Origin of the sequence: Streptomyces canus, from assembly GCF_041435015.1 — a bacterium.
Lineage (GTDB): Bacteria > Actinomycetota > Actinomycetes > Streptomycetales > Streptomycetaceae > Streptomyces > Streptomyces canus_G.
Genome location: NZ_CP107989.1, coordinates 343449 through 399929 on the forward strand (window position 1 = coordinate 343449; position 56481 = coordinate 399929).

The window sequence follows — 56481 nt, forward strand, 5'->3', positions numbered from 1 at the left end:
GCATGAGTCATTCGACTGTGTCCGGCGTTGTCGCTCGCGGTGTCACACATTCGGGCCGTGCCTTGTCTTCTAAGCGAACCACGTTGGATCGACCGGAGGTGTGACACGGTGTTGGACAAGGAATCAATGAGCGGAGCCGACGGCCACGTGAGCCAGGACGGGACCGGGCCCAGGATGCTGGCGGACGTCAAGCCGCCCTTCGTGCCGGAGGGTGCCTCGGCGATGACCGTGGTGGTCGAGTGGTCCCCGGGACACCCCGGGACGCCACCGCACCGGCACTCGGGGCCGTGTTTCGGGTACGTCACCGAAGGCGCCGTCCGGTGGGAACTCGAGGGCGAGCCCGAGCGGGTCATCAAGGCCGGTGAGACTTTCTGGGAGCCGGGCGGTGACGTGATCCACTACCAGAACGGCAACGCCCTGTCGGATACGCCGGCCAAGTACGTCGTCATCATGCTGTGCGCGCCCGGCCGGCCGATGCTCACGCTGGTGGACGAGGAGGAGCTGTCGAAACGGGCCCACCTGCGAGCCCCGCGGCCCTCCTCCGACTGAACCACGGCCCGGGGACGAGAGTCCGGCACGTCAGATGGCACGTCAGATCTCGAAGGGGGCCGCTGTGGCCGGTCATGGGTCGGCGCCGCCCGGCACGACCGAGGCGCTGGTAGGACGCGACCGGGAATTGGTGCTGCTTCGGTCGTACGTCGACCAGGTGCTCGGGCGTGGTGGGGTGCTGGTGCTGTCCGGGGAGCCGGGCGTCGGCAAGTCCGTGCTTCTGAATGCCGCGGCGACGGCGGCGACGGCGGCCGGTGCACTGGTCCTGCACTCCGACGGGGTCGAGTTCCGGGCGGATCTGAGCTTCGCCGGACTGAACCACGTACTCGAACCCCTGCTGCACGAGCACGAGGGGCTCGACCCGGTGCACCGCGAGGCCCTGACCGTGGCGCTGGGCGCGGGTGACGGTGCCCCGGTGGATCGGCTGGTCCTCTACGGGGCCGTATTGGCGCTGCTCCGCCGGGCGGCGAGCAGCCGTCCCGTTCTGCTGGTCATCGATGACCTGCAATGGGTCGACCGGGCGAGCGCCGCGGCGCTCGCGTTCGTCGCCCGGCGGCTGACCGGGAGCCGAGTGGGCCTTCTCGCTGCCTCGCGACCGGGGTTCGAGAGTTTCTTCGAACGCGCGGGGCTTCCCGAGCTCACCGTGTCTCCCCTGGACGACAGCGCGGCAGCCGCCCTGGTCGGCATCCACTTCCCGCTGCTGGCCGGGCAGGAGCTGCGTCGGGTCCTCGCGCAGGCGCGGGGCAACCCGCTGGCACTGCTGGAACTGCCGGCCGCGCTCGGCGACTCGCGAGGCGGCGCGGGAGTGCTGCCGTCCGAGGTGCTCCCGCTCAGCCGTCGGCTGCGGGACCTGTATGGCTCCCGGGTCGCGGAGATGCCGGCCCCCACCCGTCGGCTGCTGCTCCTGGCCGCGCTGGAGGGCGGCGGCGACCTGTCGGTCCTGCGCGCCGCCGCCCCCAGCGAGGACGTACTGGCCCTTCTCGCTCCCGCGGAGCGGGCGCAGCTGCTGCGGATCGAACACCGAGGCCTGGGGCGGCTGTCCTTCCACCATCCGCTGATCCGCGCGACCGTCGTGTCGGGCGCGACCAGCGGTCAGCGCCTGGACGCCCACCAGGCTCTGGCCAAAGCGCTGACCGGTAAACCCGATCGCCGGGCCTGGCACCTGGCTGAGGCCACACCCGATCCCGACGAGCAGGTTGCCGCGCTCCTGGAGGACACCGCACACCGGGCCCGCCGACGCGGTGACGCCGTCGGCGCCTTCAACGCGCTGGTACGGTCCGCCGACCTCACTCCGGGCCCCGCGGACCGCGGCAGACGGCTCGCCGTAGCCGCTTTCGTGGGCGCGGACGTCGCCGGAGAGCTGCGCACCGCGGCCGAACTGCTCGTGGAGGCCCGGCGTGCCGACCCGGAGCTGCGGGGATCGCTGCGGGCGGCGGCCGCGGCCTCCCAGGTGCTGCTCAACCGCGACGGTGACGTCACCACCGCGCACCGGCTGCTGGTCGGTGCGATCACGACCCGCGACGGCAGGTCCGACGGCGACGACGAGGCGCTCTTCGAGGCGCTGTGCACCCTGCGCAGAGTGTGTCTGTGCGCGGGCAGACCCGAGTTCTGGGACGCGTACCAGGCCGCCATGTCGCAGCTGACCGTGCCGATGCCTCCCCTCCAGGAACTGCTCGGCGACGTCTACTCCGACCCGGCACGCTCCTCCCCGGCAGCCCTCGGCCTGCTCGACGCGGTCATCCACGACCTGCACCGGGAGACCGACCCGAGCCGGATCGAACGGGTCGCGATGGCGGCACTGTTCGTGGACCGGGCGACCGGGTGCCGTGCGGCGCTCTGGCCCGTCGTCGAGGACGGGCGCGAAGGCGGCGCGGTCACGTCGGCGCTCATCGCGCTGGTGGTGCTGTGTCTCGATGACTTCCTGACGGGTCGATGGGACGAGTGCGGCTCTCTCGCGAAGGAGGGGCTGGCGCTGTGCGAGGACCACGGCTATCAGATGCTGGCCCAGCAGTTCCACCGGGTCCAGGGCCTGCTGGCCGCGGCGCGGGGCGACGACGACACGGTGCGGGAGCTGGCACAGACGATCACGGAGTGGGCGGTACCCCGAGGCGCCCGGACCGTCGAGCACTTCGCACGGCACATGACGGCACTGGCCGCCCTGGGACGCGGTGACCACGATGCCGCCTACCTCGATGCCTCGGCGATCAGCCCTTCAGGCAGGCTGGCCTCCCACGCCCCGCTGGCTCTGTGGGTTCCCATGGACCTCGTGCAGGCCGCCGTGCGCAGCGGACGCCGAGCCGAGGCACTCGCCCATGTCGCCGCGATGCGACAGACGGGCCTGCCCGGCATCTCAGGGCGCCTGGCACTGGTCACCGCCGGTGCGGCCGCGATCGCCGCCCCCGAGGACCGGGCCGCCGACGCCTTCGAGGAAGCGCTCGCCGTTCCCGGTGCCGAGCGCTGGCCCTTCGACCTCGCCCGGGTCCGCCTCGTATACGGACAGCACCTTCGTCGCGCACGGGCCGCCGGGGAGGCCCGGACGCACCTCGTCGCCGCCCTCAAGACCTTCCGCCGTCTCGGGGCCGCCCCCTGGGCCGCGCGGGCGGCCGAAGAGCTGCGGGCCACCGGCCGTCACGCCACCTGGGGGGCCCACCAGGACCTGGGGGCCGGCCCGCTCACGGAGCAGGAACACCAGATCGCCGCACTCGCCGCGACCGGGCTGAGCAACAAGCAGATCGGCGAACGTCTGTTCTTCTCCCACCGCACCGTGGGGGCCCATCTGCATCGGATCTTCCGGAAGCTCGGCATCACCTCGCGTGTCACCCTCGGCGAGGCCCTCGCCGCTCTGCCGCCTCAGCCGTCCCGGGCGGAACGGTCTCCCACCTCTTCGCAGACCTGGCTGTCAGGCTTGGCGGGCGTAGGACGCGAGGCGATCGGCGAGCTCGATGACGAGGTCGCGCAGTTCAGCGGGGCCCTCGATGACGAACGGCCGACCGAGTGAGGCGAGTACGGGAGGCAACCAGTCGAGCCGCTCCGCCCTCAGCTCGACGCGCAGCCAGCGCTCGGTCGCCCGGTCCTCGTCTGCCGCGGGCTCGTACTCCTCAAGGCTCGCGACACTGGCGGGAAGGTGGGCGCGGATCTGCTCGACCGTCCCGTGGATCCGCAGGGTCACCTCATGCTGGTACCCGGCCGTGGCGAACCCTGACAACACGCGCTGTGCCGGACCGGGGCCGGCCGGCGCTTCGAACGAGCCGGGCAGGGTCCGCGCGTCTGCGATGCGATCCAGCCGGAAGGTTCGGTCCTCGCCGATCCCGGCGTCCTTGCCCGTGACGTACCACCGGCCCGCATGGGCGACGATCCCGTACGCGTGCAGGGTGCGTTCGCTGCGCCGTCCGTCGCGGTCCGTGTAGCGGATCGAGACCGGTCGGCGGTGGCGCACCGCGTCGGCGACGGTGAGCAGGACCCCGGCGTCCGGGGTGTCGAACTCGCCGGGCTGGTCCGTGAAGGCGAGGGATTCCAGGAGTGTGTCGAACCGGCGGGCGAGGTGCTTGGGCAACACCCGCCGGATCTTGGCCGATGCCGTCTCGTTCGCCGTGTGCTGCGTCGTTGTCAGCCCTGCCCGGCGGCCGGCGACGAGGCCGAGCAACACGGCCAGCGCCTCGTCGTCGCTGAGCATGAGCGGAGGCAAGCGGTACCCGGGGGCGAGCCGGTACCCGCCGTAGCGGCCGCGCACCGATTCCACGGGCACGTCGAGGTCGATCAGGTGGTCCACATACCGCCGCACGGTACGCCCTTCGACGCCGAGCCGGCCGGCCAGTTCGGCCACCGTCCGGGTGCCGCCCGACTGCAGCAGCTCCAGGAGTGTCAGCACGCGGCCAGTGGGTCGAGGCATAAACACAACCTAACGCGAATACAGGACCGATTCTGTCCACTATTCCTCCTAGCCTGCGCAGTGCACGCCTTCAGCACAGCCAAGGAGATCCCCATGGACTTCGTCTCGATCCGCATCATCACCAGCGACGTGGCGCGCCTCGTCGACTTCTACGAGCGAGCCACAGGAGTGCGGGCGACGTGGGCCACCGAGGACTTCGCCGAACTCAAGACCCCGGGCGCCACCCTCGCGATCGCGGGCACCCGCACCGTCCCGCTGTTCGCCCCCGGCTCTGCCCGCCCGGCGGACAACCGCAGCGTGATCACCGAGTTCCTCGTCGACGACGTGGACCGCGTTCACCAGAACCTGACCGGCTTCGTCACCGACTTCGTCAACGAGCCCACCACGATGCCCTGGGGCAACCGGTCGCTGCTGTTCCGCGACCCCGACGGCAACCTCGTCAACTTCTTCACCCCCGTCACCACGGCGGCTGTCGAAAAGTTCGCACGCTGACGCCACGCGCAGCCCAGGAGCGCCACCAGCAGGGGGGCACCGGAACACACCGCGGCCCCTCGCAGGACGTCCGCGCTTGTGTCTGCGGATCGACGCCGGACGTCCGATCGCGCACGTGGCTGAGGGGCCGGGATCTCCCGTCGCTGCCTGGCCAAGTGGTACGCCCGCCGGCCGACGCACGGTGAGAACGGACCGCTCACGGTGACCGGCAGATCCGGAGGTGAGGCATCGGCGGATCGAGGAGCACGGCGGCGGTCGCACTCCTCGGTGTGGGCGAGCCGGGAGTGGGCGTGAAGGCCGCGCTCGGCGGGCGATCGCCCATCAGCCGGACCGCCGGGAGCGGATACCGGATCGTCGTCGGCCGGCCGCCCGAACCACTCGCGGACATCCCGCACCAGCTCACCTTCGACAACGTCGTGCAACGAAGGTCCCGGGACACCACACCTAGAAGGCGTTGCCTCCAGGAAGGGACGCGAGCGCGTCCCTCAGTCCCGCACGTGAGGCGATTCCGAGTTTCGGGAACAACTGGTAGAGGTGCGAACCAACGGTTCGGGGCGAGAGGTGGAGACGTTCGCCGATCTGCTTGTTGGTCAACCCGGAAGCGGCGAGTACGGCGATCTCCTGCTCCTGTGCGGTGAGGGTCACGGAACGGTACTTCGCTCCGGTGCGGGACCGGCGGGTGGCGCGGAGTTCGCCCGTGGCCCGGTCGGCCCACGGCCGGGCCCCCAGGTGCTCGAACACCTGGGCCGCCGCCTCCAGTTGGGCTCGGGCCTCCGTGACGAAGCGCATGCGCCTCAGCCGCTCCCCGTAGGCCAGCCGGATCCGCGCCAGATCGAAGGGCCAGTCCTGCGCTCCCGGGAGGGCCAGTGCCTGCTCGAAGCACCCGACCGCGCCGTCATCGGGTGCCACCAGCGCGGCCGAGCCCGCCACCAGCAGCGCCAGCCGCGGGGAGAGGGCCGCGACACCGGCCTCCCGCATCGCCCGCACGTGCGCCTCGGCCTCAGCGGTGCGCCGCGTGTGCACCGCCGCTTCCACCAGGTCCATGCACACCCACAGCGCGTACGGAGCGTGCGGCGCGAGTCGGCCCGCAGGGCTGATCGCCACGGCGTGGCGGTATGCGCTTTCGTCGTCGCCGGCACCGAGTGCGGCGAGGACCCGCGCATGGTCGGCGAAGGCAGCCGCCGTCAGAACTCCACGAGGCACGGCCCACTGCGTGATGCGGTCGGCCGTACTCCGGCTCTCTTCGAACTGCCCGCGGACGGCGGCGAGCAGGGCTTGGTGGTACTCGAAATACCAGGAGAAGAACGGGTATTGGCGCTCGTCGCAGATCCTCCGGCCCTCGGCAGCCAGCGTTTCGGCCTCCTCCCACCGGCCGGCCGGGAAGTCCTGCAGGCACAGGTGCATGAGCGCGTCGATGTGTGCGCGCACGTGGCCGCCCCGGCGTCCCCGACGGACCGCGTCCCAAGAGACGTCCCGCAGGTCCGTGAGCCGGTCGAGGCAGGCGGCGAGCAGCGGCGGTGCAGCCGGCTTCAGACCGCCGAGGGCCGCGTGGAAGGGTTTCCAGAGGGCGTCCCGACCAGCGGACCAGCACACCAACTGCAGCAGCTGCAGTGTCTCGATGAGGGTGCCCTCCTCGGCGTCGTCTCCGTGGCCGCCGGTCTCGATGGCCTCCACGAGCAGACGGTGGGCCATGTCGATGTCGCCGTCACCGCCGTTGAGCAGGAGGAGAACCCTCGTGGCGACGGTCAGCGGCCCGGTCTGGTCCGGGTCAGAGCACCGGGCGCGGTCGAGGAGTTCCGACGCCGCGCGCAGCTCACCGGTCGCATCGGCAGCGAGGTACGCGGCCCGGGTCAGTCGGCGTCCTCGCTCCGCGGGACGGGGGCTCAGCTCGGCTGCCCTGGTGAACGTGGCGACCGCCGCTGTGGCGTCACCCCGCCGGGCGGCGCGATGCCCGGCCTCCTCCAGCAGGACGGCGACACGCTCGTCGGGAACGAGGGTCGCCCGGCCCAGGTGCCAGGCCCGCCGCTCGGGAGCCTCCGCGCGGATCTCGGCCAGCGTGCGATGGGCCTGGCAGCGCTCGGTCAGGGTGCTGGCCTCGACGACCGCGGCCCTCATCAGCGGATGCCGGAAGACGAACCGTCGGCTCGTGTCGTCGAAGGTGATCAGACGGTCCGATTCCACCGCGGACAACGCCGTAAGGGCCTTCGGGTCGTTCGATCCGGCACGGAGGATTCCTGGATCTCCGGTGTCGTCGAGGGCGAGCAGCAGCAGAAGCCGGCGCGATGCGGCCGGAAGGCGGGCCACGCGCGCAGCGTGGCGGCCCCGAAGACGTGGGGAGAGGGGCAGTACGTCGTGTAGATCGGCCGGCGCGTCGCGTTGCGGGCCGCCCAGCGCGGCGGGCAGCTCCACGAGCGCCAGCGGGTTGCCCTGCGCCTGCGCCAGGACGCGGTCCCGCACCGGTCCGGCCAGCCCCGGAAAGCGCACCCTGAGCAGTTCCACGGCCGCGTCGCGATCCAGCGGTGGCAGCTCGTACTCGGTGAACCCGGCTCGGTCGAAGGAGGTCTCGGCTCCCGTTCTGCAGGCGGCGAGGAATCCGATGCAGCTGCCCGCCGGCCGACGGGCGACGAAGCCCAGCACCGCCGAACTGGCCCGGTCGAAACGTCCGAGGTCGTCCACGACGATGAACACAGGGCGTTCGGCTGCCACTTGACGCAGCAGGAAGAGCACCGCGTCGGAGACGTGAAGAGCGTCGGGCACCTGATCGCCCCCGTAGCCCAGCGCACTGCGCAGAACCCTCCGATGGGTGTCCTCCAAGCGCTCGATCCGGTCGTTCAGCGGCAACAGCAACTGGTGAAGTCCGGCGTAGGCGAGCTCGGACTCGAACCGGACGCCGACGGCCGACAGCACCCGGGCACCCGCCCCGGACCTGACCCTGGCGACCTCCCCGAGCAGGGTGCTCTTGCCCACGCCCGGCTCCCCGGAGAGCAGCAGGGCACGGCCCGCGGCAGAGTCCTGCCCGAGCAGCTCCGTGATCTCCCGGAGTTGCCGCGCACGCCCCACCACCTCGCGGGCCTGACCGGCGTCCGCGGCAGGGGTCTGGAGCAACCGTTCGACGCGATAGCCGAGTGACATGACTACTCCGTACGTCTGCGCCGTCCTCCCCGCCCCGTGGCCGGAAGGCTTGGGCTCACCGTGCACCGGTCGGCGAGGACGAACATCAGTCACGTGACTGCGTGGCGACGTGCGGGTCATTTGACTGATGGTGGGAGCCCACGAGGACCTCGCAGAATCGTGATGTCCCTGAATCACACGAGTGTCGCAGCACGCATCACACCGTGTGCCCTCCGAACCTCCCTTGATCCCACAGATCTACCGAGCGGTGATGCAGATGAGAGAACTCGACAGTTGTACGCCGGTGGTGTGCCGGATGCTTGTCCGTCTGGTCGTCGCCGAAGGGGTGGACCGGCCGGTGATGCTTGACCTGTCCTACGACAGAGCCGATCCGTACGCGGTGTCGCTGACGTTCCACATGCGCACGGACACGACCGTGGACTGGGTGATCGGTCGCGATCTTCTCCTGGACGGGCTGGAGAACCTCACCGGCGCCGGCGACGTCCAGGTCTGGCCCTGCCGGGACCCGGGGGCGGACAGGGTACACATCGCACTGTGCCCGTGTCCGAAGCAGGAGGCGGTCGTGGTGACCACCCCGGCGCGAGCCCTCAGGGCCTTTCTGCGGCGAACCCTCGCGGTGGTGCCCACCGGTACCGAGGAGTGCCACCTGGACATGGACGGAGCCGTCCGCCAACTCCTGAGCGGCCCCGGTGAGTCGCTTCGGTAGGGGCCGTCCGAGCCGGGCGGACCGGCACCGTGCGAGGTCACGTCCCCCGTCCCCTGTGCACAGGCACCCTGCCTGTCTCGAGGGGGGCAGAAGGAGCGCGCAGCCGGAACAGACAGGCCGCGTTCACGCGCAAGAAGGCCGACCACGACCACCTGGTGCAGGCGGCCGCGGGTGAAACGGACACCGGCGAGAACGCCGGGCACGTACCCGACGCCACGGCCTGAGTCACCGTGGCATGTCACACCGGCCCGGCCTGTGCGGTCTACATGGTGACGGACAAGGAGCAGAGGGAGTCATGCGAGAGATTCTGATCGTCGGCGGCGGCTACGCGGGCTTCTACACGGCCTGGGGCCTGCAGAAGAAACTGCGTCCGGGCGAGGCACGGGTCACGGTCGTCGACCCGCGCCCGTACATGACCTATCAGCCCTTCCTGCCCGAGGTCGCGGCCGGTTCGGTGGAGGCACGTCACGCCGTCGTGTCGCTGCGGCGGCACCTGCACGGCACCCGGCTGGTCTCCGGCACCGTGACCGGGATCAGCAACGCGGACCGTACGGTGACCGTCCGCCCGGTGCGCGGCGACACCTACGAGCTGAGCTACGACATCCTCGTGGTCACCGCCGGCGCGGTGACCCGCACCTTCCCCATTCCCGGACTCGCGCAGCAGGCCATCGGCCTCAAGCACGTGGAAGAGGCCGTGGCGATCCGTGACCGGCTGATGACCGCGTTCGACCAGGCCGCCTCGCTGCCGGCCGGCCCCGAGCGGCACAAGCTGCTCACCGTCACGTTCGTGGGAGGCGGGTTCTCCGGCGTCGAAGGCTTCGGTGAACTGCTGTCGCTGGCGACCGCGATGCTCCGGTCCTATCCGGAACTGAGCGTCGACGACCTGTCCTTCCACCTGGTCGAGGCCCGGGGCCGCATCCTGCCCGAGGTGAGCGACAGGCCGGGTGCCTGGGTGGTACGCCACCTGGAACGACGCGGCGCACATGTCCATCTCAACACGCAGCTGCTGTCCGCCGAGGACGGCCACGTCGTCCTCTCCGACGGCGAGGAGTACGAGTCCGAGCTGATCGTCTGGGCGGCCGGCAACGCCGCGAACCCGGTCGTGCACAACCACACGGACCTGCCCCTCGACGAGCGCGGCCTGCTGCTGGCCCGCGCCGACCTGCGTGTGGGCACCGACGCCGAGCCCGTGCCTGACGTGTGGGCCGCCGGCGACGACGCGTCCATCCCCGACCTGGCCTCGCGGGTGCCGGGTGCGCGCACGGTGCCGAACGCCCAGCACGCCGTGCGACAGGGCAGACGTCTCGCCGGGAACCTCGTGGCCGACCTGCGCGGGCGGCGAGTCCGGAACTACCGCCACGACAGCCTGGGCGTGGTGGCGACCCTGGGGCTGGGGCGGGGCATCTTCCAGTACAAGGGCATCGTCATCAAGGGATTCCCGGCGTGGCTGATGCACCGGGGTTATCACGTGCTCGCGGTGCCCAGCTGGGAACGCAAGATCCGCGTTCTGGCGGTCTGGCTCACCGCGGCCCTGACAGGCCGGGATCTCGTGTCTCTCGCCTCCGTCCAGCACCCGCGGGACGCCTTTGTCACCAGTGGGCGGACGCAGAACCCGAGCGCCGGCCGCGCGAAGGAAGGCAGCACACCATGACCGTGTGGAGTTCTCGTTTCCCCAGGGGGCACGCCGTGGCCGCACGCGAGGAGGCCGCCCGCGGCCTGCCCAACATCGAGGGCTTCTTGTACCGGGAGGCTCACAGGGGAGCAACCCACCGCCGCGTGGCGGCATTCACCGCGCGCGTGGAGGGGCTGACCCCGGAGCAGAAGCGGAACATCGAGCAGTGGTACGTCGACGAGCAGAAGCACGTGGCCCGCATGGTGACCGATCACATCGCCGAGCGCGTCGGCGCGATGGAAGCGCAACACCACCTCAGGATCCGGCACTGGCTGCGGGGAACCCTCACCGGGATGGCGCTGATCACGCTGGCGATGATCGCCTGCGTCGTGGTGATCCTCGGATCGTCGCGGTGACCGCCGGTCGCTAGGAACCCCCGGTGCGATACAGGCCCCTGCCGGCGCGCTGGATGCGGGAGGAGGCGACGAGGCGATCGAGTGTGCTGCGGACCGCGTTGATGCTTCCGCTGTCGGCGTCACGGCCGAGCGCCGCCGCGACTTCACGGGCCCGCACCTCCGCGTCACCGACCATGGCGAAGTAGGCCATGACCTGCTCGGTGAGCTTTCCGTACTGCTTGTCCGCGTCCGTGTCGGTGTCCGTCTGTGAGGAGCCGGGCTCGTCCACCGGGGCAGCGGCGCGCGGAGCGACCAGCGCGCTCTCGAGAGCGCCGAGGGCCCGCTGCACGGAGCCGAGATGTGCCACGACCGCCGCCAACTCCCTTTCCAGCGCCTGCTTCTGGAACTGCAGCCGGGCCAGTTCCTCCTGAAGCCCCTCGGCGGTGACCTCGATGCTGTGTGCCGTACGGCTCGCGGAGACCATGAGTTCTTCCCTCCTCAACCCTTGTCGACATCATATGCAGTGCTTCGAGTGTCAGACAGGGCATCTCAGTGTCTCGAACAGTGGGATTTTGCGCGCCCGTGAAAAGCATCGTCCGTTTCTGTCACAAGCGCCCGTCGGTCGCGGTCCATACAGCGGATGAACCGTAGCAACGGAGGCCAATGGATCATGTATGTCGAACCGTCCCTCGCCACACCTGATGACCTCGAGGACGCTGTCGCCGTCTTCGTGCACCACCGCAAGCGGCTCTTCGGGATCGCCTACCGCATACTCGGCAGCACGGTCGAGGCCGAGGACGTGGTCCAGGAGGTATGGCTGCGCTGGCAGAAGACCGACCGCTCGGTGGTGCTGAGTCCCGCGGCTTTCCTGTCGAGCGCCACGACCCGCCTGGCCATCAACGTCGCGCAGTCGGCGCGCGTGCGTCGGGAGACGTACATCGGACCGTGGCTGCCGGAACCCGTCGACACCGGCGCGGACCCCGAGGTCGGTGCTGAGCGCGCGGAGGCCGTGGAGATGGCGCTGCTGCTGGTGCTGGAGAAACTGACTCCCGTCGAGCGCGCCGCCTATGTACTGCGCGAGGCGTTCGACTACGCCTACGCCGAGATCGCCGACATGCTCGAAGTCAGCCTCGTCAATGTGCGGAAGATAGTCAGCCGTGCTCGTCGGCACCTGCTGGACGAGCGGCGGGAGAGCGTGGACGCGGCTGAACACCGGCGCCTCCTCGGCGCCTTCGTCTCAGCGGCCAGAACGGGAGACGTGGCATCACTCGAAGCCCTGCTCGCGCCCGATGTCGTCAGCCTCTCCGACGGCAACGGCATGCGGGGCTGTGCCCGCGTACCTGTGCAGGGCCGTGCCAGGGTGGCCAGGCTCGCGACCTATCGGCAGTTGTGGCGGGAGGCGGTTCCCGAGCTGGTCGATGCCAACGGCGCTACGGGTGTGCTGGTCCACCGGGACGGCCGTACGGTCGCCTTCGTGACCGCGGCCGCCTCGAAGCACGGAATTCACCAGGTGATGTGGGTGTTCGAGCCGAGCAAGATCGCCGCCTTCGTCGCATCACGTTCCCGTTTCGCGATGTCCCCCGGCGCCGTGCCGGACAGTGTGTGACACCTGTGCCATGACCTCCTCCTCGCTGTCACGGGCCCTCGACCGAGCCGGCGACACCGTCGGTAGGAGGCTGATTCCACGACCGTAGTTTGTCGGGGTTGAGCATGACCCAGACCTGGGCGACACGGTCGTCCGAGACGTCGAGGCTGATGACAGCGGCGACCCGGCGGTCGTAGTGGGCGACAAGGCCGGTGCGGCCGTTGACGGAATGGGTGGTCAGGGTGGTGTGCGGGCTTCGGGTCAGGAGCGTCAAGAGGCTGTCGGCGACCGGCCGACAGCCATGGACCGGCCCGGTCAACGCCCGTACCTTGCCGCCACCGTCGAAGAACGCCGTCGCGTCCGAGCACAGCAACGACGTGAGCAGTTCCCCGTCGCCGGAGACGCACGCCCGGCATACGGCGCGGGCGACGGCGTCATGCTGCCGCGGTGTCGTGGAGCGGGTGCGCCGCAGCCGCAGCCATTGCCTGGCCCGTTCGGCGAGTTCGGCGAGCTCCGGCTCGGGGCGGCCCACGATGTCGGCGACCGTGCCCGGGGCCATCCCGAAGGCACGGAACACGAATGCGGCGCGCTCGGCAGTCGACAGCGACTCCAGCGCGTTCAGCACGACCCGCCCGGCCTCCTCCTCCACCTCCGACGGCCGTGCCCCGTGCCCCTCCTCGGGGCCGGCCGCGCCCCGGCCGGGGCGTGCGAGGCGGTCCAGGCAGATCCCGCCCACGGTCTTCGCCAGCCAGGACCGGGGGACGGTGATCTGCCGACGCGCTGCGTCGGACAGCCCGTACCAGCGGTGATAGGCCTCGTCGACGACGCTTTCCGCCGCGCCCGGGTCGCCCAGCATCCAGTGAGCGACATCGAGCAGGAACCGACGCTCCTCCCACAGCTCGTCGATCGGCACCGCATCGCTCGGGTCCATCAGCCATCCTCGCTCTCGCTCGCGCTGCCCCGCACGCGGCAGGGGCGTCGGCTCACCCCGTAAGACCGGGAACTCCCGGACGGTGTGACACGGGCTCGTCGCGGCCGTGTGTCACACATGCGCGGGCTGCCCGGTCCTACAGAACAGCGACGCACTTCTTTTCCCTTGACTACTGAACGAGGTGACCATGCCATGCATTGGCGTGAACGGGCAGCTTGCCTGCGCGTAGATCCCGAGCTTTTCTTCCCCATATCCACCATCGGTCCCACGCTTCGGCAGGTCGACGAGGCGAAGGCTGTCTGCGGCCGTTGTCCCGTCGCGGAGCAGTGCCTCGACTGGGCCGTGCGGGCGGGACGCGTGGACGGCATCTGGGGCGGAACGACGGAAAGCGAACGCCGAGCGATGCGTGGAGTCGACACCCGGCGCGCACAAGCCTGTCCCAGCGGTATGTGATGGGTGGCAATGCCATGAGCAAGGGTGAAAGGGTCGCCGACTGGGCCGACGGGCGCTTGGGCGTCCGCCGGCTGGTCAGGGAAAGAGCACGACGGGCCTTTCCGGACCACTGGTCCTTCATGCTGGGGGAAATCTGCCTCTACAGCTTCGTCGTTCTCGTCGTCACGGGCGTGTATCTGACCTTCTACTTCCATCCGTCGATGAAGGAAGTGCAGTACAACGGAAGTTACGCACCGCTGCGCGGCCAGACGGTGTCGGAGGCTTTCGACTCCACCATGCACATATCCTTCGACGTCCGCGGCGGTCTGCTGATACGGCAGGCCCATCACTGGGCGGCGTTGGTCTTCGTCGCCGCCCTGCTCACCCACATGATGCGGGTGTTCTTCACGGGCGCCTTCCGCAAGCCGCGCGAAATCAACTGGCTGATCGGATTCCTGCTGTTGGTCCTCGCCATGTTCGCCGGACTGACGGGATACGACCTCCCGGACGACCTGCTGTCCGGTACCGGCCTCGCCGTGGTGAACGGAACAATCCTGTCCATTCCCATCATCGGAACGTACCTGTCGATGTTCCTCTTCGGAGGCGAGTTCCCCGGCACCGAGCTGGTAGCCCGCTTCAACACCATCCATGTGCTGGTCCTCCCCGCCCTCATGGTGGGACTGCTGACCGCCCATCTGGCCCTGATGCTCTACCACGGGCACACTCAGTACCCGGGCCGTGGACGCACCAACAACAATGTCGTGGGAGTGCCGGCCAAGGTACGCGTCGTCAAGTCCTCCGGGTACTTCCTGCTGGTGAGCGGTGTCATCTTCGGCATGGCTGCGGTCGCACAGATCAACCCCGTCTGGCAGTACGGGCCTTACCGTGCCGACCAGGTTTCGGCCGGGTCACAGCCCGACTGGTACATGGGCGTGGCGGACGGGCTGCTTCGGGTGATGCCGGGCTGGGAAGTCGACTTCTGGGGTCATACCCTGGCGCTCGACAACCTGATTCCGTTGACCGTGGGGGTCGGCCTCTTCCTCGCCCTGGGCGCGTATCCGTTCATCGAGTCCTGGGCGACCGGTGACACACGCGAGCAGAACCTTCTGGACCGACCGCGTAACCGTCCCGTACGAACGGCACTTGGCGTCGCATGGCTCAGTTTCTACCTGGTGTCCTTGATCGGCGCCGCGAACGACATCATCGCCGTGCGTTTCCACGTCTCGGTCGAGTCGGTGACCTGGTCGGTCCGCATCGGACTCTTCGTCGTTCCTGTCGTGACGTATGCGCTGACCAAACGACTGGCGCTCGGCCTGCAGCGCAGCGACCGCGACAAGGTCCTGCACGGACGCGAGACCGGCATCATCACACGCATGCCCAACGGGGAATTCGTCGAGGTGCACGAGCCGCTCAGCCAGGAACAACTCCACGTCCTCACCCAGCACGAGCAGTACAAGCCGATCGGTCCGGGCGTCGGGGACGGAACAGATCACCTCAAGATCGCATTCCGTCTTGCCCGGCGGCTGCGTTCCTGGTGCAGTCAGAGCCTTTACGGAGAACGTGCGCAGATCGCCAAGCCGACCGCGCAGGAATACCAGGTGCTGCACAAGGAGCGCACGGAGGACCATGCCTAGGCCGACGCCGCCTCGCCGGCGAGACGTATGGTGCGGATCTCCTTGCGCGAGGTGATGCCCAGCTTCGAGAACACCTTCCGCAGGTGCCATTCCACCGTGTGGGGACTGATGAACAACTGGGCGCCGATCTCGGGATTCGTGAGACCGTCACGGACCAGGCGGGCGATCTGCTCCTCCTGGGGGGTGAGGGCCGCCTGCGTCGCGGCGGAATGTCTGCGGACCCTCGCTCCCGTCGCCTGGAGTTCGCGGCGCGCTCGTTCGGCGAACGCCCCAGCTCCGATGGTGCTGAGCATGTCGTGGGCGATGCCCAGGTGAGCACGGGCGTCGGCTCGGCGGTTCTCGCGGCGCAGCCATTCCCCGAACAGCAGGTGGGTCCTGGCGAGGTTCATCCGCACCCCCGCGCTGCCGAGCCGTTCGATCGCCTCACGGTACAGGGCATCGGCAAGCTGCCCTTCGCTCACCAGGGCGCGGACGCCGGACGCGGTGCCGAGAGCCCACTCGGTACCGGCCGCCTGCGCCATGTCGCTGATTCGGCGGACCGCCGCGGCCGCGTCCGCGGGTCTGCCCAGCCGTACGCAAGCCTCGACCAGCTCGACCGTGGACTGGAGGGAGAGACCGAGTTCCTGCGGATTCTCACAGCCCCGCAGGGCGGCCGCGTACGCCTCCGCGTACCTGCCGAGGCCGTTGTAGAGGACCGCCGCGGCCCACTGCGTGGCGGTCTCCACCTTTCCTTCCCCGCGCAGCAGGAGATCCTGGGTGACCGCATCGATCGCCTGTTGGGTCGTGGCCTCCCTGCCCTTCCAGGGCTCGACGACCAGCGCGCTGTAGTGCGCGAAGAAGCTGCTGCCGGTCGCCTCACCGATCGCCGTCGCCTCCGCGACCAGGGAGCCGGCACCGGCGAGATCGCCGGCGAAGACCCGGTTCGACAGACGGAGCAGAAGTGCCGACGGCAGCACCGACAGGGCTCCCGTCTCGCGGGCGAGGTCGACCAGCCGTGCCGACAGGACGGACCAGCTCTCGAAGTCCCATGTGCTGTGGGCCAGGCGGCATGCGAGCGGGAGCCAGCCCAGCCCTTCCTTGGGGGGGATCCCGCCGGCGCGGAACGCGGCCAGCGCCTGGAGCAGCATCGGCGCGCCCGCGGCGTAACCCTCTGTGGTCAGCCGCGCCTGGCCGTCCAGAAGAAGATCGTCGCGTGTCGGTTCGGCGGGCGTGGGCGTCGTGAGAATGGCCTGGGCGACGTCGAGAATCCCCTTGCCCTGCGGCAGCCGGCCGGCGGTGAGGGCCGCGTAGATCGCGTCCCGGTACGTCTCACGGGCGAGCCCGGCGTCGAGCGGCTCCAGTCGCCGGGCCGCTTCGAGCAGCAGCGGCAGGCCGGCGCCGGCGCTGTTGGACGCGGTCATGATCCGTCCGCGCAGCAGAATCGCCCGTGCGGCTCCGAGGTCGTCGAGGGGACCCAGCTCGGCCGCCCCCGCCAGTTCCCGCGCGGCGTCGAAAGCGCCGGCCTGGTACTTGGCCTGTGCCGCCGCCAGCGCCCTGGCTCCACGACGCGTGGGGTCGGGCGTCAGCTGGGCAGCCCGGTCGAGGAAGGCCGCCGCCGCGGCCACTCCGCCACGCGCCTGCGCCCGGGCCGCCGACCGCTCCAGCTCGGCGGCCACGGCCTCGTCGGGTCCCGCCGTCGCACGCGCCAGATGCCACGCCCGACGGTCCGGATCCTGCTGGGAGTCGGTCACGTCCGCCAGGGCTCTGTGCACCTCGCGCAGGTCGACCGGGCCTGCCGCGCGGTAGGCCGCCGAACGCACCAGCGGGTGACGGAAGCGCGCCCAGGCGCCGAGGGTGATCAATCCCGACGCCTCGGCGTCCGCCGCGGCCGCGTCCACGGCGATTCCCAGCCGCTCGGCCGCACGCCTGAGCAGTGTCACGTCGCCGACCGGTTCGGCAGCGGCGAGGAACAGCAGGCGTTGCGTCTCGGCCGGCAGCGCCTGGACGCGGCGGAGGAAGTCCTGCTCCAGCCGGTTCGACACAGGCCCCGCGCCGGCGCGCGCGAAGTCGTCGGTCAGGTCCAGCACCGTGAGTGTGTGGGGCAGTTCGAGCAGGGCGAGTGGGTTGCCGTGGGTCTCCGCGACGATGCGATCACGCACCCTGTGATCGAGCGGGCCGGTGACGACCGAGGCGAGAAGCTTTCGGGAGTCCTCCTCGAACAGCCCGGTCACGGGCAGCTCGGGGAGGCCGGTGAACATCTCACCGGTGGTCGGCTCGCGCACGGCGACGGCGAGCACCACCGATTCCGCGAGCAGCCTGCGGGCGACGAATTCCAGGGTCTGAGCCGAGACGCGGTCCAGCCACTGCGCGTCGTCGATGACGCAGATGAGCGGCTCGCTCCCGGCGGCGTCGGAGAGGAGGCTCAGCGTGGCCAGGCCCACCAGGAACCGGTCGGGCGCGGCTCCGCCGTGCAGCCCGAACGCCGTGCGCAGTGCGTCGCGCTGAGGCTCCGGAAGGTTGTCGAGTCCCGACAGCAGCGGTGCGCAGAGCTGGTGCAGGCCGGCGTAGGAGAGCTCCATCTCGGACTGGACGCCGGCAGCGCCGACGGTGCGGCATCCGGTGGCGCGACCCAGCAGGTACTTCAGCAGCTCGGTTTTCCCGATCCCCGCCTCACCCCGAAGGACCAGGACTCCGCTGCGCCCGTCCCTGGCACTCGCCAGCAGATCGTCGAGGGTCTGACGCTCGCTGTGCCTGCCGAGGAGTCCGGCTCCGGAACCGCGGCTCGTCATGGCAGCCTCCCACGTCAGGTCCTCAAGGCGGCGCGTCGGCCGGTGCGTAGCCGGATCACAGCGGCCGTGGTGCGACCGAGGCGAGCCTGATCCATCGTAAACGGCTGCGAAAGCGGAGAACCTCCGACTTCGAGTGAACGTGGTGGGTCGGGTGACGACCGGAACGACGGTCCGGACCGGCGGGCCACGGACCTCCCACGGCACGACCACGCACTCCCCTACGGCCTTCCAAGGGCGCGCCGGGCTGCCCTCCGGCGCGACATTGGTGCCGGCTGCTCTTCGAGCTGCCGACCCACGGAGCACAGGAGCCGGACATGGACACACATCTGACCGAGACCGGACAGAGCCGGGGGGCGACGGGCACTTCCGTCATCGCGCTGGAAGACGCGACCTGGGTGTTCGTGCAGGCCAGGCCGGGGCTGCTCACTCTCGCCAGGCACATTGTCGGAAACGCGCACGAAGCCGAGGACGTCATCCAGGAGACGTGGCTGCGGTGGCAGGACGCCGACCGCACGGCCGTCTCCAATCCGCCGGCACTGCTCAGGACGACCACCGTCCGCCTGGCCATCAACGTCGTCCAGTCCGCCTGGAAGCGCCGGGAGTCCTGTGACAGCCCCTCGCTCCCGGAGCGGGTGGACCACCACGCGGGCCCCGAAGAGGTGGCCGAGCGACAGGACGCCGTCGAGCGAGCGGTTCTCCTGCTGATGGAAACCCTGACTCCGAGGCAACGCGCCGCGTACGTCCTGCGGGAAGGCTTCGGCTGTCCGTACGACCGGATCGCGGAGATCCTGCAGCTCAGCGTCGTCAACACGAGGCAGCAGGTGGCACGCGCCCAGCGGCGGCTCCATGGGGACCACCCCAGGCAGCAGGTCGACTCCGTCGCGCACCGGCGTCTTGTTCAGGCGTTCTTCTCGGCGGCCCAGACCGGCGACCTCGGGCACCTGGAAAAGGTGCTGTCGACGGATGCGGGCGGTCGGCGGTGACCGCTGCGGCAGGTGTCAGCGGGTCTGGCCCGGGCGGGCGCTACCTCGTCGACGGCGACGTGCCCGGGCTCAGCCCGTCGCCACGGCTCCGGGTTCGACGGCGCCGACACGTAGCCCCGCGTCGGCGCGTCCTGCCACGGCCTTGTTCCGCGGCTTTCAGGACCGGCATCTCACCCGAGCGAGCCGGGCGCGGCGCCCGCCTACGGCAGGGCGGCGGCCGTGGCCCGGCCGAGGTGATCAGCGGTGGGACGCATGCCGGTTCAGTGCGGTGGAAATGACGTTCATGCGCTCGCCGAGGTCCGCGAGTTCCTGGCGCAGTTCCGTGACCCGGGTACGAAGCGCGGCGGCTTCGGCGGTCAGCGATTCGAATGTCGCTGTGAGGTCGACGCGGTCCTCATCGATCAGGGACATCGTGTCTCCATGAATGTGCGTTTGAGCAGCGCGAGCCATTTTCCTGGCGGAATGAACGCGGTGGCCCTCTCCTTTCGGTGAGGGCCACCTAGAGAATTTACTTCTGCCGTGCAAGCCAGTCGGCGAACCGGGTCTCCGCGATGTGCGCGTCCGGGCCGGGCAGGAGCGTGTTGTCCTGCAGCGGGGCGCCCCAGTACGTCGCCTGCGGATCCGTGACGATCTTGCGGGGGTCGTCCTGGGCGGTCAGTCCCATGCGGATGAACTCCTCCAGCGAGAACGCCTCGGGACCGGCGACCTCCACCACGCCGCCCACCGGTGCGCCGACCGCGGTGCGGGCGACGGCCGCGGCCACGTCGTCGGAGACGATGGGCTGGATCTTGGCGTCGGGCAGGTGCACGGTGTCACCCTGGGTGACCCCGTCGGCGAGCCCCTTGGCGAACTCGAAGAACTGGGTGGCGTGGACGATGGAGTAGGGGTTGCCGGACGTCTTGATCAGGTCTTCCTGGACCTGCTTGGCGCGGAAGTACCCGCTCCCCTGGAGGCGGTCGGTACCGACCACGGACAGCGCCACGTGATGCGCCACGCCGGCCTGGGTCTCCGCCTTGAGCAGATTGGTCGTCGACGTGCGGAAGAACTCCATGACGGCCTCGTCCTCGAACGAGGGCGAGTTCGACACGTCGACCACCACCGACGCACCCTGCAGGACCTCGGCGAGGCCCTCACCCGTCAGCGTGTTGACGCCGGTGTTGGGCGACGCCGCGACCGCCTCGTGCCCGTGCGCGCCGAGCCCGGCGACCACCTTCGAGCCGATGAGCCCGGTTCCACCGATCACTACGACCTTCATAACGGAATTCCTTTCGAGTTTCACTGATGCCTGTATCAGTAGAGACCGGGCACCGGATCTGTTTGTGACACCTTCTATTCGACGAGCTTGCCCGTGGTCGAGACTTCCTCCATCAGGGAGGAAATCTCCTCGGGGAGGGCCGGAATGCTCTCGCGGGTGATGCCCGTCGTCGGGGACCACACGAGATTCACCTGCAGAGCGGAATCCAGGCCGGGGTAGTCGCTGCGGTTGTGACAGCCACGCGTCTCCCGGCGCTCCAGCGCCGATTCGAGGGTGGCCCGGGCCGCCAGCGCGGCGGACTTGAGATCGAAGGCGTGTGCGAGGTCCTGATAGCCCGCGATGTCCGGGTGGATGCCGACGGCCTCCATGCGCTTCTCGATCACCGCGAGTTCCGCCAGTCCCGCGCACAGGCCGTCCTCGTCACGTACGACGCCCGCGTGCTCGGTCATGGTGTCGCGGATGGCGCGTTGCAGGGCGCGGACGTTCTCCGGCCCGTCGGCGGCGAGGAGTCCGTCGATCTCCGCGCGGGCCTGCGCGATGGCCGACGCCGACCGCGGCTGCGCCGTGAGGGACTGCGAATACGCCGCGGCAGCCTGGCCGGTGAGGCGGCCGAACACCAGCAGTTCGATGAGGCTGTTGCCGCCGAGGCGGTTGGCGCCGTGCAGCCCGCTGGACGCCTCGCCGATGGCGTACAGGCCACGGACGTCGGTGCTGTGGTCCTCCGGGCGCACCCACACCCCGCCCATCGAGTAGTGCGCGGTGGGCGCGATCTCGATCGGATCGCGGGTGATGTCGAGCATCTGCAGGTCCAGCAGGGTCTGGTAGACGCGGGGCAGCCGCGTCATGATCGTCTGCCGGGGCAGGTGCGAGACGTCGAGCCACACACCTCCCTTGGGCGTGCCCCGGCCTTCCTTGATCTCCGTGTACGCGGCCAGGGCCACACGGTCGCGGGTGGACAGCTCCATGCGCTCGGGGTCGTAGCGGGACATGAAGCGTTCCCCGAGCGCGTTGCGCAGGATGCCGCCCTCGCCGCGTGCGGCCTCGCTGACCAGGGTGCCGGCGGCGTTCTCCGGTTCGATGATCCCGGAGGGGTGGAACTGCACCAGCTCGGCGTCGCGCAGCCTGGCCCCGGCCTCCACGGCCAGGCGGAAGGAGTCCCCCGTGTTCTCGTCGCGCCGCGAGGAGGTGCGCCGCCAGATGCGGGTATGGCCGCCCGCCGCGAGGATCACCGCGTCGGCGTGGATCAGGTAGCGCCTGCCGCTGGTGAGGTCGAAGCCGTACGCCCCGAACACGGCACCGTCGTGCACCAGCAGCCGGGTGATGTACACCCCTTCCAGCACCGGGATGTCGAGCTGCTCCGCGCGCCTGATCAGCGTGCGCTGGATCTCCAGGCCGGTGTAGTCGCCGGCGAAGGCCGTGCGCCGGAACTTGTGCGCGCCGAAGAAGCGCTGCGAGATCCGGCCGTCCTCCTCGCGGGCGAAGGCCATGCCGTAGCGCTCCAGGTCGTCGATGCCCCGGGCGGCGCCCTGGGTGACGATCTCCACGGTGCGGGGATCGGCGAGGAGGTAGCTCTCCTTGAGGGTGTCGGCCGCGTGTTGCTGCCAGCTGTCCTCGGGGTCCATGGTGGCCAGCGCCGCGTTGATGCCGCCGGCCGCCAGTGACGTATGGGCGTCCTCCTTTGGTCGCTTGCCGACGGCGAGGACGTCGATGCCGGCCTCGGCCAGTTCGATCGCCGCGCGCAGGCCGGCACCTCCGGTGCCGATCACCAGCACCATGGTGGCAAGACGTTGTTCGGTGACAGCCACGGTCCACTCCGTTCGCTGGGGTCTTCATCCAGTACGACCGGGCAGTCCCGCGATCTGTGACACCACGGCCGTGGCTTCAGGAGGCCAGCGTGATGGTGGTCGGTGTGCCGTGCCAGGCCATCCGCGCGTAGGGGCACAGTGCGTCGGCCCTGTGCAGGAGCGGGGTGGCGACCTCGGGGGTGACGCCCGGCCAGCTGACGACCAGGTCGATGTGCAGGACGTATCCGCCGTCCTGGGGACTGCGGCCGAACGCCACGGTCGCCTCGACGGATATCGCGGCGGGGTCGAGCGCGGCCTGTCGGGCGACGAGGCTCAGCGCGCCGTGGAAGCAGGCCGCGAACCCGGCGGCGAACAACTGCTCGGGATTGGTTCCCCGGCCGTCGCCGCCCAGTTCGGCGGGCAGGCGCAGGTCGAGGTCGAGGATTCCGTCGTCCGAGCGTGCCCTCCCCGAGGCTCTCCCGTGGGACGCCGTCCCGCCGCTCACGGTCACCGTCGTGGTGTAGAGGGGAGCGAAGGCATTCCCGTCGAAGTCGTTCTCGGTGGACAGGTCGGGCGGCTGGATCGGCTCGGTCACCGCGTCACTCCCGTGGTGCTGCGGCGTGCCGGACCAACTGGGATGCAAGTCATCGTGAGCGCACCTTCGCGTCGTGGCGTCCCCGGATACCGGACGACCGGATGACTGGAAGACCGACGAGTACCCGCTCGTGTGACGCGCACGGCCTCCTTCAGGCGGAGAACGTGGTGTCGCCGTCCCGAGAGGCCACGTAACGTGCCATTTTCTCCGGATTCATGACCCACAGGGCCCGCTCGATGCCGCGTTCCGAGATGTCGAGGGTCAGCAGCACCACGGGCGTCCCGCCGGCCGAGACGAGGGCGGCCGGCCCGCCGTTGGCCTCGACCCAGTCGATCTCCTTGTCCGGCCAGAAGCGCGGGCCGAAGGCGGCGAGGTACCTGGAGACGTGCACCAGGCCGACGACGGGAATCCGGGACGCCCCGCGCAGTCCGTTCCCGTCGGTGTAGCTGACCACGTCCTCGGTGAGGATGTCCTCCAGCACGGCCAGATCCCCGGTCTGTGCCGCTGCGAGGAACACCTCCATCAGCCGTCGGTGCTCCGTGGGGTCGACGGGCTTGCGGCGCTCCGAGGAGATGCGCTTGTGCGCGCGGCTCACCAGCTGGCGCGTGTTGGTCTCGCTGGTCTCCAGCATGTCCGCGATCTGCCGGTAGGGGTAGTCGAACGCTTGCCGCAGCACATAGGCGGCCCGTTCCACGGGGTTCAGTTTCTCCAGGAGGAAGAGGACCGCCAGGTCGAGCGCCTCGGCCCGCTCGGCACCCAACTGCGGATCGGCGCGGGTGTCGATCGGCTCGGGCAGCCAGGGACCGGTGTACGACTCGCGCCGCACCCTGGCGGACTGGGCGAGGTTGATCGCCAGCCGGGCGGTGACGGTGGCGAGGAACGCCTTCGGCTCGCGGACCGCGCCCCGGTCGGTGTGCTGCCAGCGCAGCCACGCCTCTTGGAGGACGTCCTCGGCCTCCGCGGTGCTGCCGAGCACGCGGTAGGCGATGCCGAAGAGCCGGGGCCGCTCCGCCATGAACACCTTCGTCGCCTCGTCGAGGGAGTCCGTACCGTCGAGGGAGTGTGTGTCGTCCAGGGAGTCCGCGCCGTCCCTCGTACCCATGCGTGCCGCCTTCAGTTCCGACCCGTTCGCGCAAGCGCTTGCCCATGGTACGGCGGGGCGGGTGGGTCAGGACGACGGGGCGGAGCGTGTCATCGTCACGCCAGTCGTACGGCCAGTACGGACGGATCAGGCCGTTCGGGCAGCGCGATGAAACCTTCCTCCTTCAGTTCCGCGATCATCTCCGTACGGGAGGCCGGCCACATCCAGAACGTCTCGTCGTGCCGGCGCAGCAGCCGCCCGTCCTCGCGCACCCAGTAGTCGAACCGTGCCCGGATCCGGTCCTCCTCGGCCGACGTCACCATGCGGCCCCCGTACTCGTGCCGGCCGACCGTCCGCACCGGCAGCACGTGCGTGATCCGGTGAGGCGGCAGGTGAGCCGGTGGGAGCTGGACGAGCAGCACCCCCGTGGGCACGAGTGCCTCGGCGACGGCCGGCCAGAGCGCCCGGCGCGACGTCGGGTGCAGACAGGCAACGGTGTTGTGGCACACGGCCACGTCCGCGACCCCCTGCAGTCCCGCTTCGTCGAGCGTGTGCGGGTGCACGGTCACCCGCGTCGTGAGCTCCGCGCCCAGGGAGGCCAGACGCGTCATCAGCGGGGTACGCATGGACCGGGCGGGCTCCACCGCGTGCACGGGGACCCGTGACTCCAGGAGGCTCATCAGCGTGACACGCCCGGTGCCCGCGCCGACGTCCAGCACACCGACCCGGGCCCCGCGGACGTCGTCGCGGTAGAGCGAGCGCACCCGGACCTCGTCCCGCTCCGCCTGCAGAACGTCGTAGAACTCCGCACTGATCGCATAAGCGTCCCAGCGCTCCCGCCCGGGAGAACCGGCCGACGGCGGGTTCACGACGGTCACCCGCGCCACCCGTACCACTCGCGTGCCTGCCCGACCGCCTCTTGGCTGACCGCGCCCGCGCGCGCCAGCCGGTCCAGGGCGGCGACGACGATCGACTCGGCGTCCACGCGGAAGTAGCGCCGCACGGCGTCCCGGGTGTCCGACAGCCCGAACCCGTCCGTGCCCAGCGACGAGTAGTCGTGACCGACCCACTGGCTGATCTGGTCGGGCACCTGCCGCATCCAGTCGCTGACCGCCAGCACCGGTCCGGGCGCGTCCGCCAGCGCCGCCGTCACATAGGGGACGCGTTCCTCGCCCCGCAGCAGCGCCCGGTCGGCGTCCAGTGCGTCGCGGCGCAGTTCCGTCCAGGAGGTCACCGACCAGACGTCGGCGTGAACGCCCCACTGGGACAGCAGCAACTCCTGGGCGCTCAGCGCCCAGTGGATGGCCGTACCGGAGGCCAGCAACTGGATCCGTGGTGCTGTTCCGGCGGGCTCGGCCGGCCGGAACCGGTAGATGCCCCGCAGGATGCCTTCCTCGACCCCGGGCCCGGCGGGCATCGCCGGCTGTTCCTTGGGTTCGTTGTAGACCGTCAGGTAGTAGAAGACGTCCTCGGGCCGGTCACCGTACATGCGGCGCAGCCCCTCCCGCACGATCACCGCGATCTCGTACGCGAACGCCGGGTCGTAGGACACGGCGGCGGGATTCGTGGAGGCCAGCAAGTGGGAGTGCCCGTCGGCGTGTTGGAGCCCCTCCCCCGTCATGGTCGTACGGCCCGCCGTCGCCCCGATGACGAACCCGCGCCCCATCTGGTCGGCGAGCGCCCAGAACTGGTCGCCGGTGCGCTGGAAACCGAACATGGCGTAGAAGATGTAGAACGGGATCATGGGCTCGCCGTGGGTGGCGTACGAGGTCGCCGCGGCGGTGAACTCGGCCATGGAACCGGCTTCGGTGATGCCTTCGTCGATCAACTGGCCGTTCCTGGCCTCCCGGTAGTAGAGCAGCTGGTCCGCGTCCACCGGTTCATAGGTCTGACCGTCCGCCGAGTAGATCCCGGCCGTCGGGAACAGGGACTCCATGCCGAACGTACGGGCCTCGTCCGGGATGATCGGCACCCAGCGCGGTCCCGTCTCCTGGTCGCGCATCAGGTCCTTGACCAGGCGGACCAGGGCCATGGTGGTGGCCACTTCCTGATGGCCGAAGCCCTTCTTCAGGGTTTCGAACGGGCGGGCAGGGGGCTGCCTCAGCGGTTTCGGGACCACCCTGCGCACCGGGGCCGGGCCGCCCAGCTCCGCCCGCCGCTCACGCAGATACCGCACCTCCTGCGAGTTCTCGCCCGGGTGCCAGTACGGCACCAGATCGCCGCTCAACGCGCTGTCGGGGATGGGGAGTTCGAGCAGGTCACGCATCTCGCGGAACTGCGCCATGGTCAGCTTCTTCATCTGGTGGTTGGCATTGCGCGACTCGAAGGCCGAGCCGAGCGTGTGCCCCTTCACCGTCTGTGCCAGGACGACCGTCGGCGCGCCCCGGTGCTCGACGGCCGCCCGGTAGGCGGCGTAGACCTTGAGCGGTTCGTGCCCGCCCCGGGAGTTCTCGAACAACTCGGTCAGCCGGCTGTCGCTCAGCCCCGCGGCGAGACCGGAGAGCGCATGGCCCGTGAAGAAGTGTTCGCGAATGTACGTGGCATCCCGGGCGGCGTACGTCTGCAACTGGGCGTCGGGCACCTCGCCGAGACGGTGCACCAGAGCGCCTGTGGTGTCCTGCCTCAGAACCGGGTCCCAAGCCTTGCCCCAGAGGGACTTGACCACGTTCCAGCCCGCACCGCGGAACCTGGCCTCGAGTTCCTGCACGATCTTGGAGTTCGACCGCACGGGCCCGTCCAGACGCTGCAGGTTGCAGTTGACGACGAAGGTGAGGTTGTCGAGACGCTCGCGAGCGGCGAGAGCCAGCGCTGCCGTCGATTCCGGCTCGTCCGTCTCGCCGTCCCCGAGGAAGGCCCACACGCGCGAGGCGGAGGTGTCCTTGATGCCCCGGGCGTGCAGGTAGCGGTTGAACCGGGCCTGGTAGACGGCGGCGAGCGGACCGAGGCCCATGGACACGGTTGGGAACTCCCACAGCCACGGCAGCCGTCGGGGGTGCGGGTAGGACGGCAGCCCATGACCGTCGACCTCCCGCCGGAAACCGTCCAACTGCGCCTCGCTCAGGCGCCCTTCGAGGAACACGCGGGCATAGATGCCGGGCGAGGCATGGCCCTGGAAGTACAGCTGATCGCCCGAGCCGGACCCGTCCTTGCCCTGGAAGAAGTGGTGGAACCCGATCTCGTACAGCCAGGCCGCCGAAGCGTAGGTGGAGATGTGGCCGCCGAGCCCGAAGCGGGAGCCGCGGGTCACCATCGCCGCCGCGTTCCACCGGTTCAGGGCGGTGATCCTGGACTCCATGGCTACGTCACCGGGAAAGGCCGGCTGCGCCGACGCCGGGATCGTGTTGATGTAGTCGGAGGTCAGGAGCCCGGGCAGGGACACACCGGACCGGGCCGCGAACTCGTGCACCCGTCGCAGCAGATACCCGGCCCGCTCCGGCCCCGCGTTCCGCACGACCGCGTCGAGCGACGCCTGCCATTCGGCGGTCTCCTCAGTGTCCCGGTCGGGTAGTTGGTCGAGCTCACTCATGGCTGTTTCCTGTCGGGGCGTGGCGCGGGGAGACGGTGGGTGCCGACGACGTCATCGCCGCGCGATCCACTCGGAGAAGGTTTCGTGCCCCAGGTGGGCGCCCGCCCCGGGCAGCAGCGCCCGCTGCCCGGGCACCGCCCCGAAGAACGGGGTGTGGGCGTCGGGAACCACGTCACGCAGGTAGCCGCGCGCGGCCAGCAGCTTCGCGGTGAGGTCGTCGAGGCGGTGCTCCTCCGGACCGGCGACCTCCAGAACACCGAACAGCGGTACTCCCACGGCGACATGGGCGACCGCGGCGGCGACGTCGTCCGTCGACACGGGACGGATCAGGACCGGCGCGACATGGACGACGTCTCCGTACGTCGCCGCGCGCGACATGTACTCCACCGACTCGAAGAACGGCGTGGCACGCACGATGGAGTAGGGCATCGGCGAGCGCCGCACCTGCTCCTCCTGCAGCGCCTTGGCGCGGAAGTAGCCCGCCTGCAGATGGTCGGCCCCCACGATGGACAGGATCACGTGATGTACGGCGCCCGCCTTCGCCGCGGCCTCGAGCAGGTTGTGGGTCGCCGTGCCGAAGAACTCCAGGCTCTCCAGCTCCCCGCGGGAGGGCGTGTCGGTGACGTCCACCACCACATCGGCGCCGCGCATGGCCTCGTCGAGGCCCTTTCCGGTCGTGACGTCGACGCCCTCACCGCGTGACAGGCGCACGACCTCCACACCGTGGTCCCGAAGCCTGGCGACCGTCCTGGAACCGATCAGACCGGTGGCTCCCGCTACAACGACTCGCATTCCGGCCCCCTTCCCGTCGAGGGGTCGGTGACCCCGCTGATGGCTTCGTGAGGTGGCAGTGATGTCGGTCCCTCACACCACCTAGTACTGCAACGGTGCTTGTTCTGAGTGCTGGGCAGTTCAGGGGCTGTGTCCGCGTCGTTTGTAGTGGCTGATGCGGGCTTGGTGCTGGCGTCGTCGTCGCCAGGTTGACCAGTGCAGGATGTGGTCGGCCGGGGTGGGACGACGGTCGGTGAGGCGGGTGATCAGACGTCTGATCTCGGCGAGGCTGAGATGGATGAGCTGGGAGGATCCGTTTCTGCTTTGTCGGTGTCCAGCTGTCGGGCTCGCAGGACGGTCAGGCAGGCGTGGGTGGCCATGGCCAGGGTCATGTGACGGTGCCAGCCGGGGTAGCGGCGGACCTGGTAGTCGTCCAGGCCGCACTCCTGCTTGGCGGTCTGGAAGCATTCCTCGACGGCCCAGCGGCTGCCCGCGATGCGGATCAGCTCGTCCAGGGTGGTGTCGGCGGGACAGTAGGCGATGTAGTAGGAGATCTCCTCGGGCCTGCTCACGCTGCGGCGGGCGAGGACCCAGTGCCGGCGGTCCTCGCGGTGCCAGGGCCTCACTTCGACGCGGGCCCAGTCGTAGATCCGCCGGCCATGGGCTCCCTCGCCGCAGGAACGGCGTTTCCATTTCTGCCGGGGCAGGCCGGGGAACAGGCCGTGGACGGGGTGGTCGATGGACCAGCGGGTGACGACGGTGTCGTGCCGGGTGGTGGCCATGACGTGGAAGACGTCCGCCTGCTCGAGCTCGAAGCGCCAGCCCTTGCTGTAGCCGTAGGCGGCGTCCGCCGTCACCCATCCGAAAGGGATCCGGTCGGTGATGGCCCGGCGGACCATCGCCTTGGCCATGGCCACCTTCGTCTCGAAGGCGACGTGGTCGTCGATGCCGGCCCGCCGGCAGCGGTCCCGGTCGTCCGTCCAGGACGTGGGCAGATACAGACGGCGGTCTATCAACGTGCGTCCGCGGCCGGTGGCGTAGGCGAGGAACACACCGATCTGGCTGTTCTCGGTGCGGCCGGCGGTTCCGGAGTACTGCCTTTGCACACCGGCCGAGCGGATGCCCTTCTTGAGAAAGCCGGTGTCGTCGACGATCAGGACGGCATCCCGGTCTCCGAGGTGTTCCACGACGTAGTCGCGTACGTCGTTCAGGACCTCGTCGGCGTCCCACTCGATCCGGTTCAGCAGTCGGTGGATGCGATCGGGACCGGCGTGTCCGGCCTCCTCCGCCAGCGTCCAGCCGTTCTTGCGCTGCAGCGGAGCGACCAGGCCCCGCATGTAAGCCAGCGCCGACTGACGTGGCTCCTCCCGGTTGAACCTGTGCACGAACCGCTCATGCAGAGCGTCCAGTTCACCCGCCCACAGCCTGACATCAGCAAGGTCCCCACCCATAACCACACCAACGACCGAATTGGCCAGCAGTCACGGCAAAGACCGTTGCAGTACTAGGACAGGACTCAAACCAATGTTGTGACACTGGTGTGGTCGCGCGTGTCACAGATTCGTCCGGAGCCCGGTCATCACTGGAGAGGCCATGGCAGCCATGGCCGGGTGAATCCAGGTGGATCCAAGGGAGGCCGACACATGTCGGACAAGGACGCAGCGCAGGAGACCGGAGTGCGGACCCAGTCGGAAGGATGGAAGACGGCGGCGACGATGCTGCAGGACACCGATCCGCTCACCGTCGCAGAAGGCGCGTCAGCGATGACCATTTTCGTCGAGTGGCAGCCCGGAGACCCGGGAACCCCGCCCCACCGCCACCCGGGACCGGCGTTCGGCTACGTCCTCGAGGGAGCCGTCCGCTTCGAGCTCGAGGGGGAGCCCGAGCGGGTGATCGAGGCGGGCGGGACGTTCTGGGAACCGGGTGGCGACGCGATCCACTACCAGGACGGCAACGCGCTGTCCGACGCGTCCACCCGGTTCGTCGTGACCATGCTGTGCGCGCCGGGCAAGCCCATGGTGCAACTGGTCGAGGAGGAGGAACTGGCCCAGCGGGCCCACCTCCGCGCCCCACGGCCCACCGACTGACCGCCCCGCACAAGGCGGTTGTGAAGGGATCCGTCCGCTTCAGGGGAGGGCGTGGTGAGGCATGAGCGCCACTGATCTCGTGCACGGCATGCTGACAGCGCTGTTCGCGGCCGCGGCCGTGTACACGGCGTGGCAGGCCGTGCTGACACGAGGCTCCGGATGGCGCGGCCGAGGCGACCGTCTCCTGCACACCGTCATGGCTTCGGCCATGGCGGTGATGCCGTGGCACCCGATCGACGAGGGGCCGCCACCGGGACGGGCGACCTTGTTCTTCGCCGCCGCGGCACTGTGGTTCCCGCTGACCGCGGTCCTCAGCCTCCGTGGCCCCGGATGGACCGGCCTCGTACACAGGTCGCCCCACGCGGTCGGCATGGTCGCCATGGCATGGATGCCGCTGCGGCACGGCAGCGTCACGGACGCGCACACCGGCGACATGGTCACCGGCGTACTGACGCTCTGTCTGCTGGCCTACGCTCTCCGGTCGCTGACCCGGGACATGCCCACGCTGCTCGGAGCTCCTCCGGGCGGCGTGGGCATGTCCACCGACCTCGGCGGGCCCTGCGACCGCTTCTGGCAAGGATCGATGGCCCTGGGCACGGCCATCATGCTGCTCATGCATCACTGACACTCGGCGCCGCAAAACCGTGTTGCCCGGGAACGCCGGTGCCCAACGGTGTCACACATGGTGTGGCAGTCCGGTCCTAGGAGGAGAGGCAGTCCATTCTGCGCCCATGACGTGAAAGGTGGATCATGAGGGGAAACCCCACCACAGTGGGTCTGCACACCCTTCCCCGTCCCGTGGCCGTGGTGGTGGGCGCCGGTGGTGTGCTCGGAGCGGCGCATATCGGTGTCGGGTACGCGCTGGAGCGCCACGGATTCGCCCCAGACATGATCATCGGAACCTCGGTGGGTGCCCTCAACGGGGCCATCGCGGCCGCCCACCCCCACAGGGCCGCGCCGTGGCTGGACCACGTGTGGACCCAATTGCGTCGCCGTGACGTGTATCCGCTCGGCTACCTGTCCTCGCGGAGCAGCGTCTTCACCGATCGCGGCCTGCGCCGGCTGATCGCCCGGGCCGGGCTGCCCTCGCAGATCGAGGCACTGGCGGTCCCGTTCACCGCGGTGGCCACCGACCTGGTCACCGGTGCTCCGGTGCTGCTCGACCAGGGGGACCTGGAGTCCGCGCTGCTGGCCAGCGCGGCCATTCCCGGGATGCTGCCCCCGGTGGAACGTGCGGGGCGCACCCTCGTCGACGGCGGGCTGATCGCCTATGTCCCGGTGTTGGCGGCTCTGCAGGCCGGGGCGGCCAGCGTGGTGGTGGTGGCAACCGGGCCGGAGAGCTCCCCGTTGCGCCCCACCATTCCGCGTCGACGTGCCAGTGCGATCGCCGCCAGGGCCGGGCTGCTGCTGTTGCACCACCAGATCGAGCGTGACCTGCGCGAGGTCTCCCAGCACATCCCGACCGTCGTGCTGCCGACCGGTATCGAAGCCTGGCCCGCCCCCTGGGACTTCGGCCAGTCCCAGCGGCTGATCAGCACCGCGTGCCGCGCAGCCGAGGGCTTTCTGGACGGGCTGCGCATCAGCGGCCCGGGGCTTTATCGGGCCGACGACGCCTCGGCGACATCGGGAGGCCCGGACGAGACAACCATTTCTTCCACAGCGGAGGTCGGCCTGTGAGCACCATCGCGTTCCTGAGCATCGGCATGCACGGTCACGTCAACCCGACGCTGCCGGTCGTGGCCGAACTTGTTCGGCGCGGTCACACCGTCACGTACCACACGTCGCCCGCGTTCCGTGAGGAGATCGAGGCGACCGGCGCGAGCGTGTACCTGTACCCCGGGGGCGACCAGCCCTTTCCCGATCCGCCGACACCGCTCTCGTGGATGGAGGCGCTCGCGAGCACCGCCGTCCACATGCTGCCCGCCGTGCTCACCGACCTGCGCAGCGACCGACCCGACCTGATCGTCCACGACAGCGCCTGTCTGTGGGGGGCGGTGGCCGCCCGCGAACTCGGGGTACCGGCAGCCTCCTCATTCACCACGTTCGCCCTCAACCGGCATGTCCCCAGCCCCACCCGTGGCTCCTTGGACCTGCTGACCGCGGCGACGGCTCAACCCCGCAGTGTCCAGGGCTACCTGCGATCCCGCTGGGCACTGCACCGCCGCTTCGACGCGCGCGGGCTGCCCCTGCTCGACCTGGCGAACATCCGCCAGCCGCTCAACCTGGTCTACACCTCACGGGCGTTCCAGCCTGCAGTCGAGGACTTCGACCAGTCCTACCGGTTCGTCGGCCCAAGCATCGGCGCCCGACCGGCCGACCCGTCGTTCCCGACCGACCGGCTGCGGGACCCGGTGCTGTTCGCCTCGCTGGGCACGGTGTTCAACGCCGACCCCCAGTTGCTGCGCACCCTGGCCACCGAGCTCGCCCCGCTGGGCGGCACCGTGATCGTCGCCACCGGCCAGACCGACCCCGAGGCACTGGGTCCTTTGCCGGCCAACGTGCTCGCCCGCCGCTTCGTGCCGCAACCGGAGGTACTGGCCCGCGCGGCGCTGTTCGTCACCCACGGCGGGATGAACAGCGTCAACGAGGCCCTGTACACCGGGGTTCCCCTGCTGGTGGTCCCCCAGGGTGCCGATCAGCCGATGGTGGCCCGGCGCGTCGTCGAGCTCGGCGCGGGCCTGTCGATCCGTACCCAGGACGTCGCCAGGGGCTCGGTGAACGTCCTCGCCCAGCAGCTGCTCCACGACCCGCGGTTCCGAGCTGCCGCGCGCACCCTGGAGGTCGCCCAGCGCGAAGCGGGGGGATATCGGCGCGCCGCCGACGAACTCGAGGGGTACCTGCACGCGGCCGGCCCGGCCGGTCAGTCGTCTCCGCCGGTCCGGCACAGCGAGGCCGAGTGATGTCCCCCGCCGTCCTTGTCCTGCTGGTGTTCGCCGGGGTGTCGGAGGCCGCCGGGCGCATCCTGCCTCTCGTGGCGCGCCGGCCTGGTATGCCGCGGACTCTCGTGGCCGCGTTGCTGCTGCCCGCCGGCCTCGTCGAGGGTGTGGTGTTCGCTCTGTGGCCGCTGACCGCGTGGACCATGGCCGAGTCGGTGGTGTCCTCTCCTTCGCCAGGAACCGGCCTGGAGTGGACACCAGGCGTGGTCGCCCCACTCGTGCTCGCCGCCGTCCTCGCCTTCCCGTTGCTCGGGCCCCTGCTCCACCTGGTGCTCTTTGTGGGGGTGGGGGCCGGTCTGGTCGGGCCGCTCGCCGCGGCGAGCGGGCTGGACCGGTGGAGCGCCGCCGGTTGCGTCGCCGTCGCCGGGGCCGGGCTCGCTCTCGCGGTGGAGACCGTCCGGCGCCTCGTCGTGAGGATCAGCACGACCGGAGCACAGGAGCCGATCGCATGAACGATTTCTTGTTCTGGGCCTGCGTGGCCGGGCCTGCTCTGCTGGCCGAAGCCCTGCTGGCCCGCTACGAGGTTCTGGCCTACGGTGCCGGCTGGCGGGCCCCTGCCACCGAGCTCCCGGCAGGTGTCCCCTACGCCCGGGGCGCGGCCGCTGACAGTCCCCCGGGTGCCTACCTGGTCTACCTCGACGGCATTGGCAAACGCCGCGTCCGTGACAGCCGGGACGGCGGACAGCTGGTCGAGGCCCTGATCGCCGGAGCGCCGGAGCTGCGAGTGCTGGGACAGATACAACCCTATTCACCACTGGCCGACCCGCTTGCCGACCGGCCGGTGTGGGCGTGGCTGCGCCGCCACGTCGGGTTGCTGCTGTTCCTCCACAACGTCATGCAGACCTTCGTCGCCGCCGACCACCGCTACCGGCCCCTGTACAACCGAGCCGTTGGCTCCCAGATCGCCACTCAACTCCGGCTCGCCGGCTACCAGCCCGACAGCGGTACGCCCGTGGTACTGCTCAGCTACAGCGGCGGCGCCCAGGTCACCACCGGCGCGGTCGACGAGCTGTTCACGCGGCTACGCTGCCCGCTCCTGCTGATCACGCTCGGCGGGTTCCACAACGGAGCCAACGACCTCACCCATGCCGAGCACCTGCATCAACTCACCAGCACGAACGACCGGATTGAGCAGATCGGCACCTGGATCTTCCCCCAACGCTGGCGGCTCTTCCGTCGTAGCGGATGGAACCGGGCCGTTCGTGCCGGGAAGATCACGGTGCATCGGCTCGACCCGGCCACTCACTTCGGCACTCAGAGCTACATCAGCCCAACGGCTCAGCTGCCCGATGGCCGCAGCCACCTCGACCACACCGCGGACACGGTGATCGCGATCATCCGCGCCCACCACGGCACGGCCGTCGCGCAAGGCGACCCGTTGCCTTGAGGGCCCCGACCGGGGCGCGCAGCGCAGGATCCGGCACGATCGGTCGCGACTCGACGCGGACGGACACGGGGAGATGAGCAACGGAGCCGGGGCCCAAAGTGCTGTTCAGGTCCGGCAATTCCCTGTACGGCCCGCCGTCCCCGAGTACATCAGCACGCCCTGTCAGGGCGGCCGGCCGAACCGCTTGGCCACACCATCCTGTAGATCCCCGAGACAGCCCCTGGCCCGAGGAGCGTCGCCACTCGCCCCGCGAAGGGGCCCGGCTACTGGCAGGCCCACCCTGCCAGTACGGGCAACCTGAGGTACATCCCGGCACGCCTGACGCCCCATCAGGATGAGCGTCACGCGCAGGCGCGGATCTATCCCTCGACGAAGGCGACCGTCTCGTCAAGCGGCGCACGGCCTGTACGGGCGTCTGCCGCGTTGACGTCCTCGAACCCGATCGACATGCCACAGAAGAGGACGAGCTCGTCCGGTGGTGACAGGACCTCGGCGACGGTCCTGTGAAACTTCGCCCAGGCCATCTGCGGACAACTGTGCAGCCCTTCGGCGCGCAGCAGCAGCATGACAGTCTGCAAGTACATGCCGACGTCAGCCCACTGGGCTGGGCCCATGTCACGGTCGATGTAGCAGAACAGGGCAGCGGGCGCACCGAAGCAATCCCAATTTGCGGCGGCGGCCCTCTGACGCGCCTCCAGATCCTCACGCGGAATACCGAGAGCGCCGTAGCGCTGCTCACCGAAGGCGGATCGCCGCTCGCGGTAGGGCGACTTCAGCGCGGGCGGGTACATCTCGTATTCCGGCTCGTCCCAGGGGTCACCTGAGGCCAGGCGCTCCCCGGCGCGATTCTTGATCACGGCCAGTGGCGCGCCCGTCACGACAAAGGGGCGCCACGGCTGGATGTTCGATCCGGACGGCGCCCAGGCTGCTGCGGACAGAACGCGCTCCAGCGTCTCCCTCGGAACACGGCGCTCTGTGAATGCGCGCACCGCCCGTCGGCTCGTGACCGCCTCATAGGTGTCCATGACCGCCCGCTCCATTCCACTCCACATGGCCTTCATCACACCCGCGACGGTAGCAGTCGATACCGTATCGTGTGAAACTATCTAGCCGAATCCTCAGCCCCTGGTCCCCGGGCCTCGGGCACTGCACCTTGGAGAAAGTCCATGGCCACGCTGCTGCACATCGACTCGTCCGTGTTCTCCGGCGAGGCGTCCTCGTCCCGTTCGGTCACGGCCGCCTTTCGCAGGACATGGGAGGAGCAGCACCCGGAAGGCGCAGTGATCTACCGCGACCTCGCTGCCGACCCTGTCCCGCACATCACCGCCGACGCCTGGTCCGCCGGTTACACCGCCCCGTCCGAGCACAATCCGGAGCAGTCCGCCGCGTTCGCCGCACGCGTGAAGCTCATCGAGGAGCTGGAACAGGCGGACGCCGTCCTGATCGGCGCCCCCATGTACAACTTCTCGATTCCGTCGACCCTCAAGGCGTGGCTGGACAGCGTGCTCCTGCTCGGCCGCACCGCCGGCGAGACCCCGTCCGCCCAGGGCACCCCGGCCCTCGTCGTCGCCAGCCGCGGCGGCTCCTACGCGGCGGGCACGCCGCGTGAGGGCTACGACTTCGTGCAGAACTACCTGCAGGCCGTCCTCAAGGGCACCCTCGGCCTGGACCTCGAGTTCATCGTTCCGGAACTCACCATGGCCCCTCGCAACCCGGGCATGTCCGAACTGATCCCTCGCTACGAAGCGTCCCGCCAGCACGCCTTGGAGGAGGCGGCGGCCAAGGCCAAGGGACTCGCGGAGCGTCTCGCCGCGTAACGCTCCGGGCCGCCGAACGCCGTGTCACGCCCTCACCGAGGACGTGACACGGCGTACTCGGGGCCCATGCTCGTGCCACGAGACCTGGCCCTGGGGGGGTGGGCAGCGCGGCAATGTGGACGGCTGAGTGTTCGGCCTTCCGGGGGCGCTCGCAGGGGTGCGGACCATCCCGGCCAGGTGCGGAAGCCGCATGCGCCCAAGAGCGCCGACGCGGGCGCGCCTACGCCTCGTCGTCCGCGGGATGGGCAAGCCGGGTCAGGAGATCCGTCAGCTGCTCGGGTGCGCCGCGCCCCAGTTCGGCAACCAGACGCTCAGCCAGCGGCTCGGCCGCCTCGTGGGCGGAATCGAAGAGCTCCAGTCCCCGAGGTGTGATCTCCACCGCCCTGACCCGCCGGTCCCCGGGAACCGCCTTGCGTACGGCCAGACCCTTGCGCTCCAGGTCGTCCACGATTCGCATGATCCCGGCTTTGTCCGTGCCTGTCGCCACCGCCAGATCCCGCTGCACCGTGGGCCCGTGATTGACCAGCTCGATCAGCACAGCGAAATGCCGCAACTCGATGCCGAGCGGCCGAAGCGCCTCACCCATCACCGCGGCTACACGCCAGTGCGCCCGGCGCAGCAGCAGTCCGAGAGCGAAGGGGGAGGGATCCCCGGGGCGGTCGGTCGCACGCGCGGCGGTGGAGTGGTGGGGAACATCGTCGGCCATGACATCAGACTACTTCATTCGATACGGTCTCATTTGAAACTAAATAGCCTGGTCGCGCGGTTGAGTGCGCTGAGTTGTCGGATGGCTGTACCGAGATCCGGCAGCGGGCGATCCTCGACACCGCGGCCGTGAGCGCGGTCGCGGGGGACTGTGCGCTCTTCGTGTTCGTCTTGTGTGTCCGTGGCATGCCGACGCAGCCGCCCGCGCGCCGTTGCGTGCACGAGAGCCGCGTCGGGTGACTCAGCGGTGGGCGGCGCGGTTCATCTCGACGACGTCCTCCAGGGTGGCCGCGGCCGGGAGGGTGGCCAGGCGTTCCGGGACGCTGTCGCGGATGCGGGCGTCCTTGACTCGGTCGGCCGCGGCCAGGGCCTCCGGCAGCTCGTCGAGGGTCAGTTCGGTGCAGTAGGCGGGGCTGTTCGGCTGCTGGCGCCAGGAGTCGGCCAGTGTGCCGGCGTCGTAGGGGTCGAAACCGGTGTCGTCCACGAGCTGCATGGCCACGCGCCGCGCCTCCTCGGTGTCGCCGGCGACGGGGATGGCGAGGCGGCCGGGAGTTCCTGCCGGGACGCCCCGCGTCCGCTGGGTCTCTGCCAGGGCGGCGTTCCACGCCTTGACCACCGGACGCCCGAGCTGCTTGGCGTTCCACAAGCTCTCGACCTCGCCGTTGTCCACGGCCTCGATGTGCTCGTTGAGGTGCGGATAGTAGTTCGCGGTGTCGATGACCACCGTCTCGGCGGGGACCGAGGCGAACAGGTCGGCCAGCTTCCCCGCCACCCCGAAGGGGATCGCCAGGACGATGACGTCCCGGCCCTGGACGGCGTCGGCGAGGTCCGCCGCGCGCGCCCCGGACTCCAGCACCTCCGCCCGGATGTCCTCGGGGCCGCGGGTGTGGGCCACCTGAACGTCGTGACCGGCCGTGCTGAGCTTGGCAGCAAGGTTGCCACCGATGGCACCGACGCCTATGACAGTAATTTTCATTATTTGTTCCTTGAGAGGTCGTGCGCTCCTGAGGGCAGCACGATGGGTTGTCCGGTGGTGGTGGCTCATCTGGCCTTGCGAGGGCGAGTCGCGGTGTCTGGCGTTTACGCCTGGGTGTCCCGCTCGCGGTAGCCGCCGGCGATGAGCGTGCGGAGCCGGTCGAGCGCCTCCTCCTCGGTGCCGGTGCCCTTGATCCAGGCAACGGAACAGGCCGCGAGGAACAGGTCGTTCCCCCGCACCGACGCGCGCACGCGCCCCGCGAGCTGCGCGGCTCGCACGTACTGATCGGTGGCGGAGATGAGGATGTCGCAGGGAATCGTGAGCGGGTTGTCCGGCTCCTGCGCCCTGGCCGCGGCCATGAGTGGGTCCGGCAGACCGCTGAAGGCGCTGAAGTACTCCTCCATCGCCCGCAGCCACTGGTCCAGCGCCTCTGCGGGGTCGCCAAGGCGATCGATGTCCGTCTGACGGGCCACCAGCTCCTCGGAGCGCGTCTGCAGCACAGCCGCCAGCAGCGCTTCCCGGGTGGGGAAGTGCCGGTACAGGGTGCCGGGCCCGACGCCCGCCTCCCTGGCCACCGCCTCCAGGGAGGTGCCGACCCCGTGCTGCAGGAAGTGACGCTGCGCGGTCTCCAGGAGGGCCGCGCGGTTGCGCTGAACGTCCGCACGGGGCTTGCGTCCTCGCTGTTCACCGGCGCTCATGCGCCCTCCTGCCTGCCGTGATCCTGCGGCCACATCAAAACGGATGCCGCCTCCGTATGTCTTCGAGAGTAAAACGGAGGGGGCATCCGGTCAAACCTGCGGCCCGACCACTCAGCCCCGACAGCAGGGCACACACCCCCTCCAAGGCCTCTGCGACCCGTTCGGACACGGCACCGTCCTCCTCGCACGCCGACATGGCCGAGTCCGAACGCGGGTACGTCCGCGAGAAGTCCCTCGAAGGCCAAGCCGCCGAGCAGGAGCACGGCCACCACGGCAGGCGGACCAAGGGCGTCGAGCCGCAACCGCAGGTCGCCCAGAAGCTCCGGTTCAGCCTGCGCCACTCCGGGGTGCCTTCCCCCGGCCCGGGACGTCAGGGCGTGACCTGCTGGTGCCCTGTGACGGAGAGCAGGGCGAGCTTGCTGTGGCTCTCCGTGCCGGGGCGAGTGGTCAGCACCACCAGGGTCTGGGCGCGGTTCTCGGTGTACGGGAGCTGGGCGTCGACGTCGATGCGGCCGAGTTCGGGATGGAGGATGGTCCTGCAGTCGTCGTAGCGTTGGGCGACCTGCTGAAGTTCCCACATGCGGACGAACTCGCGGCTGTGTTCCTGCAGTTCGGCGAGGATCCGGGCGGCTCGGGCGGTGTCGCTGCCGGCTGTCAGCGCGGCCCGCAGGCGTGCTGCCTGGGCGCGGCCGTGGCGTTCGTGGGTCTCCTCGGGAACCAGCAGATGTTCGGCCGGGTCCATGAACCAGCGGTAGTAACCGCTGCGGGCCAGACCGGCGTGGCGGGTCTGGTCGCCGAGCAGTGCGACGGCCAAGCGGTTCATCGCGAGGGTGTCGAACAGGTCGGTCTGCACCATGGCCGGAGAGTCGTCCAGGCGGTCCAGGACCCGCATCAGCGTCAGGCTGACATGTTCGGAGCGGTGGAAGCGGGCCGGGGCATTGTGGCCGAGGAGGACGAAGAGGTGGTCGCGTTCGTCCGGGGTCAGCCGCAGTGCCTGGGCAAGAGCCGTGGTGATCTGGACGGAGGGCTGCGGAGCACGCTGCTGTTCCAGCCGGGCGTAGTAGTCGGTGGACATGCCGGCGAGCTGCGCGAGCTCCTCGCGGCGCAGCCCCTGCGTACGCCTGCGCGGCCCCTCGACCAGCCCGACGTCGCGGGGCGCAACGTCTCACGCCGGTGACGCAGGGAAATCGTGTACCGACGTCGGATGCCTTCGCTGAGGTCAGTGCTTGTGCGGCCCGTCCCGGTGGATGGGGCCGTGCGGGTCCTCGCAGTGCGCGGCGTCGCTCGCTCCTTCGCCGGTCAGGGCGACCTGCAAAACCTGTGCCGGGGTGTGGTCGACCTGGAGCGTGGTGTGGGTGATGCCGTAGTCGTGCTGGAGGAGTTCCTCCAGGTCGCGGCGCACAGCGTGGCAGTCGCCGCCAGGCTCGACCAGGACGTGCGCGGAGAGGGCGGACTGGCCGGAGGTGATCTGCCAGACGTGCAGATCGTGCACCTCGACGACGGCCGGCTGGGAGACAAGCTTGTCGCCCAGCGCGTCCGGGTCGACATCTGCGGGGGCGGCCTCCAGGAAAATGCGGCCCGACTCCCGCAGCAGCCCGTACCCGGCCTTGACCATGAGGGCGACCACCACGAGCGTGGCGAGGGCGTCGGCGCGGCCGAAGCCGGTGAGCAGAACGATCAGGCCGGCCACCGCGGTGCCGATGAAGGCGAACAGGTCGTTGAGGATGTGCTGGTAGGCACCCTCGACGTTGAGCGAAGAACGGTTGGCCTTGGAGATGCACCAGGCGGCCGCGATGTTCACCGCGATCCCGGCGAGGGCTGTGCCGAACACCAGCCCGCCTTCCACGTCGGGCGGATCGATCAGGCGGTGCACGGCCTCGTAGGCGAGCCAGGCGCCGAGCAGCAGCAGGGTCAGGCCGTTGGCCTGGGCGGAGAGGATCTCGGCGCGCTTCAGCCCGTAGGTGAAGACGCCGCGGGCCGGGCGGGCGGCCAGTCGCATGGCGATCAGCGCGAACACGATCGACACGGCATCGGTCAGCATGTGTGCCGCGTCCGAGATCAGGACGAGAGACTGGGCCATGATGCCGATGACGACCTCGCCCACCATGAATACGGCGATCAGGCCGAGTGCGATGCCCAGCCAGCGCCGGTCGGCGTCCGCCGAGACGCTGTGGGAGTGGCCGGCGTGCCCTCCTCCTCCGTGCTCGTGTCCTGGACCGTGCCCGTGAGTGTGATCGCCCATGGTGTACGCGCCTTCCCCCTCGCAGCGGATGCCTTGCCCGCAGTGAAACGCACGCGTACGCCCATCGCCAAAGGCTGCATCGGTGACCGTTGTCATGTCGGTTAACAAGCCTCTGACCTGCGGCAACTTGTCGACGAATGGCACCGCCCGAGCGGCGGCGCCGGGAGCTCCACCCGTCGTGAACCAGCGGTCGGGGTGGTCGGTACCCTTCCATGACGTACGGACCATGCGGTTCCGTCGCCGCCGCCCGTCACCCGCTGCCCGTCCGCTCCCCACGACGGACTCCTCGAAGGCCACGATCTGATGCGTACGCACTGCTCGCCCGGAGCCGGCTCGCCGGCGTCCGGCGTACTGCGCGGGCTTCGGGCCGGGGTGCTCGCGCTGCTGTGTGTGCTGCTGCCGCTGGCCGGGCACGTGCTGTCGCAGTGCCACGCACCCCGGTGGATCATCGTGGCTGCGACGGCGGCTGTCGCGCTGCCGGGCGCGGCCGTGCTGACACGGCATCGGCTGACGGACACTCAACTGCTGGGCGTGCTCGCCCTCGCGCAACTCGCCTACCACGTCGCCTACTCACTACCCGGCGCCTGCACTGCGGTGACCGGGCAGGACAGTTCCGTCGGCGGTCTGGGCCGGCTGATCGAGCATGACGCGACCGCCGGGCCGCCACCCGGTGTGCTGCTCGCCGGCCATCTGGTCACCCTGCTCCTCGTCGCCCGGTTGCTGGGCTTTTCGGAGCGGCTGCTGTGGCAGAGCAGATCCCTCCTGTTGGTCGTACGGCATCTGCTGCTGTTCCTGTGGCCACTGCTGAGTGGCGGTCACGGCACCGGCCCACAGCTTGTCCTCCCCGGGAGCACCTCGCCGCTGATGTCGGCCCTGCTGGTGCGGCTGCCCGAGGGCCGTGCACCGCCGCGCCACGGGCACGGTCCGTTCGCCCTTTTCCGGCCGACGCCGCTCGGCGCGCTCCGCCTGCCCTGACGGGCCTGACGCGAGGGCCGCCCGGCGGGCCGGTCCTCCCGTCCCGGTGGCGTGACTGCCGGGGGTCACAGAGAGTCCCGCGTCATGTACGTCCCCGACCGGCGTGCCGTCCGCACGGTGGCACGCGCTTGTTGTCCCAGCCGCCCTGGCGGCCCTGGCCGTCGCCGCACCGCAGGCCACACCGACCTCGACATCAGCAGTCCGGGAGCGAACGCTCAACTCGCCGGACTGCCCCTGCGCGTCACGCTGACCTTCAGCGACGCAGACCCTGATGCGCAGCCATCTGGGCCACCTGTTCATGCTGGTGCACTTCCTGGCCGTGGGGCTGCTGTTCTTCTGGGTCGTCATCGGCACCGACCCCGGCCCGCGCCGCCCGCCCCATCCGGGCCGGCTGTTCGTCCTCATCCTGACGATGCCGTTCCACTCCTGGTTCGGCATCTCGCTGATGAGCGCGACCGCGCTGATCGGAGAGGGCTGATGGTCGGCGCTGGAGCGGCCCTGGGTCGAGTACCCGATGGACGACCAGTACGACGCCGGGGCCATCGCCTGGGCCACCGGTGACACCCCGTACTGATCACCACGATCATCCTGGCCGTCCAGTGGGTCCGCTCCGACCAGCGCGAGGCCCGCCGCGTGGACCGGCAGATCCACCGCGGCTTCCACAACGACCCGCTCACCGCCTACAACGCCTACCTGGCTGGTCTGCACGCCCGCGACCGGCGCCCCGCCCGCCCCTCCACGTCCACCCCCACCGAGGAATCATGAGCAAGCTGAAGAAGAACCTGATCGCAGCCGCCGTCCTCCTGGCCGGCTTCGCCCTCGCCATCGGCTCCTACCTCCTGCTCGCCCCGGACAACCGGAACAACGGCGGCCTTGATGTACAACCGGCCGCCGAGGCATTGCCCGTCCGAGAGAACAGCCACCGCCTCACCGAACCGAAGAAGAGCGAACTGACGATCGTCGAGTTCCTGGACTTCGAGTGCGAGTCGTGCGGGGCGTATTACCCGGCCGTGGAGCAACTGCGCGAGGCATACGGCGACCGGGTCACCTTCGTGGCCCGCTACTTCCCCATGCCCGGCCACCGGAACGGAGAACTGGCCGCCCGCACCGCCGAAACAGCCGCCCGCCAGAGCAAGTTCGAGGAGATGTACACCAAGCTCTTCACCACTCAGAAGGAGTGGGGCGAGTCGCAGGACTCGAAGGAGTCCGTCTTCCGCGGCTACGCGAAGGAACTCGGCCTGGACATGGACCGGTTCGACGCCGATCTCGCCGATCCGGAAGTGGCCGGACGCGTCCAGGACGACCAGCGCGACGGCCTCGGTCTCGGTGTCCAGGGCACCCCGACGTTCTTCCTCGACGGAGAACGGATCACCAACCCCGCATCCTACGAGGCGTTCAAGGCACTCATCGATGCCCGGCTGTCAGACTGATGGCCCGGGGAGACCACACCATGCGAAACCTGATCGACCAGGTGCGTGTCTTCCGCGCCCGCGCGGCAGCCCACACCCCGCACCCGGCCGGCCTCACCCGGCACCACCGGCCACGGGCCATGCTCATCTCCTGCTCCGACGCCCGCATCGTTCCCGCCTTGCTGACCGCAGCCCGGCCCGGCGACCTCTTCGAACTGCGCACGTACGGAGGGGTGATACCGCCCTACGACGCGAAGATGCCGACCGGTGAATCCAGGACGATCGAGTACGCGGTCGACGAGCTGGGCGTCTCCGACATCATCGTCTGCGGCCACTCTCATTGCGACGTCGTCACCGCGGCCATGCACGACAGCCTGACAGCCTCCGGCATCACGGAGTCCGACGACGATCCGGCCCCCCTGACCGGAGACGTCACCGCCGCCGGGCACTGGCATGTGCTCAGCCAGCTCGACGTGCTCAGCACCTACCCGTGCATCATGCCCCGGCTGGCCGACCGGTCGTTACACCTGCACGCCTGGTTCCACGAGATCGGCACCGGCGCGACCCTGGCCCACCACGCCCGTGCCAACAGCTTCCTGCCCCTGTGAACAGCCCCACCGCATCCGCCGAATACGACAAGGTGAACGCCCGTGGCCTCCACCAGTCGGCTCGTCTACGACGAACGCCTGACCGCCACCAGAGCCTGGTGGGCCATCGCCGTCCCCTTCGGCTTCGCCCTGGCCCCGATCTTCCTTCCCTACGGGGCCATCGCCGCGCTCATCGCCCTGAGCAGGGGAAGGGGACGTCGTTACGACGCGCTCGGGGCCGCGGTCGGGCCTATGCCGCGCAGTTGTTGGATCTCACCGCCGAGCTTGGCACGGAACTGCTCCAGCATCTCCGGCTTCTTGACGCTGACGATCCAGCGGGAGCCGACCAGGTACTTGCCGCCGTAGACAGCGGCGGATTCCAGCCAAGCCTGCTTGTACTTCTCCTCGGGGAAGGTGGTGATGAGGTAGTCGATCGCCTTCGTGTGGCACAGGCCCTGGCGCAGTTCGTCCGCTTCGATTCGGATCTTGGGCTTGCAGCCTGTCAGGTTGGCGATCACCTCAACCTTCGCCGGAGCCACCACCCCCGCTGCCGGGGCAGCGGTCACTGTCTGCGGCGACGCCTTGCCCTTGTCTGTGGCATCGTCCTCGCCTCCGCTGCACGCGGTGGCCAGCGGTAGGAGGGCCAGGCTCCCCGCCAGAGCAGCGCAACGCACCAGTCGGGCCGTGGGCGTGATGCGGCCGCCGAGTTCCCCAGATCGCTCCTGTGACTGCTGAAGCACGTCCTACTCCGTATCCGCGTATCCACGCTCTTCCTGCCCGAGCTGGCGGACAGGCGTACGACCAGAGGTACGGGTGAACGTAGGTGGCTGTTCACCCCGTATGTCACCGCGAGCCCGTGGGACGGTCGGGACAACCGCCCCACGGGCCGGCACTCATGCCCAGGCGCGCGCCGGCGCAGCGAGCCGTTCCCTCGCTGCATGAGCCGCCGGGCGACGGGATTCCGTGTCCCGTCGTCCGGCCTGGCCCCTCGTGTGTCAGGGTCTGATCGTCAGCCAGTCGAGCGCGGCGACCCGGCCCGTGCCCTTCGCCACGAGGTAGAGGTCGTGTGCGCCGGTGACATGGCGCTTCAGGAGGACGGACTGCTCCTGCCAGTCACCGGTACCCGTGACGGGCACCACCGCGGCCACCGGTCCGTCCGGCGCGTCCAGGCGCAGTTGGAGCGAGCAGGCCCGTGCGCAGGCGGAGTCGAGTCGTACGGTGAGGTGCTTCCCGCTGATGTTCGCCTTGCGGAAGGCCAACCGGTCGCCGGAGGCGAGGACCCCGGTGGCCGCCGTGCCTCGCGCCACCCCTCGTACGCTCGTGGCCCGTTCGGCCTGGAGTGTCGAGGCGGCGTCGGGCCCGTCGCCGTACAGCCGGATGTCGTTCACGACCCAGGGCGTGGGCCCGCTCGCGGTCAGCGTGAGCCGTACGTAGCGGGCGGTGGTCTGTGTGGGGAACACCGCGTCCTGGGTGAAGGAGCGGCCGGAGACCCGGGCGAGCGGATCGCCCCACCGCGTGCCGTCGCGGCTGACGGAGACCGTGAAGCCGTACGGCTGGCCCCGGGTGTCGCGGCCCGCGTCGAGGGAGAGCCGGTCGAAGGTCTTGCTCTCGCCGAGGTCGACGGTCAGGGACTGGCCGGCGGCCTGCGGGGCGGCGCCCGTCCAGCGGGTGTTGATGTCGCCGTCGACGGTGGCGGCGGCGTCGGTGCCGTCGCTCGCGGTGGCGCTCCAGTTGCCGTGCCGCACCCGCTGCTGACAGCCGGGCAGGTCGCAGCCGGTCGACCAGATGGGAGCGCCGTACTCGTAGGCGCCCTGGTCGGGAGCTGTGCCCAGGGTGTCGGTGGTGGTGCCGTCGACCACCTCGCCCGCGTCGATGGCGGGTGATCCGGGGGTCAGCCACAGCTCGCCGTTGACGGCGTCCGTGTAGCCGGGCTTTTCGCTGATCAGGTTGGAACGGACGACCGGCAACGGGTTGCCGGTCTGCGTCGCGGTGACCGGCTTGGGTCCGACGATGTTGCTGAAGTACGAGCCGGAGGCGTCCGTCGCGCCACCGAGGGCGGACGAGGCGACGTTGATGCCCACGCCGTAACTGGAGTTGTGGTCCTCGTTGGCGATGCTGGGACCGGTGTGTCCGTTGAAGTAGACGCCCCGACTGCCGGTGTTCCAGGCGACGTTGTGGTGCAGCTTGAAGTGGCCGGAGTAGTTGTCGACGTAGTAGCCGTTCTGGCCGTCGGCGTCGTGCGCGGTGTTGTGGTCGATGGAGGTGCCGGAGCCGTTCAGGCTGCAGCAGACGTAGAAGGGTGAGCCGTCGCGGGAGGTGCGCATCGCCTCGGAGATGTCGTTGTAGGCGATGCGGTTGTCGTGGAACTCGGTGCCGTTGAGCTGCCAGGCGGTGTCGATGGCCGCTCGTCCGGTGCGGCGGACCGTGTTGTGGGTGACCGTGTGGCCTTTGCCGTTGATCTCGATGCCGGGGGTGTAGCTGCCCATCCACCCGACGTCGTGGAGGTAGTTGTTGGTGACGGTGTTGCCGGTGCCGCGGACCAGGACGCCGTCACCGGCCGACTGGGCGATCTCGCTGTTCTTCAGGGTGTTGCCGGTGCCGAGGATCTGGATGCCGGAGTCGAGGATGCGGGAGGCGACGATGTTGCCCTCGAAGGGCTCGACGGCTAGGTCGCTGTCCGGTGGCATGGGCAGGGTGGAGAACTCGGAGATGTAGGTGGCGTGCAACCCGTCCACCACAACTCCCGTACTGGACTTGCCCGTTCGCAGGGAGGTTCCCCATAGGTTCAGGCCGCGGACGGTGACGTACGAGCTGGCGCTCAGGTCGAGGCCCCACAGCCGGTGCTTGGCGGTCACCGTGTGGCCGGCGATGCCGTCCTTCGGGGGGACGAGGTAGAGCCGGTGCTCGGTCTTGTCGTAGTACCACTCCCCCGGTTGGTCGAGGGCGGCCTTCGATCCGACGAGGTAGTAGTTGCGGTAGGTCTGGTTGCCCATGCACAGCGGCGGGCAGCGGTAGTTGCCGCCCCTGAAGTCCAGTTCGCCCGATGAGGCGGCCGTGACCGTGCCGGTCTGCTGGGCCCAGGGGTTGGAGCCCGCCCACACGTGAACGGTGGCGCCGGTCCAGTCGGCGTCGGGCAGGTCGGTGTCGTCGATGTGCTGGTCGGTGGAGGTGGTGCCGGCCTCGGCCCACGTGGCGTTCAGCGGATCGGCCCCGGAGTTGGGCCAACGGCCCTCCGCCGCACGGGTGTTGTCCAGGAACACCGCGTTGAAGTCGGGATCGGGCGGCAGATTGGCGGCGGCGGCGATCAGTCCGCCGCCCGCGTCCTTCCAGCCGGTCACCTTCTCCGTCCCGTCGACGGTCACCGGTCCGTCCCCGTACGCGGCGATCGTGACCGGGGTGCCCTCGGTGCCGGAGGGAGGGGTGAGTTGTTCGCGGTAGGTGCCTTTGTGGATCAGGCAGGTGTCGCCGGGGCGGACGCGGTCGAGGCAGGCGCCGATGGTGCGCAGAGGGCTTGCCTGCGTGCCGTGGGCGTGGTAACTGCCCCGGGGGGCGACGTGGTACGTGTGGCCGGTTTGCGCCGCCTGCGCCTGAACCGGCGAGGTCAGCAGCGCGGTCACGGCGGCCAGTACGGACAGATGTCTGAGTCTCAAGTCCCGTCTCCAGTCGTCGAATGTGCGGTGGTCGAGGGATGTGCCGTGGTCGGGAGATGTGTGAGGGTCGTCGGATGTGCGAGACGCGGAGGTTCTCGCCACGCCGTCTCGGCTTCGCTGCCGTCCGGGGCACCGAGCACGGCACACCTCAACCAGTGCTCGCCGGGCGGGAGTCGCCCTATGAGGACGGGCAGGGCGGTGCGTCGTGCGAGGACGTTCGTGCCGGGCAGACAGTCGACGACCTCGCCTTCGCGCCGGCCGTCGAGGTCCCGTAGGCCGGTGAGTCCCGCGGGGGCCGACACCCGTGCATGACCCGGCCCGGCCTCGCGGTCCGTGCCCGCGTCACGGTCGACGGCGAAGCCTGCCTCGGCGGTGTGCAGGGCGCGAGCAGTGCGGATGCGGTGGGTGCGCACATGCCAGGGCGCGGTGGCCGTCAGCCAGGTGGTGATCTCCACGTCGGGCCACGGGTGCCAGGTGCTGAGGACCATGTCGCCGCTGACGTAGTGCGCGGCCGGCTCCTCGCGCACCCGGTAGTGGGCCCCGCCGTCGTCGCTCAGCGCCAGCATGGAGTCGTACGCGCCCTGTTCCAGCCCGAGCGTGCCGTTCGGCAGGCTGAAGCCGAAGCGGGTCGAGTACGCGAACTTGGCGTACTTCTCGGCGCCATGGCGCACCCACCGGTGGTGCTGGCGCCCGGCGAGCAGGGTGACGTCGCCGTGCGTGCGCATCAGCACCGCCCCGGCGTGCGGCTGGGCGCTGACGGCCGGGAGGACGGGAGCCGGCTCTTCCTTCGCGGTCCAGAACCCGTGCTGTTCGGGCAGCACGAGCGGCAGATATGCCTTGAGCGACCAGTAGGGCGAGCCCGGCGCGTTGTACTGCTCGGCCAGCGCGGGCTGCGGATAGCCGTATCCGACGGAGAGCAGCCCGTCGGGGCCGGTCACCGGCCGCCCGCGCCACCAGCGCAGGTGCCGCAGCAGGTACCCCTTCACCTCGCCCCAGGGCAGTACGTCGACGCCCGCGAAGGGCAGCGCGCCCCAGAAGGCGGCCTGCGCCCAGCGGTAGGTCAGGCTGCGGCCGTACGGGACGGCGGCGCCGTCGTCGGCGAACCAGTGGCGGAAGTCGGCGGCGAACCGGGCCGCCCGGTCCTTGAAGCGGTCGCCGCCGGTCAGGGTGTCGTACAGCAGCCCGTAGAAGTGCATGGCCCACGGGACGTAGTAGTCGCGCCGTTCGGTGGGGCCGTCCGCGTACCAGCCGTCGCCCAGCCAGAAGGTCTCCAGACGGTCGAGGCGGGCGGTGATCAGCGAGCGGTCGTAGGGCACTCCCACCCGGTCGAGGCCGAGGCCGACCAGCACCGGGAAGAAGAGCCAGTTGTTGTCGGTGGTCTCCCTGGGCAGCGCGCTGAGCAGCCAGCGGGCGAGCCGGTCGCGTTCGGGGCCGCTCAGCGGGTCCCACCACTGCTCGGGGGCGAGGGCGAGCGCGAAGCCGATGGCAGCCATCTCCACGATGCGCTGGTCGTGGTCGCCGGGCTCGCCCCAGTACTCGGGATGCGCGGGATCGCTGCCGTGGGCGAGCCCGCGGACCCACAACTCGGCGTGCGGAACGGCCTGTCCGCCCGCCGCGAGGGGCGCCAGTCCCCACAGCGGCCGGGCGAACGCCTCCAGTTCGGCGGCCGTGTCGTCGTGGATCGCGGTGTTCACGCCGAGCCGTACGCGCGCCAGGCCCGCGCTGAAGCGGGACACGAGGGGATCCACCAAGTCTCTTACCTCGGCGGCCAGTTCGGTGCGTGCGTCCTCGTCCATCAGCCTTTCTCCGCCCCGGCCAGCAGCCCGGTGCGCAGGAAGCGCTGGGCGAGGACGAAACCGATCAGCAGCGGCGCGCAGGCCACCAGGCCGGCCAGGGCCGCCTCCGGCTGGTGGATGTCGAGGTCGGCGAAGCCGCTGGAGTTGTTGACCGCGCCGGTGGACTGCAGCAGGGACATCAGGCCGAGCTGGAGGGTGAAGGTGCGGTCGTCGGAGAGCATCACGAAGGGCAGGAAGAAGTCGGTCCAGCAGCGGACGAAGCCGAAGAAGGCGATCAGCGCGATGGCGGGGCGGGCCAGCGGCACCGCGACGGACCAGAACAGCCGCAGCTCACTCGCCCCGTCGACGCGTCCGGCGTCCAGCAGGCTGTCGGGCAGGTTCGCCTGGAAGTGGAGGAAGGCGAGGTAGACGCCGAAGGGGTAGAAGGACAGCGGAAGGATCACCGACCAAACCGTGCCGGTGAGGTTGAGTGCCGACATCTCCAGGTACAGCGGGAGCACCAGCGCGGCCGGGGGAAGGATCATCGTCACGATCGACAGGGTGAGCAGGGCCCGGCGGCCGGCGAAGTCGTGTTTGGCGAGGGCGTATCCCGCGGGGACGCACAGCAGCAGCGAGACGGCCACGCTGGCCGCCGCGTAGATGATCGAGTTGCCGATCCACAGGGTGATCTGGCCGTCGTTGTACGACATCAGGTGTGACCAGGCGTCGCCCACGTTGCCCAACGAGCCGAAACCCAAGGGTGAGCCGGTGGTCAGGTCGTCGGCCGTGCGGGTGGGTGCGAGGAGCAGCCAGAGCAGGGGCAGTCCGAAGAAGACGGCCGCACCGAGCAGGAACAGGGCGCGGGCGCCGCGCGACAGAGCGGTCATCACTCACTCACCGGGAGTCGGAGGAGTCGGTGGCGTACATACGGGTGCGGGTGATCACGATCCAGGCGGCCAGCACGCCGACCGCGAGCATGGCCAGGGACAGCGCGGCGGCCTTGCCGAAGTCGCCGTCCTGGGTGGCGTAGGTGTAGGCGAGCTGGTTGAGGGACCAGGTGGGGCTGATCTGGCCAGGGGCGCCGGTGGACAGCACGGTCGGTTCGACGAACACCTGACTGCCGGAGGCGAAACTGGAGATCAGTACGAAGGCGACGTACGTGCGGACCATCGGCAGCTTGACGTGCCACATGGTCCGCCAGGCCGAGGCGCCGTCGACCTGGGCGGCCTCCAGGACGTCCTTGGGAAGGGCGTTGAGTGCCCCGTACAGGACCACGATCCAGCCGCCGGCGTGCACCGCGACACCCATCACGGTGAGGACGGCGATGACGCTGCCGCCGGACAGCGCGTCCGTGGCGCTCTGGATGTCCATCAGCTTGAGCAGCGGGGAGAACGGGCTGCTGTCCGGGCTGACCATGAACAGCCACAGCAGGGCGGCGGCCGAGCCGGTGACCGCGCCGGGCAGGTAGTAGACGAGTTGCAGCGCGCTCGTCGTGCGGCCGGGGCGGGCGTGCAGGGTGAAGGCGAGGGACAGGACGGTCAGCAGCAGGATCGGCAGCCAGAGCAGCAGATACGTCGCCACGTTGGCGGCCGCGTCGCCGAGCCGGTAGTCCTCGAACACGGTCGCCCAGTCGCGCCCGCCGGTGAAGGAGCCGTTGTCGACGAACGAGGTCCACAGGGCGTATCCGGCTGGCGCGAGCCCGAAGACCACGAGGAACGCGGTGTACGGGCCGACGAGGATCCAGACGGCGGCAGTGCGAGCGGGGCGGCGTCGGCGGCGGGGTGTCGCCGGTACCGGGGCCGCGGCGGCGGAGGGGCGGGGTGTCGTGAGCGTTTTCATCCGACCGTGTACCCGCTGGTCCTGGCCGCCGCCTCCAGCTTGTCCTGCCAACTCGCCAGTGCGCTGCGGAGGTTGCCGCCCGAGTCGATCGCCTTGACGAGCGTGTCGTTGAAGCTGCTCTGCCAGTCGGCTTCGAAGCGGACCGCGCCGAAGCCGGGACGCAGTGCGTTCGCTGCCGCGGTGAGGGCGGGCATCGGGTCGGAGGCGTAGTACGGGTCCTTCGACTTGGCCTCGCCCCATTTCGTCGCGGCCGCCGTGAAGGCGGGGTAGGTGGGCTGCTTCGCCTGGAGGTCGATGTCGGTGGTCATCCAGCGCACGAGATCCACGGCCTCCTTGGTACGTCCGCCGGCGTGCGCGGAGACGAGGAAGGCTCCGCCACCGACCTGTCCGGCGTACGGCTTGCTCTCGCCGGGCCAGGTGGGCATGGGGGCCGCGGCGATCCGTCCCTTGGGCACCTTGAAGGCGGGTGCGAACATGAAGTCGCCGAACCAGGCCGGGGCAGGCAGCATCAGGATCTTGTCGCCCTTGCCGAACTTGGCGAAGCCCGGGTCGATGGGCACGACGGTGGTGACCGCCTTCTTCCGGGCGAGTGGCTGGAGCAGATCGGCGACCCGGGTGCAGTTCGCCTGGCCCAGGTCGATGTGGACCTCGGTGAGGCTGAGGGTGTCGCGGGTTGCACAGCCGCTGCTGCCGAAGTAGATGCCGGCGCCGTACTTGCCGTTGACGGCTCCGACGATGGTCCCGGGGTGTTCCTGGGCCGCCTTCAGACCGGTCTGCTGGTACTCGGCCCAGGTCTTGGGGACCTGGTAGCCGTATCGCTTCATCAGCGTCGCGTCGTACCACAGGACGGTGGGGGCGATGTCGTTGCGCAGGCAGTACGTCTTGCCGCCGAAGGTGCAGGTGTCGAGGGAGCCGGGGGTGAAGCCGTCGCGGACCGACTTCGGGACGAGGTCGTCGAGCGAGGCCGCGTAGCCGAACTTCTCGCTCGCGAGGGTCGCCGCCTCGGCCGGGTTGGCCAGGAAGGCGACATCGGGCCAGCCGCTCTTGGTGCGGTTGGCGAGCGAGATCTTGGTGGGTACGTAGCCCGCGTCGGGCGGAATGGTGACGATGCGCATCTTCAGGTCGGGGTGGGCCTTCTTGTACTGCTGGGCCGCGGGCATCCGGGTGTTGTCCACCCAGACCAGCAACTCGCCCTTGCCGCCGCCCGAACCGCCGCCGGCACCACCGCCGGTTCCCCCGCAGCCGGAGAGGACCAGAGTCAGGGCCGCGGCCGCGGCCAGGGAAGCCACGCGCCATCTCTTCATGGGGGGACCGCCTTTTCGCCGGGAGTCTTACGTCGACAGCGAGGATTGCGATAGTTTTCGCAAAACTCGATCGCCCGGCAACGTAGGAGATTCATCCGATGACGTCAACGGTTCGGACAGGATCCCGTGAGGCAAGACGGCGCACCCTGGCCGAAATTGCCGATCAGGCAGGCGTTTCGGTGTCCACGGTCTCCAAGGTGCTCCACGACAGATCCGATGTATCCGCCGAAACAAGAGCCAAGGTGCAGCGCCTGCTGGGGCAGCACGGCTATCTGGCGAAACATCGGCCGGCGGCCACCGCGGCCCCACCCGGCGGGCTGATCGACTTCGTCATCAACGAACTCGACAGCCCCTGGGCGGTCGAGTTGATCCGGGGCGCGGAGGACGTCCTGCACGACGCGGGAATGGGGCTGGTCGTCTCCTCCACCCACGGCCGGTCCAAACGCGCCCGTCAGTGGCTGGACTCGCTGGCCACCCGCTCCACGCGCGGAGCGATTCTCGTGGTTCCCGAACTGACGCCCGAGCAGCACGAGGAGCTGAGCCGGCTCGGCATCCCCTTCGCGCTGGTGATGCCGATCGACGAGCCCGCGCCGGGCACTCCATGGGTGGGCGCGACCAACTGGCCCGGCGGGCTGGCCGCGACCCGCCACCTCATCGAGCTGGGCCACCGGCGGATCGCGATCATCAGCGGCCCGGAGCGCCGGCTCACCTCCCGGGCACGGGTCGACGGCTACCGCTCGGCGCTGGCCGAGGCCGATCTTCCCTTCGACGCCGAGCTGGTGCGCTACGGGGACTTCACCCACAACCTCGCGTACCAACACGCCCTGGAGCTCCTGGCGTTGCCCGACCGTCCGACGGCGATCTTCGCCGGCAGCGACCACCAGGCGCTGGGCACCTACCGGGCCGCCGCCGAACTGGGCCTTCGCATCCCGGCCGACGTCAGCGTGGTCGGCTTCGACGATCTGCCGTTCGCGGACTGGGTGACCCCACGCCTGACGACGGTCCGCACTCCCCTGGCCGACATGACGGCGCTCGCGGCCCGGATGGTGCTGCGGCTGCTGTCCGGGGAACAGCCGGAGACGACGCGGGTGGAGGTGGCGACGGAGCTGGTGGTGCGGGAGAGCAGCGGACGCCGTCCACCGCACTGAGCCCGCTGTGCGGGCGCCGGTCCACTCGGCGGGTGGCGGTCGATCCGGTCGGCGACGGCTCGGGGGCAACGGGCGGCGGGTCGACCAGGACCCGGCCGAGGACAGTGAGCCTTTCCATCGTCAGCTTGAGCTGGCCGCATCAGCCTCTCGGACGGCGCCGTATGAGCCCCGCACCCGACGAACGCGACCGTATCCGCCCGACCATGGACCCGCATCCTGCAGGGAACCGCGCAGCACTCCACCGGCGCGCTGACGATTGTCGCCCTGGCCCAGGAAGCCGGCGTACTGCGCAACGCGCTCACCCCGCTGCGGGCCGATGTCGAGCAGCCGGTGCGCGTCATGAACCAACTTACGGCGCACAACCAGCAGCTGCTCCGCGCCCTGTCGAGCCCGGATGCCCTGGTCCGGGCATTGCCGAATCCGCCACATCCAGGCCGCAGCCACTGAGTCGCTGTCCACGTCCGGTACAGGTGATGGCGGTCACAGCAATCGGTCGACCAGCCCGTCGATGTAGTCCGGGGTGAGCGGGACCATGCCGAACAGGACGCGGATGTACATCGGGGCCAGGATGTGGTCCAGCACGTCGAACGCGTCGAGTGCGGGCTCGCCACGGTCGCGGGCGCGATCGAGCATGGATTGCAGTTGCCGGGTGCGCTCGGCGCGCAGGTGGTCGCTCGCCCGCAGGCCCTGCTGACCGCTGCTCGACAGGGCGAAGGCCAGGTGCAGCACCGCCGGACCGTCGGGTCCGGTGATCTCACGGGCCACTTGGGCAGCGTAAGTGCGCAGGTCGCCGTCGAGGCTCCCGGTGTCGGGCATCGGCGACCGCGCGTTGAGACGGGTGAGCGCCACCTCGCTGAGCAGGGTTTCCAGGCTGCCCCACCGACGGTAGACGCTGCTGTCAGCCACACCTGCGCGGGCAGCGACCTCGCCGACGGTGAAGTTGCCGTAGCCGCGCTCGCTGATCAGTTCGGTGACGGCCTGGTGCACCTGCGCGCCGACGCGGGCACTGCGCCCGCCGGGCCTGCGGGCTCGCTGTCGCTCGTTCATACCCCCACCTTAACGCAGTCAGCACTTGCGTTTATGGGGCGTCCTCCTTACAGTCATCTAACGCAGTCGCCGACTGCTTTAGAGCGCTCAGGCGTATCACCGTCCGCGTCGACCGTGGCCGGGTACAACTACCGATCGGGGGGGTCCCCATGGCTGCATCGCTTGCGACCGCAGGCGGTCGATCAAACCGGGCCGTGCTACTCACGGTGACCTGCCTGGGCCAGTTCATGGTCCTGCTCGACAACACGATCGTCGGAGCGGCGCTGCCCGACATGCAGCATCGCCTGCACACCCAACTGACGGGTCTGCAATGGATCGTCGACGCGTACGTACTGCTGGTCGCCATGCTGCTGCTGTCCGGCGGCATCTTCGCCGACCGGTTCGGCCGCAAGCGGGTGTACCTGACCGGCGTGGCTGTGTTCACGGCCGCGTCCCTGATGTGCGCCCTCGCGCCCTCGCTCGGCTGGCTGATCGCCGGCCGGGTGCTGCAGGGCATCGGGGCCGCGGCGCTGAGCCCTGCCTCACTCGCCCTGCTCGCCGCCGCCCATCCCGTGCCGCAGGAACGCATGAAGGCGATCGGGCTGTGGGCCGGATTGAGCGGGATCGGTCTGGCCGCGGGCCCCGTGGCCGGCGGCGTGCTGACAGAAGCCTTCGGCTGGCCCGCCATCTTCCTGGTCAATCTGCCCATCGGCCTGGTCCTGCTGCTGGTCGGCCTGCGTCACCTCGGCGAGTCCCGCAATCCGAGCGCCCCCGCGATCGACATCCCGGGGACCGTGCTGTCCGTTCTGGGCGTGGGGGTGCTGACCTACGGGCTCATCGAGGGTGGTGCCCGCGGCTGGACCTCACCGGTCATCCTGGGCAGCTTCGCCGCCGCGGTGACCTTCCTCGCCGCCTTCATTGCCGTCGAAGCCCGTCGTACCGCCCCGATGCTGCCGCTGCGGCTGTTCGGGCAGCGCCTGTTCACCGTGTCCAACACCGCCATGGTCGTGGTGGGGTTCGCGCTCATGGGGTCGTCGTTCTTCTTCTCCCAGTTCTTCGTGTACGTCCAGGGCAGCTCGATCCTGCGCGCCGGCCTGCAGACCCTGCCGGTATCCCTCGCCATGGTGATCGTCAGCCCGTACGCGGGCCGACTCGCCGCCCGGTACGGCTTCCGCATCGTCGTCACCACCGGCCTGGCCCTGGCCGGCCTGGGCCTCCTTGCGCTCGGCACGGTGCACGCGGACACCGGCTACGCGATCGTGTGGTGGCGGCTGGCACTCACCGGCACCGGCTTCGCCCTGACCCTGTCCCCACTGACCGGCGCCGCCATCCAAGCCGTCAGCCCGCAAGAAGGCGGCCTCGCCTCGGGCATCAGCAGCACCACTCGGCAGATCGGCGCGGTGCTCGGCGTGGCGGTACTCGGAGCCGTCGTCCGCACCCGGCAATCCGGCGGCGCCTCCTTCGGGGCCGGCCTGAACAGTGCCTTCGTCGCGGCGGGCGCCCTCACCTTGGCCATCGCCGTGTTCACCGGCCTGTGGCTGGCGAAGTCCGAACCCGCGAAAGACTCCGTGATGACGCGCGGTGCCACCGATCCAGATGCGGTCACCGCCTCGAACGAGGCATCTGTTTAACAGCCGTTGACACCGACCGCCTTGATCGAAGTCCCACCGCACCAGGGTGCCGACCCTGCTGTGACCTCTGGAACGCGGTGCGCCTGGTCCGGCGACGCCGGCATATGGGGAGCCTGCGAGAACAAAGCTTCCGCTCTCCGGGAGGTTCTCGACCTCTGACCCCTGACTC

The 56481-nt window shown here is 69.9% G+C and carries 50 protein-coding genes and 1 pseudogene; 24 read left to right on the plus strand and 27 right to left on the minus strand.

The window, feature by feature from the left end; translation table 11 throughout:
• Window positions 1-174 precede the first annotated feature (174 nt).
• Together OG841_RS01655 and OG841_RS01660 are read left to right on the plus strand one after the other, a co-directional pair.
• Window positions 175-549 (plus strand): cupin domain-containing protein, encoded by a 375-nt coding sequence (locus tag OG841_RS01655; protein WP_371570523.1) that lies wholly within the window; start codon window positions 175-177, stop codon window positions 547-549.
• Between the two features lie 34 nt (window positions 550-583).
• The gene (locus OG841_RS01660; RefSeq protein ID WP_371562785.1) at window positions 584-3547 is read left to right on the plus strand and encodes a helix-turn-helix transcriptional regulator; all 2964 of its coding nucleotides are present in this window, start codon (window positions 584-586) and stop codon (window positions 3545-3547) included.
• On the opposite strand, the gene OG841_RS01665 is transcribed toward OG841_RS01660, so the two are convergent.
• A complete protein-coding gene (locus OG841_RS01665) occupies window positions 3449-4438 on the minus strand; it encodes a helix-turn-helix transcriptional regulator (RefSeq protein ID WP_328643160.1) in 990 nt (329 codons plus the stop codon). The genes OG841_RS01660 and OG841_RS01665 overlap by 99 nt on opposite strands.
• A gap of 93 nt (window positions 4439-4531) precedes the next feature.
• Between OG841_RS01665 and OG841_RS01670 the strand changes: the two genes are divergently transcribed.
• On the plus strand, window positions 4532-4930 hold the full coding sequence (locus OG841_RS01670; RefSeq protein ID WP_328643159.1) for a VOC family protein: 399 nt from the start codon (window positions 4532-4534) through the stop codon (window positions 4928-4930).
• Between the two features lie 444 nt (window positions 4931-5374).
• Here the strand turns inward: OG841_RS01670 and OG841_RS01675 are convergent, their stop codons facing one another.
• Window positions 5375-8062: an AAA family ATPase gene (locus OG841_RS01675; protein ID WP_328643158.1), complete on the minus strand. Its 2688-nt coding sequence runs from the start codon at window positions 8060-8062 to the stop codon at window positions 5375-5377.
• Between the two features lie 250 nt (window positions 8063-8312).
• Between OG841_RS01675 and OG841_RS01680 the strand changes: the two genes are divergently transcribed.
• The 3 genes from OG841_RS01680 (at window position 8313) to OG841_RS01690 (ending at window position 10796) form a co-directional block, all read left to right on the plus strand.
• Window positions 8313-8768, plus strand: a complete 456-nt coding sequence (locus tag OG841_RS01680) for an SsgA family sporulation/cell division regulator (protein ID WP_371562791.1) — start codon at window positions 8313-8315, stop codon at window positions 8766-8768.
• A 295-nt stretch (window positions 8769-9063) separates the two neighbouring features.
• Window positions 9064-10419 (plus strand): NAD(P)/FAD-dependent oxidoreductase, encoded by a 1356-nt coding sequence (locus tag OG841_RS01685; RefSeq protein WP_328643156.1) that lies wholly within the window; start codon window positions 9064-9066, stop codon window positions 10417-10419.
• A 35-nt stretch (window positions 10420-10454) separates the two neighbouring features.
• Window positions 10455-10796 carry a hypothetical protein gene (locus tag OG841_RS01690; RefSeq protein ID WP_328643155.1) on the plus strand — a complete coding sequence of 114 codons (342 nt, stop codon included), beginning with the start codon at window positions 10455-10457 and terminating at the stop codon, window positions 10794-10796.
• A 10-nt stretch (window positions 10797-10806) separates the two neighbouring features.
• Here the strand turns inward: OG841_RS01690 and OG841_RS01695 are convergent, their stop codons facing one another.
• On the minus strand, window positions 10807-11259 hold the full coding sequence (locus tag OG841_RS01695; protein ID WP_365115889.1) for a hypothetical protein: 453 nt from the start codon (window positions 11257-11259) through the stop codon (window positions 10807-10809).
• Window positions 11260-11445: 186 nt separating this feature from the next.
• Here OG841_RS01695 and OG841_RS01700 point away from each other — a divergent pair, with 186 nt between their 5' ends.
• On the plus strand, window positions 11446-12381 hold the full coding sequence (locus tag OG841_RS01700) for a sigma-70 family RNA polymerase sigma factor (RefSeq protein ID WP_328643153.1): 936 nt from the start codon (window positions 11446-11448) through the stop codon (window positions 12379-12381).
• Window positions 12382-12409: 28 nt separating this feature from the next.
• Here the strand turns inward: OG841_RS01700 and OG841_RS01705 are convergent, their stop codons facing one another.
• Window positions 12410-13291: an RNA polymerase subunit sigma gene (locus tag OG841_RS01705; RefSeq protein WP_328643152.1), complete on the minus strand. Its 882-nt coding sequence runs from the start codon at window positions 13289-13291 to the stop codon at window positions 12410-12412.
• 192 nt (window positions 13292-13483) lie between these two features.
• Here OG841_RS01705 and OG841_RS01710 point away from each other — a divergent pair, with 192 nt between their 5' ends.
• Complete coding sequence (locus tag OG841_RS01710) at window positions 13484-13744, plus strand: WhiB family transcriptional regulator (RefSeq protein ID WP_328643151.1); 261 nt, start codon at window positions 13484-13486, stop codon at window positions 13742-13744.
• Window positions 13745-13758: 14 nt separating this feature from the next.
• Window positions 13759-15357, plus strand: coding sequence for a cytochrome bc1 complex cytochrome b subunit (gene qcrB, locus OG841_RS01715; protein ID WP_328643150.1), 1599 nt, complete (start codon window positions 13759-13761; stop codon window positions 15355-15357).
• Here qcrB and OG841_RS01720 read toward each other — a convergent pair.
• Window positions 15354-18125, minus strand: coding sequence for a helix-turn-helix transcriptional regulator (locus tag OG841_RS01720; RefSeq protein WP_328643149.1), 2772 nt, complete (start codon window positions 18123-18125; stop codon window positions 15354-15356). The two genes, qcrB and OG841_RS01720, sit on opposite strands and share 4 nt — an antisense overlap.
• 314 nt (window positions 18126-18439) lie before the next feature.
• Here OG841_RS01720 and OG841_RS01725 point away from each other — a divergent pair, with 314 nt between their 5' ends.
• Window positions 18440-19108: a sigma-70 family RNA polymerase sigma factor gene (locus OG841_RS01725; protein WP_328643148.1), complete on the plus strand. Its 669-nt coding sequence runs from the start codon at window positions 18440-18442 to the stop codon at window positions 19106-19108.
• A 237-nt stretch (window positions 19109-19345) separates the two neighbouring features.
• On the opposite strand, the gene OG841_RS01730 is transcribed toward OG841_RS01725, so the two are convergent.
• From OG841_RS01730 to OG841_RS01770, 9 genes are all read right to left on the minus strand, one after another.
• On the minus strand, window positions 19346-19519 hold the full coding sequence (locus tag OG841_RS01730; RefSeq protein ID WP_328643147.1) for a hypothetical protein: 174 nt from the start codon (window positions 19517-19519) through the stop codon (window positions 19346-19348).
• Window positions 19520-19616: 97 nt separating this feature from the next.
• Window positions 19617-20363 carry an SDR family oxidoreductase gene (locus tag OG841_RS01735; RefSeq protein WP_371562801.1) on the minus strand — a complete coding sequence of 249 codons (747 nt, stop codon included), beginning with the start codon at window positions 20361-20363 and terminating at the stop codon, window positions 19617-19619.
• Between the two features lie 74 nt (window positions 20364-20437).
• A complete protein-coding gene (locus OG841_RS01740) occupies window positions 20438-22138 on the minus strand; it encodes an L-aspartate oxidase (RefSeq protein WP_371570526.1) in 1701 nt (566 codons plus the stop codon).
• Window positions 22139-22244: 106 nt separating this feature from the next.
• Complete coding sequence (locus OG841_RS01745) at window positions 22245-22742, minus strand: Ohr family peroxiredoxin (RefSeq protein WP_328643145.1); 498 nt, start codon at window positions 22740-22742, stop codon at window positions 22245-22247.
• A gap of 151 nt (window positions 22743-22893) precedes the next feature.
• Window positions 22894-23844: an RNA polymerase sigma-70 factor gene (locus tag OG841_RS01750; RefSeq protein ID WP_328643144.1), complete on the minus strand. Its 951-nt coding sequence runs from the start codon at window positions 23842-23844 to the stop codon at window positions 22894-22896.
• Window positions 23845-23939: 95 nt separating this feature from the next.
• A complete protein-coding gene (locus OG841_RS01755) occupies window positions 23940-24701 on the minus strand; it encodes a class I SAM-dependent methyltransferase (RefSeq protein WP_328643143.1) in 762 nt (253 codons plus the stop codon).
• Window positions 24698-27349 (minus strand): pyruvate dehydrogenase (acetyl-transferring), homodimeric type, encoded by a 2652-nt coding sequence (gene aceE, locus OG841_RS01760; protein ID WP_371562806.1) that lies wholly within the window; start codon window positions 27347-27349, stop codon window positions 24698-24700. The genes OG841_RS01755 and aceE overlap by 4 nt, the downstream gene beginning before the upstream one ends.
• A 51-nt stretch (window positions 27350-27400) precedes the next feature.
• On the minus strand, window positions 27401-28141 hold the full coding sequence (locus tag OG841_RS01765) for an SDR family oxidoreductase (RefSeq protein ID WP_371562809.1): 741 nt from the start codon (window positions 28139-28141) through the stop codon (window positions 27401-27403).
• Window positions 28142-28386: 245 nt separating this feature from the next.
• Window positions 28387-29571 carry an IS701 family transposase gene (locus OG841_RS01770; protein ID WP_365124102.1) on the minus strand — a complete coding sequence of 395 codons (1185 nt, stop codon included), beginning with the start codon at window positions 29569-29571 and terminating at the stop codon, window positions 28387-28389.
• Window positions 29572-29763: 192 nt separating this feature from the next.
• On the opposite strand from OG841_RS01770, the gene OG841_RS01775 reads away from it, so the two are divergent.
• From OG841_RS01775 to OG841_RS01800, 6 genes are all read left to right on the plus strand, one after another.
• Window positions 29764-30207 (plus strand): cupin domain-containing protein, encoded by a 444-nt coding sequence (locus OG841_RS01775; protein WP_371562812.1) that lies wholly within the window; start codon window positions 29764-29766, stop codon window positions 30205-30207.
• 61 nt (window positions 30208-30268) lie between these two features.
• Window positions 30269-30832, plus strand: coding sequence for a DUF5134 domain-containing protein (locus OG841_RS01780; RefSeq protein WP_328643140.1), 564 nt, complete (start codon window positions 30269-30271; stop codon window positions 30830-30832).
• Between the two features lie 125 nt (window positions 30833-30957).
• Window positions 30958-31884 (plus strand): patatin-like phospholipase family protein, encoded by a 927-nt coding sequence (locus OG841_RS01785; protein WP_328643139.1) that lies wholly within the window; start codon window positions 30958-30960, stop codon window positions 31882-31884.
• Window positions 31881-33107 carry a macrolide family glycosyltransferase gene (locus OG841_RS01790; RefSeq protein ID WP_365115906.1) on the plus strand — a complete coding sequence of 409 codons (1227 nt, stop codon included), beginning with the start codon at window positions 31881-31883 and terminating at the stop codon, window positions 33105-33107. The genes OG841_RS01785 and OG841_RS01790 overlap by 4 nt, the downstream gene beginning before the upstream one ends.
• Window positions 33107-33595 (plus strand): hypothetical protein, encoded by a 489-nt coding sequence (locus OG841_RS01795; protein ID WP_328643137.1) that lies wholly within the window; start codon window positions 33107-33109, stop codon window positions 33593-33595. The genes OG841_RS01790 and OG841_RS01795 overlap by 1 nt, the downstream gene beginning before the upstream one ends.
• A complete protein-coding gene (locus OG841_RS01800) occupies window positions 33592-34530 on the plus strand; it encodes a hypothetical protein (RefSeq protein ID WP_371562818.1) in 939 nt (312 codons plus the stop codon). The genes OG841_RS01795 and OG841_RS01800 overlap by 4 nt, the downstream gene beginning before the upstream one ends.
• 359 nt (window positions 34531-34889) lie before the next feature.
• Here OG841_RS01800 and OG841_RS01805 read toward each other — a convergent pair whose 3' ends face one another.
• The gene (locus OG841_RS01805) at window positions 34890-35555 is read right to left on the minus strand and encodes a nitroreductase (RefSeq protein WP_328643135.1); all 666 of its coding nucleotides are present in this window, start codon (window positions 35553-35555) and stop codon (window positions 34890-34892) included.
• A 141-nt stretch (window positions 35556-35696) separates the two neighbouring features.
• On the opposite strand from OG841_RS01805, the gene OG841_RS01810 reads away from it, so the two are divergent.
• Window positions 35697-36347, plus strand: a complete 651-nt coding sequence (locus OG841_RS01810; RefSeq protein ID WP_371562821.1) for an FMN-dependent NADH-azoreductase — start codon at window positions 35697-35699, stop codon at window positions 36345-36347.
• A gap of 220 nt (window positions 36348-36567) precedes the next feature.
• Here OG841_RS01810 and OG841_RS01815 read toward each other — a convergent pair whose 3' ends face one another.
• From OG841_RS01815 to OG841_RS01835, 5 genes are all read right to left on the minus strand, one after another.
• Window positions 36568-37053: a MarR family winged helix-turn-helix transcriptional regulator gene (locus tag OG841_RS01815; protein WP_365115913.1), complete on the minus strand. Its 486-nt coding sequence runs from the start codon at window positions 37051-37053 to the stop codon at window positions 36568-36570.
• Between the two features lie 240 nt (window positions 37054-37293).
• Window positions 37294-38028, minus strand: coding sequence for an NADPH-dependent F420 reductase (locus tag OG841_RS01820; RefSeq protein WP_328643132.1), 735 nt, complete (start codon window positions 38026-38028; stop codon window positions 37294-37296).
• A gap of 104 nt (window positions 38029-38132) precedes the next feature.
• Entirely contained in the window at window positions 38133-38726 is a 594-nt protein-coding gene (locus OG841_RS01825; protein ID WP_328643131.1) for a TetR/AcrR family transcriptional regulator, read from the minus strand.
• A gap of 370 nt (window positions 38727-39096) precedes the next feature.
• Window positions 39097-39801 carry a helix-turn-helix transcriptional regulator gene (locus tag OG841_RS01830; RefSeq protein ID WP_442759694.1) on the minus strand — a complete coding sequence of 235 codons (705 nt, stop codon included), beginning with the start codon at window positions 39799-39801 and terminating at the stop codon, window positions 39097-39099.
• 144 nt (window positions 39802-39945) lie between these two features.
• Window positions 39946-40968: a cation diffusion facilitator family transporter gene (locus OG841_RS01835; protein WP_371562827.1), complete on the minus strand. Its 1023-nt coding sequence runs from the start codon at window positions 40966-40968 to the stop codon at window positions 39946-39948.
• A gap of 303 nt (window positions 40969-41271) precedes the next feature.
• Here OG841_RS01835 and OG841_RS01840 point away from each other — a divergent pair, with 303 nt between their 5' ends.
• The 5 genes and pseudogenes from OG841_RS01840 (at window position 41272) to OG841_RS01860 (ending at window position 43960) form a co-directional block, all read left to right on the plus strand.
• Window positions 41272-41943, plus strand: a complete 672-nt coding sequence (locus OG841_RS01840) for a hypothetical protein (protein ID WP_365115920.1) — start codon at window positions 41272-41274, stop codon at window positions 41941-41943.
• A 265-nt stretch (window positions 41944-42208) separates the two neighbouring features.
• Window positions 42209-42421: pseudogene (locus OG841_RS01845) on the plus strand (cytochrome c oxidase assembly protein); the annotation flags it as partial.
• A gap of 155 nt (window positions 42422-42576) precedes the next feature.
• Window positions 42577-42708 (plus strand): hypothetical protein, encoded by a 132-nt coding sequence (locus OG841_RS01850; protein WP_371562831.1) that lies wholly within the window; start codon window positions 42577-42579, stop codon window positions 42706-42708.
• Complete coding sequence (locus OG841_RS01855) at window positions 42705-43373, plus strand: DsbA family protein (RefSeq protein ID WP_371562835.1); 669 nt, start codon at window positions 42705-42707, stop codon at window positions 43371-43373. The genes OG841_RS01850 and OG841_RS01855 overlap by 4 nt, the downstream gene beginning before the upstream one ends.
• Window positions 43374-43393: 20 nt before the next feature.
• Window positions 43394-43960, plus strand: coding sequence for a carbonic anhydrase (locus tag OG841_RS01860; RefSeq protein ID WP_328643125.1), 567 nt, complete (start codon window positions 43394-43396; stop codon window positions 43958-43960).
• A gap of 200 nt (window positions 43961-44160) precedes the next feature.
• On the opposite strand, the gene OG841_RS01865 is transcribed toward OG841_RS01860, so the two are convergent.
• From OG841_RS01865 to OG841_RS01890, 6 genes are all read right to left on the minus strand, one after another.
• Window positions 44161-44679, minus strand: a complete 519-nt coding sequence (locus tag OG841_RS01865; RefSeq protein ID WP_328643124.1) for a hypothetical protein — start codon at window positions 44677-44679, stop codon at window positions 44161-44163.
• Between the two features lie 255 nt (window positions 44680-44934).
• Window positions 44935-47589, minus strand: coding sequence for a discoidin domain-containing protein (locus OG841_RS01870; protein ID WP_371562840.1), 2655 nt, complete (start codon window positions 47587-47589; stop codon window positions 44935-44937).
• The gene (locus OG841_RS01875; RefSeq protein ID WP_371562843.1) at window positions 47586-49385 is read right to left on the minus strand and encodes a DUF2264 domain-containing protein; all 1800 of its coding nucleotides are present in this window, start codon (window positions 49383-49385) and stop codon (window positions 47586-47588) included. The genes OG841_RS01870 and OG841_RS01875 overlap by 4 nt, the downstream gene beginning before the upstream one ends.
• Window positions 49385-50251, minus strand: coding sequence for a carbohydrate ABC transporter permease (locus OG841_RS01880; protein ID WP_328643121.1), 867 nt, complete (start codon window positions 50249-50251; stop codon window positions 49385-49387). The genes OG841_RS01875 and OG841_RS01880 overlap by 1 nt, the downstream gene beginning before the upstream one ends.
• Before the next feature lie 7 nt (window positions 50252-50258).
• Window positions 50259-51203 (minus strand): carbohydrate ABC transporter permease, encoded by a 945-nt coding sequence (locus OG841_RS01885; protein WP_328643120.1) that lies wholly within the window; start codon window positions 51201-51203, stop codon window positions 50259-50261.
• Window positions 51200-52507: an extracellular solute-binding protein gene (locus OG841_RS01890; protein WP_365115931.1), complete on the minus strand. Its 1308-nt coding sequence runs from the start codon at window positions 52505-52507 to the stop codon at window positions 51200-51202. The genes OG841_RS01885 and OG841_RS01890 overlap by 4 nt, the downstream gene beginning before the upstream one ends.
• A gap of 98 nt (window positions 52508-52605) precedes the next feature.
• On the opposite strand from OG841_RS01890, the gene OG841_RS01895 reads away from it, so the two are divergent.
• A complete protein-coding gene (locus OG841_RS01895; protein ID WP_371562848.1) occupies window positions 52606-53655 on the plus strand; it encodes a LacI family DNA-binding transcriptional regulator in 1050 nt (349 codons plus the stop codon).
• A gap of 480 nt (window positions 53656-54135) precedes the next feature.
• On the opposite strand, the gene OG841_RS01900 is transcribed toward OG841_RS01895, so the two are convergent.
• Complete coding sequence (locus OG841_RS01900; protein ID WP_371562852.1) at window positions 54136-54702, minus strand: TetR/AcrR family transcriptional regulator; 567 nt, start codon at window positions 54700-54702, stop codon at window positions 54136-54138.
• 149 nt (window positions 54703-54851) lie between these two features.
• Here OG841_RS01900 and OG841_RS01905 point away from each other — a divergent pair, with 149 nt between their 5' ends.
• Window positions 54852-56312, plus strand: coding sequence for an MFS transporter (locus tag OG841_RS01905; protein ID WP_371562854.1), 1461 nt, complete (start codon window positions 54852-54854; stop codon window positions 56310-56312).
• The last annotated feature ends 169 nt before the right edge of the window (window positions 56313-56481 follow it).

Bases quoted from the DNA above. Each gene is read 5' to 3' on its own strand.
- OG841_RS01655 (WP_371570523.1), top strand. From the start codon at position 175: ATGCTGGCGGACGTCAAGCCGCCCTTCGTGCCGGAGGGTGCCTCGGCG.
- OG841_RS01660 (WP_371562785.1), top strand. From the start codon at position 584: ATGGCACGTCAGATCTCGAAGGGGGCCGCTGTGGCCGGTCATGGGTCG.
- OG841_RS01665 (WP_328643160.1), bottom strand. From the start codon at position 4,438: ATGCCTCGACCCACTGGCCGCGTGCTGACACTCCTGGAGCTGCTGCAG.
- OG841_RS01670 (WP_328643159.1), top strand. From the start codon at position 4,532: ATGGACTTCGTCTCGATCCGCATCATCACCAGCGACGTGGCGCGCCTC.
- OG841_RS01675 (WP_328643158.1), bottom strand. From the start codon at position 8,062: ATGTCACTCGGCTATCGCGTCGAACGGTTGCTCCAGACCCCTGCCGCG.
- OG841_RS01680 (WP_371562791.1), top strand. From the start codon at position 8,313: ATGCAGATGAGAGAACTCGACAGTTGTACGCCGGTGGTGTGCCGGATG.
- OG841_RS01685 (WP_328643156.1), top strand. From the start codon at position 9,064: ATGCGAGAGATTCTGATCGTCGGCGGCGGCTACGCGGGCTTCTACACG.
- OG841_RS01695 (WP_365115889.1), bottom strand. From the start codon at position 11,259: ATGGTCTCCGCGAGCCGTACGGCACACAGCATCGAGGTCACCGCCGAG.
- OG841_RS01700 (WP_328643153.1), top strand. From the start codon at position 11,446: ATGTATGTCGAACCGTCCCTCGCCACACCTGATGACCTCGAGGACGCT.
- OG841_RS01705 (WP_328643152.1), bottom strand. From the start codon at position 13,291: ATGGACCCGAGCGATGCGGTGCCGATCGACGAGCTGTGGGAGGAGCGT.
- OG841_RS01710 (WP_328643151.1), top strand. From the start codon at position 13,484: ATGCATTGGCGTGAACGGGCAGCTTGCCTGCGCGTAGATCCCGAGCTT.
- qcrB (WP_328643150.1), top strand. From the start codon at position 13,759: ATGAGCAAGGGTGAAAGGGTCGCCGACTGGGCCGACGGGCGCTTGGGC.
- OG841_RS01720 (WP_328643149.1), bottom strand. From the start codon at position 18,125: ATGACGAGCCGCGGTTCCGGAGCCGGACTCCTCGGCAGGCACAGCGAG.
- OG841_RS01725 (WP_328643148.1), top strand. From the start codon at position 18,440: ATGGACACACATCTGACCGAGACCGGACAGAGCCGGGGGGCGACGGGC.
- OG841_RS01730 (WP_328643147.1), bottom strand. From the start codon at position 19,519: ATGTCCCTGATCGATGAGGACCGCGTCGACCTCACAGCGACATTCGAA.
- OG841_RS01735 (WP_371562801.1), bottom strand. From the start codon at position 20,363: ATGAAGGTCGTAGTGATCGGTGGAACCGGGCTCATCGGCTCGAAGGTG.
- OG841_RS01740 (WP_371570526.1), bottom strand. From the start codon at position 22,138: ATGGTGCTGGTGATCGGCACCGGAGGTGCCGGCCTGCGCGCGGCGATC.
- OG841_RS01750 (WP_328643144.1), bottom strand. From the start codon at position 23,844: ATGGGTACGAGGGACGGCGCGGACTCCCTGGACGACACACACTCCCTC.
- aceE (WP_371562806.1), bottom strand. From the start codon at position 27,349: ATGAGTGAGCTCGACCAACTACCCGACCGGGACACTGAGGAGACCGCC.
- OG841_RS01765 (WP_371562809.1), bottom strand. From the start codon at position 28,141: ATGCGAGTCGTTGTAGCGGGAGCCACCGGTCTGATCGGTTCCAGGACG.
- OG841_RS01770 (WP_365124102.1), bottom strand. From the start codon at position 29,571: ATGGGTGGGGACCTTGCTGATGTCAGGCTGTGGGCGGGTGAACTGGAC.
- OG841_RS01775 (WP_371562812.1), top strand. From the start codon at position 29,764: ATGTCGGACAAGGACGCAGCGCAGGAGACCGGAGTGCGGACCCAGTCG.
- OG841_RS01780 (WP_328643140.1), top strand. From the start codon at position 30,269: ATGAGCGCCACTGATCTCGTGCACGGCATGCTGACAGCGCTGTTCGCG.
- OG841_RS01785 (WP_328643139.1), top strand. From the start codon at position 30,958: ATGAGGGGAAACCCCACCACAGTGGGTCTGCACACCCTTCCCCGTCCC.
- OG841_RS01795 (WP_328643137.1), top strand. From the start codon at position 33,107: ATGTCCCCCGCCGTCCTTGTCCTGCTGGTGTTCGCCGGGGTGTCGGAG.
- OG841_RS01800 (WP_371562818.1), top strand. From the start codon at position 33,592: ATGAACGATTTCTTGTTCTGGGCCTGCGTGGCCGGGCCTGCTCTGCTG.
- OG841_RS01805 (WP_328643135.1), bottom strand. From the start codon at position 35,555: ATGGACACCTATGAGGCGGTCACGAGCCGACGGGCGGTGCGCGCATTC.
- OG841_RS01810 (WP_371562821.1), top strand. From the start codon at position 35,697: ATGGCCACGCTGCTGCACATCGACTCGTCCGTGTTCTCCGGCGAGGCG.
- OG841_RS01815 (WP_365115913.1), bottom strand. From the start codon at position 37,053: ATGGCCGACGATGTTCCCCACCACTCCACCGCCGCGCGTGCGACCGAC.
- OG841_RS01820 (WP_328643132.1), bottom strand. From the start codon at position 38,028: ATGAAAATTACTGTCATAGGCGTCGGTGCCATCGGTGGCAACCTTGCT.
- OG841_RS01825 (WP_328643131.1), bottom strand. From the start codon at position 38,726: ATGAGCGCCGGTGAACAGCGAGGACGCAAGCCCCGTGCGGACGTTCAG.
- OG841_RS01830 (WP_442759694.1), bottom strand. From the start codon at position 39,801: ATGTCCACCGACTACTACGCCCGGCTGGAACAGCAGCGTGCTCCGCAG.
- OG841_RS01835 (WP_371562827.1), bottom strand. From the start codon at position 40,968: ATGGGCGATCACACTCACGGGCACGGTCCAGGACACGAGCACGGAGGA.
- OG841_RS01840 (WP_365115920.1), top strand. From the start codon at position 41,272: ATGCGTACGCACTGCTCGCCCGGAGCCGGCTCGCCGGCGTCCGGCGTA.
- OG841_RS01855 (WP_371562835.1), top strand. From the start codon at position 42,705: ATGAGCAAGCTGAAGAAGAACCTGATCGCAGCCGCCGTCCTCCTGGCC.
- OG841_RS01860 (WP_328643125.1), top strand. From the start codon at position 43,394: ATGCGAAACCTGATCGACCAGGTGCGTGTCTTCCGCGCCCGCGCGGCA.
- OG841_RS01875 (WP_371562843.1), bottom strand. From the start codon at position 49,385: ATGGACGAGGACGCACGCACCGAACTGGCCGCCGAGGTAAGAGACTTG.
- OG841_RS01880 (WP_328643121.1), bottom strand. From the start codon at position 50,251: ATGACCGCTCTGTCGCGCGGCGCCCGCGCCCTGTTCCTGCTCGGTGCG.
- OG841_RS01885 (WP_328643120.1), bottom strand. From the start codon at position 51,203: ATGAAAACGCTCACGACACCCCGCCCCTCCGCCGCCGCGGCCCCGGTA.
- OG841_RS01890 (WP_365115931.1), bottom strand. From the start codon at position 52,507: ATGAAGAGATGGCGCGTGGCTTCCCTGGCCGCGGCCGCGGCCCTGACT.
- OG841_RS01895 (WP_371562848.1), top strand. From the start codon at position 52,606: ATGACGTCAACGGTTCGGACAGGATCCCGTGAGGCAAGACGGCGCACC.
- OG841_RS01900 (WP_371562852.1), bottom strand. From the start codon at position 54,702: ATGAACGAGCGACAGCGAGCCCGCAGGCCCGGCGGGCGCAGTGCCCGC.
- OG841_RS01905 (WP_371562854.1), top strand. From the start codon at position 54,852: ATGGCTGCATCGCTTGCGACCGCAGGCGGTCGATCAAACCGGGCCGTG.